Below are 56,847 nucleotides of genomic sequence, written 5' to 3'. Positions count from 1 at the left end.
GGACGGCCGCCGACGGCAGCCTGCTCAACCCGGACGCGTCGGGCACGGGAGGCGGCGGCGCCAACCCGGATTTCGTCGCACGGCTCGCCGCGGGCGACACCGGCGAGGACGCTCCGACGTCGCCGCGCGCCGTGTACCGCTCCTCCTACGTCGCGCCCGGGTTCGTCTCCGAGTACGAGGACCTCTGGGTGGAGTCGATGCTGTCCACGGCGACCGGCCCCGACAACTACCCCGGCGATGCGAGCGCGTCGGAGCACTGGCCGGGACTCGCGCCGGGCACGCGCGGCATCCTCAACACCCTGGCCCCGACGTACTTCGACACCTCGGGCATCGTGGATGCGCCGGCCAAGCCGCCCATCCTGTGGATCCACGGCGCGGTCGACGCGATCGTCGGCGATGCCTCCTTCTTCGACCTCAACCAGCTGGGCGCCGCAGGCATCATCCCGGGGTGGCCCGGCGACCAGGTCGCTCCGCCCCAGCCGATGCTCGTTCAGACGCGGGCCGTGCTCGACCGCTACGCCGCGGCCGGAGGCACCACGCGCGAGGTCGTGTTCGAGGACTGCGGGCACTCCGCCCACATCGAGAAGCCGGACGAGTTCCGCGCCGAGCTGCTCGCCTGGATCGGCTGAGTACTCACGACTCGACCGCGGCACCGGGGGCCGGCGCGGCGTCGAGCGTGCCGCGGCGGAGTCCGAGGAGCCCCTCGACCGCGTGGGCGAGGACGGGCCCGCGGTCGCCGCCCGCGCCCCAGCGGACCAGGGCCTGCGCGTTGAGGCCGTCGATCATGCCGAGCAGCTGCCACGCGGCCTGCGCCGGGTCGTCGGCGTGGAAGACCCCGGCTGCGACACCGCGCTCGACGACGTCGAGGATGAGCGCCTGCCAGGCGTCCATCTGGTCGCGCACGGCGGCGGCGAGCGCCTCGTTCCGCCGGCCGAGCGCCCAGGCCTCGACCCAGACGAGCGTGACATCGTCGCGGGTACCGTCGAGCAGCGTCCGCAGCAGCGCGGCGAGGCGCGCCGTCGGGTCGACTTCCCGATCGAGGAGGGCACGCACCTCATCCAATTCGGCGGCGACGACCGCGGTGAAGGCGGAGGCGACCAGCTCATCCATCACCGGGTGATAGTGCGCGACCAGGGCGGGAGCGACCCCGGCGCGACCGGCGACGCCGCGCATGGTCACCGCGGTGAGCCCGTCCGTGAGCGCGAGGTCGCGGGCGGCGGCCGAGAGTTCGGCACGACGTTCCGCGGGCGGGCGGCGGGGTGCTCTTGACATGGTCCGCCCAGTATAGGTACGTTCGCCTCAGATATTGATCATTCGATCAACAATCGTCGCCGACCGCGGAGGACACCGATGACCTGGCGCATGCCCGCAGAGACCGCACCGCACGAGCGCACGTGGATGGCGTTCCCGCGCGCCGGCCTGACCCTCGGCGACGACGCCGCATCAGCCGAGGAGGCCTACGCGTCGTGGACCGCCGTCGCCCACGCGGTCGCCGAGTACGAGCCGATCACGATGGTCGTCGACCCCACCGAGCGCGACCGCGCCCGCCGCATGCTCGGCAGCCACGTCGAACAGGTCGAAGCCCCGCTCGACGAGTTCTGGATGCGCGACTTCGGCCCCACCTTCGTGGTCGACGACGAGCGGCCGGGTGTGCTCGGGGCCGTCGACTGGACGTTCAACGGCTGGGGCGACCCCGAGTGGGCCGAGTGGCACAAGTCGGCCGAGATCGCCCGCTTCGTCGCCGAGCGCACCGGCGCCGAGCTGATCAGCTCGCTCCTGGTCAACGAGGGCGGCGGCATCCACGTCGACGGCGAAGGCACCGTGCTGTTGACCGAGACCGTCCAGCTCGACCCGCGGCGCAACCGGTACGCCGACAAGGAGCGGGTGGAGGCCGAGCTCGCCCGCACGATAGGCGCGACGCACGCCGTCTGGCTTCCGCGCGGCCTCACCCGCGATTACGACGACTTCGGGACGAACGGCCACGTCGACATCGTCGCCACCATCCCCTCCCCGGGCCGGCTGCTGCTGCACGCCCAGCGCGACCCGGAGCATCCCGACCACCTGGTGTCACGCGAGCTGCGCGCCCTCCTCTCCGGCACGACGGATGCAGCCGGACGCAGCTGGGACATCATCGACCTGCCCGCCCCCGCTACCCTTCGGGACGAGGAGGGCTTCGTCGATTGGAGCTACGTCAACCACCTCGTCGTCAACGACGGCATCGTGGCGTGCGGTTTCGGCGAGGAGCGCGCGGACGCGGAAGCGACCGAGATCCTCGAGGCCGCGTACCCCGGCCGGCGGGTGACGATGGTCGACTCGCGCCCGATCTTCCAGCGCGGCGGCGGCATCCACTGCATCACCCAGCAGCAGCCCGCCGTGGTCCCGGCAGCGCAGGACGCCCGATGACCTTCGACGTCGTCGAGACGCCCATCGCCGAGCTGCGGCGAGCGCTGGAGGCCGGCGAGACCACGAGCGAGGAGCTGGTCACCGCCTACCTCGCCCGGATCGACGCGTACGACACGGCCGGCCCGCGCCTCAACGCAGTAGTGGTCCGCAACCCGGACGCGCTCACGGAGGCGCGTGCCTCCGAGGCCCGGCGGTCGCGCGGCCAGACCCTCGGGCCGCTCGACGGCATCCCGTACACCGCGAAGGACAGCTACCTGGCGCGCGGGCTCACCGCGGCGGCGGGTTCCCCGGCGTTCGAGCACCTGGTCGCCCAGCGCGACGCGTTCACGATCGAGCGCCTGCGCGCCGGGGGCGCCATCCTCCTCGGCCTCACCAACATGCCGCCGATGGCGAACGGCGGGATGCAGCGCGGCGTCTACGGGCGCGCCGAGTCCCCCTACAACGGCGACTACCTCACCGCCGCGTTCGGCTCCGGTTCGTCGAACGGCTCCGGCACGGCCACCGCAGCCAGCTTCGCGGCGTTCGGCCTCGGCGAGGAGACGTGGTCGTCGGGCCGCGCCCCCGCATCCAACAACGCGCTGTGCGCCTACACGCCGTCGCGCGGCATCATCTCGGTGCGCGGCAACTGGCCCCTGGTGCCGACGATGGATGTGGTGGTGCCGCACACCCGCACCGTGGCGGACCTGCTCGAGGTGCTCGACGTGATCGTGGCCGACGACCCGGAGACCCGCGGGGACTTCTGGCGCGCGCAGCCGTGGGTGCCGATCCCGCGGGCGTCGGAGCTGCGGCCCGCGTCGTATCCCGCCCTCGCCGGGAGCGCCCCGCTCGCCGGACGGCGGTTCGGCGTGCCGCGGATGTACATCAACGCCGACCCGGAGGCGGGCACAGGCGACGGAGGACCGAGCGGCCGCGGTGGCATCGGGGGCGCGACCGGTCAGCGGATCGAGACGCGCCCGTCCGTCATCGCGCTGTGGGAGCGCGCCCGCCGCGACCTGGAGGCGGCCGGCGCGACGGTCGTCGAGGTCGACTTCCCGGCGGTCAGCAACTACGAGGGCGACCGGGCCGGCGCACCCTCCATCGCGACGCGCGGGCTGGTCAGCCCCGAGTTCCTGCGGCGAGAGATCGTCGACCTGTCGGCGTGGGCGTGGGACGACTTCCTCGCCGCCAACGGCGACCCGGCGCTCCGGACTCTCGCCGACGTCGACGGCGAGCGCATCTTCCCTCACCCGGAGGGCGCCCTGCCGGACCGCTACGACGGCTTCGAGGACGACATCGCCGACTACCCCGCCTGGGTGCGCGCGCATCCCGGCACGGCCCTCGCCGACATCCCCGAGCTGGCCGACGGCCTGCGCGGCCTCGAGGAGACCCGGCGCGTCGACCTGGAGGAGTGGATGGACGGGCTCGGTCTCGACGCCGTCGTCTTCCCCGCCGTCGCCGATGTGGGGCCGGCCGACATGGACGTGAACCCGGACTCGGCCGACCTCGGCTGGCGCAACGGCGTCTGGGTCGCGAACGGCAACCTCGTGCCGCGGCACCTCGGCATCCCGACCGTGACCGTGCCGATGGGCACGATGGACGACATCGGGATGCCGGTCGGACTCACCTTCGCCGGCCGCGCCTACGACGATGCCCGGCTGCTCGCCCTCGCCGCGGCGTTCGAGGCGACCGGCGAGCGGCGCACCGAGCCGTCGCGCACACCGCGCCTCGGGTAGCACCCGCCAGCCTCCTCGGGGTCCGTCGCGCGGTGGATGCGGATGGGCCTCGCGGGGGACGCGGCCGCCCGCGCCGCCCGGCGAGGCTGAAGGCATGCATTCCTCGAAGTCCCGACTGTTCGGCGCCGCCCTGTCGGTGGCCGCCGCATCCATCGCCCTCAGCGCCGTCCTCGCCGGCTGCACCTCCGCGCCCACCGGTTCCCTCGCGCAGCCGGCGAGTGCGGGCGGATCGGTGGTCGAAAGCGGCGGCCTCACCGATGACGACGGATACATCGCGGACGGCACGTACCTCCCCCTCGACAGCGACCTCCCCGCCGTCACTCGGCTCGACCCGGACCTCCGCTCCGCACTGGAGGACGCGCAGTCCGCGATGGAGGCCGAGGGCAGCGGGTCCGCCATCACCATCGCCGACGGCTGGCGTTCCGAGCGGTACCAGGAGCACCTGTTCGCGCAGGCGGTGAAGCAATACGGCAGCGAGGAGGAGGCCGAGAAGTGGGTGAAGCGCGGCAGCGACTCCGCCCACGTCCGCGGCGAGGCGGTCGACATCGCCGACGCCGGCGCGATGGACTACCTCAACCGCTTCGGCGCCGAGTGGGGACTCTGCCAGGTCTACGCGAACGAGGCCTGGCACTTCGAGCTGCGCACGGCGCCGGGCGGCACCTGCCCGCCGCAGTCGCCCGACGGTCGCGGCTGAGGCCCCCGGCCGCGGCTGAGCGAGACGCCTCAGCGGGCGATGCCGACGGCGGCGCGCTCGGTGTCCGCCCGGCCCAGGCTCGCCAGCATCGCCGCCGCGAGATCCGCCCGGGACACCGTCATGCCGCGAGGGACGGAACCGCCGATGCGCGTTCGATAGCGACCCGTCGCGGGCCCGTTCGTGAGCATCGGCGGCCGGAATGCCGTCCACACGCTGTCCGAGGCAGCGAGCTCGGCCTCCATCTCGCGCAGGTCGTCGTACACCGGCCGCAGCACGCGACCGATGAGGGGCAGGGCAACGCGTCGGCTGATGAAGCTGTCGTCCGCGGGCGGAGGTGCGACCGGCGCTGCGCTGATGACGACGATGCGGCCGGGGTGGGCGGCGAGGATCGCCCGCGTGGCGGGCGCTGCGACGGGCGCATCCGCGCGGGATCGCGGGCCGATCGCGGACAGCACGGCGTCCGACCCGGCGATCGCGTCCCGGACGGCCGCCGTATCGGAGAGGTCGGGGACGATGACCGGGGTGACTCGCGGGTCGATCTCGGCCGGACGGCGGAGGACGACCGCGACCTCGTCGCCTCGATCCAGCGCTTGCCGGACGAGCTGGCTGCCGGTGCGCCCGCTGGCGCCGAAGACGGTGAGCTTCATGTAGGCATGCTAGATGATAATCACACTGCCGTGCAATCACTCGTTGGTACGATCGAGGGATGTCGTCCTCCGAGACCCCGCGGCCCGAGGCTGTGCCCGCGCTCGAGACCCGGGCCAGCTTCCTCGTGTCACAACTCGGCCTGCAGAGCGCCCAGCGCTTCACCGCGGCTCTCGCCCCGCTCGGCATCACCCCGAACCGGTTCGGGGTGCTCGTGCATCTCGCCCGTCAGGAGGGCCGCACGCAGCAGGAGCTCGCCACCGCCCTCGGCCTGCACCGCAATTCCATGGTCGGGATGATCGACGACCTGGAGGAGCGCGGCCTGGTCGAGCGTCGCCGCCACCCGGACGACCGCCGTGCGTACGCCATCCACCTCACTCCCGCGGCGCACGCCGTACTCGAGGCCGGCGATCGCCTGGCCGACGAGCAGGAGGAGGCGATGCTCGCGCCCCTCGACGCGGGAGAGCGCGCTGCGCTCGTCGCGACCCTCACCCGCCTCGTCGCCGCGGCCGGCTACCGGGCCGGTGTGCACCCCGGTCTTGACGCCCGCCACTGACGTTCCCCACCCCACGATTTGCGCCAAATCGCGGTTATGGGAGCCGCATTACCGCGATTTGGCGCAAATCTCGGTCCCGGGCCCGGGTGAAGCGGCCGATAAGCTGGGTGCGTGTCCAAGGTTCTGAGCAGTCTGCCCGTCGGTGAACGAGTCGGCATCGCGTTCTCGGGAGGTCTCGACACCTCCTGCGCGGTCGCCTGGATGCGCGAGAAAGGCGCCGTGCCCTGCACGTACACCGCCGACATCGGCCAGTACGACGAGCCCGACATCGACGCGGTCCCCGGCCGCGCGAAGGAGTACGGCGCCGAGATCGCCCGGCTCGTCGACGCCAAGCGTGCGCTCGTCGAGGAGGGCCTGATCGCCCTGCAGTGCGGCGCCTTCCACATCCGCTCTGCAGGCAAGACCTACTTCAACACCACCCCGCTCGGTCGCGCGGTGACCGGCGTCATGCTGGTGCGCGCGATGATGGACGACGGGGTCGAGATCTGGGGCGACGGCTCCACCTACAAGGGCAACGACATCGAGCGGTTCTACCGCTACGGCCTCATCGCCAACCCGCGCCTGCGCATCTACAAGCCGTGGCTCGACTCCGCCTTCGTGGAGGAGCTCGGCGGGCGCACCGAGATGAGCGAGTGGCTCGTCGCCCGCGGCTTTCCGTACCGCGACCCGAGCGAGAAGGCCTACTCGACCGACGCGAACATCTGGGGCGCCACCCACGAGGCGAAGCGCCTGGAGGAGCTGGATGCCGGGCTCGACATCGTCGACCCGATCATGGGCGTCGCCGCGTGGCGCGACGACGTCGAGGTCGCCCCCGAGACGGTGTCCGTCCGCTTCGAGGCCGGTCGCCCTGTCGCCATCAACGGCGTCGAGTTCGACGACCCGGTGGCCCTGGTGCTCGAGGCGAACGCGATCGGCGGCCGCCACGGACTCGGTGCATCCGACCAGATCGAGAACCGCATCATCGAGGCCAAGAGCCGCGGAATCTACGAGGCGCCGGGCATGGCTCTGCTGCACATCGCCTACGAGCGGCTGCTCAACGCCATCCACAACGAGGACACGGTGGCGAACTACCACAACGAGGGCCGCCGCCTCGGTCGACTGATGTACGAGGGCCGCTGGCTCGACCCGCAGTCGCTGATGCTGCGCGAGTCGCTGCAGCGCTGGGTCGGCTCCGCCATCACCGGCGAGGTCACCGTGCGCCTGCGTCGCGGCGACGACTACACGATCCTCGACACGACCGGCCCCAACCTCAGCTACCACCCGGAGAAGCTGTCGATGGAGCGCGTCGGCAACTCGGCGTTCGGCCCGGGCGACCGCATCGGCCAGCTGACCATGCGCAACCTCGACATCGCCGATTCCCGTTCGCGGCTCGAGCAGTACGCCGCAGCCGGGCTCATCGGCGGTCCGACGGGCGCTCTGGTCGGCGAGCTGGAGGAGGGCCACGCGCGTTCGATCCTCGAAGGGGTCGAGCCCGTGGATGAGGAGCTTTCGCGCGAGATCGACCTCAGCTCCGAGGGTGCGGCGTTCGACTCCGGCACCGACTGAGGCGAACACCCGCGCGCATCGGGCCGGGCCGCGCTTGCCCGACCGGCCCGAGACATCCGTACGATGAGGGTATGGATGCGCACGCGGCGGAAGCGGAGGAGCACCGCCCCGAGAACTGGCCGCTCGGCCGGCTGCTCGGCGCCGCCTCCCGAGCCGTGGAGCGTGCCTGGGCGGATGCCCTGGAGGAGCGCGGCCTCACCCACGCCGGTCTGATCGTGCTGCATCTGCTCGAGCTCGGCTTCGACTCCCAGTCGGATCTCGCCCGGATGGCGCACGTCGAGCCGCAGACGATGTCGCGCACGGTCGACCGCCTGGAGCGCGAGGGCCTGGTCACCCGCGCCCCCGACCCGGGCGACCGGCGCCGCCACGTCCTCGCGATCACCGAAGCGGGGCGGACGGCGTTCGCGGGCGTCCGCGGGCTCGAGGACGAGGTGTTCCCGGCGGTCGACGACCCGGCGGCGTTCCGCGCGGCCCTGCTGCAGATCGTCACCGCCCGCCCGTGAGCGGCAACCACGTCGTCGCGGTGCTCGTGCTGGAGGGCGCGAAGCCGCTCGACGTCGGCATCCCGGCCCAGGTGTTCTCGAACCGGCCGAGCATGCCGTACGAGGTGCGCGTGTGCGGCCCCACCCCGGGACTCATCACCGGGGGCGACGGCCTCTCGTACCACGTCGCGGAGGGCCTGGAGGCGCTGACGCACGCCGACACCGTCTTCGTGCCCGGCTATCGCACGCCGGCGACCACCGATCCGCCTGCCGCGGTGGTGGATGCCCTGCTCGCCGCCCACCAGCGCGGCGCGCGCCTCGCGGCGATCTCCACCGGAGCCTTCGCCCTCGCGGCGACCGGCCTGCTCGACGGGAAGCGCGCGACGACGCACTGGCACTACACGCGCCAGCTGGCGAAGCGGTATCCGCTGGTGCGGGTGGACGAGAACGTGCTCTTCGTGGACGAGGGCGACATCCTCACCTCCGCCGGCGCGGCCTCCGGCATCGACCTGTGTCTCCATCTGGTGCGGCGCGACCATGGCGTCGGTCTCTCCAACCGGGTCGCCCGCCGCCTCGTCGCCGCGCCGTACCGCAGCGGGGGGCAGGCGCAGTTCGTCCCGCGCAGCGTTCCCGAGCCGCTGGGCGACCTGTTCGCCGAGACCCGTGAGTGGGCGCTCGCGCACCTCGCCGAGCCGCTGACGCTCGAGAGCCTGGCGCGCAACGCCCGCGTCTCCGCCCGCACCTTCTCGCGGCGGTTCGTGGAGGACACCGGCTACACGCCGATGCAGTGGGTCCTCCGCGCCCGCGTCGACCTCGCGCGGGAACTGCTGGAGCGCTCCGACCTGGGCGTCGACCAGATCGCCGCGCAGGTCGGGCTCGGCACGGCGGCGAACCTCCGGATGCATTTCCACCGCATCCTCGGCACCTCGCCGACGGAGTACCGCCGCACGTTCTCGGCCTGAGCTCGCGCCGCTCGCCCCCGGGGGTGGCGGGATCCTTGCGCACGCTGGCGATCACTCTGGCGGAATGCTTGCGCGCACTGTCGTCCCAGCCACTTTCGACGGGATCGCCGACGCCGCAGCATGGATGCGGTCCCACGAAAGGAACAGCATGACCCGCATCGCCATCAACGGTTTCGGCCGCATCGGCCGCAACACCCTCCGCGCGCTCCTCGAGCGCGACTCCGACCTCGAGGTCGTCGCCATCAACGATCTGACGGCGCCCGACACCCTTGCCCACCTCCTGAAGTACGACAGCTCCCTCGGCCGCCTGGGCCGCACCGTCGAGGTCGACGGGGACGCTCTCGTCGTCGACGGCCGCCGCATCCGCGTGCTGGCGGAGCGCGAGCCCGCCGACCTGCCGTGGGGCGAGCTCGGCGTGGATGTCGTGCTCGAGTCCACCGGACGCTTCACCTCCGCAGAGGCCGCCCGGGCACACCTCACTGCCGGCGCGAAGCGCGTGCTGGTCAGCGCGCCGTCCGACGGCGCCGACGTGACGCTGGCCTACGGCGTCAACACCGACGCCTTCGACCCCGCCCAGCACGTCATCGTGTCCAACGCCTCCTGCACCACGAACGCGCTCGCCCCGCTCGCGGCCGTCCTGGACGACCTGGCCGGAATCGAGCACGGCTTCATGACCACCGTCCACGCGTACACGCAGGAGCAGAACCTGCAGGACGGCCCGCACCGCGACCTCCGCCGTGCCCGTGCCGCCGCGGTCAACATCGTGCCGACCACGACCGGCGCCGCGAAGGCGATCGGCCTGGTGCTCCCGCAGCTCGACGGCAAGCTGTCGGGCGACTCCATCCGCGTCCCCGTTCCCGTCGGCTCCATCGTCGAGCTGAACACGACCGTCGAGCGCGACGTCACGCGCGACGAGGTGCTGGCCGCCTACCGTGCGGCTGCCGACGGACCGCTGCGCGGCATCCTCGACTACGCCGACGAGCCCCTCGTCTCCAGCGACATCACCGGCCAGCCGGCGTCGTCGATCTTCGACGCGGCGCTGACCCGCGTCGACGGACGACACGTCAAGGTCGTCGCCTGGTACGACAACGAGTGGGGCTTCTCCAACCGCGTGGTCGACACACTGGAGCTGCTCGCTCGCTAGTTCGCGGGGAGCCTGTTACCTCGGTCGCAGGCTCCCTCGGCGCTGGGGTCGCGGCATCGCTACGCGCTGCCCTCAGCTCCACGAGCGCGGCACCTTCACCATCAGGCTCGACGGGTCGACCCAGGTGCGGAGAGCGGACGCGCGGCCGAACAGGTCGCCGTCGAGATCCACCTCCTGGGGACGGCTGAGCCGCATCACGAACTCGCGGCCCTTGAGGTAGTTCATCGCGCGCACCTCCTTGTCGGCGCCCATCAGCCGCCGGCCGACGGTGGTGCGCCGGAGGACGCCGTTCTCCCAGAAGATCTTGACGGCGATCTGGACCCAGCCGACGAACCCCTCCGGGCGCAGCACGACGATGTCGAACTCCCCGTCGTCCACGGCCGCCTCGGGAAGCAGCAGGATGTTCGCGGGCAGCGACCCGCAGTTGCCGATCAGCACCGTGTGGGCCCGCACGGAGCGCACGCCCTTGTCGTCGAGCCGGTAGCGCAGGCGGAGCTCGTTCTTGTCGCGCAGCACCTTCCCGATCGCCTTCACATAGGCGAGCCAGCCGTGCCGGGCCTTGAGGTCGTCGTCGGTGGCGGCGATCATCTGGGCGTCGATCCCGACGCCGGCCATCACGAGGTAGGAGTGCTTGCGCGTCGGACCGCTCCCGTCGCGCAGCTCGATCACGCCGACATCGATGGACCGGTTCTCTCCGTCGAACGCCGAGTCGAGGGCATGGCCCACGTCGTCGAGCGTGAGGTTCAGGTTCCGCGCGAGCAGGTTGCCCGTGCCGGAGGGCAGCAGCGCCAGCGGCACACCGGTGCCCTGAAGCTTCTCGGCGACCGTGCGGACGGTTCCGTCACCGCCGGCAGCGATGACGACATCCACGTTGCGCTCGAGCGCCTGCTCGGTCTGCCCGGAGCCCGGGTCGTCCTCGGTGGTCTCGATCCAGAGCGTCTCCGCCCAGCCGTGCCGTTCTTCGGCGGCTCGGAGCGCCTCGCGCAGGGCGGGCGCATCCACCTTCACCGGGTTCACGACGATCGCGGCGGTCCTCGTTTGCTCGGGCATTCCCCGACAGTACCGGCGGATGGTCGATGGCGGAAGCGGCCGGAGCCCTCAGCCTTTGCCCTTGCCGCCGTTCTTGCCCGGGCCGCCACCCGGGGCGTCCTTTCCCGGCCCCTTGTCCTTGCCGGGACCCGTCTTGTCGTCCGAGGGGCTGGTCGCCGGCCCCGGATCCTCACTGGGCGTCGTCGTCTCCGGATCCGTCGTCTCCGTCGTCGTAGCAGGAGCGACCGTGGTGGGCGGGGCGGTCACACTGGGAGTCGGGCGCGGCGTCGTGACCGTCTCGGGTTGCGCGGCGGGCGCCATCATCGAACCGAGCGCCAGTGCGGATGCGGTCACGAGGACAGCGGCCGCCGCCACACCGCCGACCAGCAACCCCCGGCGACGACTACGCGACGGTGTCTCGCCGCTGCGATCCGGATCCCTGCGCGCGGACGTCGGGAGGATGCGCGTCGGCGCATCGTGGTCTCCCGCCGCATCGCCGATCGCCGCGGCCGACGTCCCCCCGGGAGCCCCGCCGCCGATCGCAGCCGCCACGGTCGCCGCATCCGGCTCATCCGCCCGCCACCCGGCCAGCTGCGGCGCGAGCTCGCGCGCCATCACCGCCACCTCCCAGGCGGTGGGCCGGATCGACGGTTCGCGGGCCGTCATGGCGCCGAGGAAGCCGCGCCAGTCCTCCGGCAGCGACGAGGGGATGCGCGGGTCGCGCGCCGAGCGGGCGGCCACCGCCTCCACGGGCGTGCCGGGGAACTCCCGGACGCCGGTCAGCGCCTCCAGCACGACGAGGCCGAGCGAGTAGATGTCCGCAGACGGCCCCGGCTCGCCCCCGAAGATCTGCTCCGGGCTCAGGTAGCCCGCGGTGCCGATGACCGTTCCGACGGTCGTGATCCGCTCCGAGCCGATCAGGTGCGCGATGCCGAAGTCGGCGAGCTTCACAACCGGCCGGCCGCCGGGCACGCTCGCGTCGGCCAGCAGGATGTTGCCGGGCTTGAGGTCGCGGTGGACCATTCCCGCCTCGTGGACCACCACGAGCGCTTCCGCGATCCCGACGGCGATCTCGACCGCATCCTCCGGAGGAAGCGGTCCGCGTTCGAGCCGGGAGCGGAGGTCCTCCCCGTCGACCAGCTCCATCACCAGGAAGCTCGGCGTCGTATCCCCGTCCGCTGCCAGGTGCGCGTCGTGCAGCGCCACCAGGTGCGGGTGGCTCAGCCGCGCGAGCATCGTCGCCTCGGTGCGCCGCCGCGCATCGTCGACGGCGGCGCCGGAGGTGAAGACCTTCACGGCGACCTCGCGATCCAGGCGCCTGTCGTGCGCGCGGAAGACCGTCGCCATGCCGCCGCGGCCCAGTCGGTCCTTCAGCTCGTAGCGGTCGAGAAGCACTCTGTCGTCCACTGCGCGAGCATACGCGCAGGATCCGTGGCCGTGAATCCGCCGACAGTCGGGTCCACCCCCGTTGCGCGGATCGGCGTTGCGGGCATGACTGGAGAAGGTGAAGCACGAACCGGAGACGCCGCGGCCGGACACGGCCGTGCTCGAGGCGTTGCAGGTCTACCGTGCGGCCGAGGCGGCAATGCGTCGCCGCACGGGGGCGGCCATGGGGATCGGCGAGAACGATCTGCTCGCCCTCCGGCTCATCCTCGACAACACGTCGGCCGGCCGACCGACCTTCGCCAAGGACATCAGCGCCTACCTCGGCGTCTCGAGCGCATCCACCACCCTGCTCATCGACCGGCTCGTGCGCGACGGATTCGTCGAACGACGGCAGAGCACCGTCGACAAGCGCTCCGTCGAGCTCGTCCCGACGCTGGCCGCGCAGGGCGACACCGGCCCGCTGCTGGCTGCGGCGCAGGAGCAGATCGCCGCCGCGACCGCCGAGCTCAGCCCGGACGAAGCGGAGACCGTCACGCGTTTCCTCACCAAGATGCGCCAGACCGTCGACCGCATCGCCGCGGAACGAGCCGCCGCTAGGCCGAAACGAACGTGAAGTCAAGGGGATTGCTAGGCAATTGAAGCAGTTGTTGTGTGGAGCGCGTCAAGGAAAGGACACTTCTCCATGAACATCCTGCTCATCGTCATCGCCATCATCGCGATCATCCTGCTGCTCACCGGAGGGTTCGTGCAGTCGCTGAACTTCCTCCTCTGGGTGGGAATCATCCTGCTCGTCCTGGCTGTGATCGTCTGGCTCGTGCGACTGCTCACCGGGAGCCGACGGGTCTAGGCCCGGAGGTCACCGGATGAGCCTCGGCGCTGGCATCTTCCTGGTCGTGGTGGGCGCGATCCTCGCGTTCGCAATCAACGTCCAGGTGGCCTGGATCGATCTCCACCTGGTGGGCTACATCCTGATGTTCGCCGGCGTCATCGGCATCATCATCGGGATCGTGCTGCTCACTCGGCGTCGCACCTCCGTCGCCACCACCCGCACGGCCGTCGATCCTGCGACGGGCGAGCGCGTGACGCGCCGGACGGGCGAGTCGGACGACATCGTCTGACACCCTCCCTTCTGGAAACGTGGAAGACCCCGTGCCTCCCGGCACGGGGTCTTCTGTTATGCGGGGGACGCTCACTCCATCGAGTCGAGGATCCCCACCAGGTTGTCGAACGTGGTCAGTGGGTTCAGGATGGCGAAACGCGTGTTCGGCCGGCCCGCGTGCGAACTCGGCGTGACGAACGCGCGCTGCTCCTCCAGCAGCCGGGCGGACCACACGGCGTAGTCCTCCTTTGTCCAGCCGTCGCGCTCGAAGACCACGACCGAGAGCTGGGGCCGTCGCACGAGGCGGAAGCCGTCCCGCTGCTCGATCTCCTCGGCCACTCGCTCGGCCAGCCGGATGGATGCGGTCACCGCATCGCGGTAGGCCGCGGCTCCATGTGACGCCAGCGAGAACCAGAACGGCAGTCCGCGGGCCCGGCGGGTGAGGTGCGCCGCGTAGTCGGAGGGGCTCCACTCCGTGGTCTCGGTCAGCGTGTCGAGGTACTCGGCGTGCTGGGTGTGCGCCCGTCGGCCGGCCTCCGGGTCGCGATAGATCAGTGCGCAGGCGTCGAACGGCGCGAACAGCCACTTGTGCGGGTCGACGATCACCGAGTCAGCGCTCTCCACCCCGGCGAAACGGTGGCGGGCCAGCGGCGAGAGCATCCCCGCGAGTCCATACGCGCCGTCGACGTGCAGCCAGAACGAGAAGTCCGACTTCAGCGCGGCGATCGACGCGATGTCGTCGACGATGCCGAAGTTCGTGGATCCGCCCGTGGCGACGACCGCGAACACCGCGTCGCCGTACTCCTCCAGCGCCGGACGAACCGCATCTCCGCTCAACACGCCGCTCTCCCCCGGCGAGACGGCGACGACGTCGACATCCATCACCCGTGCTGCGGACGAGACCGACGAGTGCGCCTCGGAGCTGCAGACGATCACCCAGCGACCGGCCGGGTTGCCGCGCTCGGTCCGGGCCGCATCCCGCGCCGCCACCAGGGCGGAGAGGTTGCCGAGCGTCCCGCCCTGCACGAAGACACCACCGGCCGTCGCGGGCAGCCCGAACTCGGCCGCCAGCCATGCCAGCACCTGGTTCTCGGCGTACACGGCGCCGGATCCCTCCAGCCACGACCCGCCGTAGACGGCGCTGGCCGAGACGACGAGGTCGAACGCGGTGGCCGCTTTCGTCGGGGCCGTCGGGATGAACGACAGGTAGCTCGGGTGGTCGGTGGTGATGCACGCGGGCGCGAGGACGTGCTCGAAGAGGGCGAGCGCGCGCTCGGCGCCAATGCCGTTCTCGGAGACGGTCTGTCCCGCCAGGCGGCGCAGCTCGTACTCCGGCAGCGGCTTGTCGAGCGGGGTGTCCTCACTGAGGATGCGCCGGCGCGAGTAGTCGAGCACCAGGTCGACCAGTTCACGGGTCTCCGGTGTCACCGCGTGCATGCGGTCGTGCGGCTGAGCGGGCTGCTGAGTCATGGAACCTCCGATCGCCATGCTTTCACAAAGAACCCGCATGAGTTTGGCGCTGAACGCAACTCTCTTGCTCGTTCAGCGCAGCATTCGGATATTTCGAGCGCCCAGCACCAGCCTATCGGGCGGCCTGCTACGGTCGAGCGGGTGAGTGACACTCCCGCCGCCGACATCACCACCGACGCCGCGCTGGTCGCCCGGCTGCTCGCGGAGCAGCATCCCGACCTCGACGGAGAACTCCGGCTGGTGAGCGACGGCTGGGACAACCAGCTGTACCGACTCGGTGACCGTCTCGCGGTCCGCGTCCCGCGCCGGGAGGCCGCCGCGCACCTCATCGAGCACGAGCAGCGCATGCTCCCGGGGATCGCGGAGCGCGTGAGCGTCCGCGTGCCCGTCCCTGTTCGCGTCGGTGTCCCGTCTGCGACATTCCCCTGGCCATGGAGCGTCGTGGAGTGGTTCGACGGCATCGACGGCGCATCCGTCGGCGCCGCGGGCCGTGTCGGTCTGGCCGAGCCGCTGGCACTCTTCCTCGGCGAGCTCGCCGTGCCCGCCTCCGAAGCGCCGCACAACCCGGTGCGCGGGATCCCGCTCGCGGCACGCCGAGATGCGGTCGCCACCCGGCTCCGCTCGCTGTCCGGCCGCATGGAGGTCGCCGACCTCGAACAGGCCTGGCGCGAGGCCCTCGACGCGCCCGCCTGGGACGGGCCTCCCCTGCTGCTCCACGGCGACCTGCATCCCGGCAACCTGCTGCTCGGCCCGGACGGCGATCTGACGGGGGTCGTCGACTTCGGCGACGTCACATCCGGCGACCCGGCCACGGATCTCGCCACCGCGTGGCTCACCTTCGACCGGGACGCGCGGGAGCGGTTCCGCCGTGCACTTCCCGTCACGCCCGACACGGCGACGTGGGCGCGAGCGCGCGGCTGGGCGGTGACGATGGCGTCCGCCCTGGCCATGGCGTCGGACGACAACCCTCGGATGGCGGCGCTGGCCCGGCACGCACTCGCGCAGATCCCGGAGTAACGCCCGGGTTCCGGCCAGCAACGCCCTCTCAGGCGGCGGGCTCCTCGTCGACGGCGAGACCCAGCATCCGCAACTCCTCCTGTGAGCGCCCCGAGAGCTTGCGACCGAGCAGCGGGCGCCGGTCGGCATGCACCTTGAGGCCCTTCGGCCCGCGGGCGAGCGGCTCCTCCCATCCGCGGTACAGCGCAACAACGCGGAAGGTGAACCCGAGCAGGAAGGCGCCCCCGACGCTCAGCCAGTACGGCACGCCCGCCTCCGAGAGCACGATCCAGACGAATCCGGTGCCGACGGCCGTCGCGACGAACCACTCGCCGCGCACGAACTGCTTGGGCGTGACACCGCTGGTTACGTCGATCAGATAGCGGCCCGCGGTCGGTGCGATCACAGCGATCGCGAGTGCGCCCACGATGGGATAGCCGGCTTCCGTCGCCTTCTGCGCTCCGATGATGGCGTACCAGGGTAGCGAGAACGACGTCATGAACTGGAAGAGGCCCTCGCGGAACAGCTGGCCGTGCGCATAGGCGATGAGGTAGCCGACGACACCGGCCGCGACGCTGAAGACCAGGTAGGCCGGGTTGACGAAGGCGGACGGTGTCTCCTGCAGGATCACGTCCCGGATGACCCCGCCCGCGATTCCGCCGATGACGGCCATCAGGATGATGCCGACGAAGGTGTAGTTGCGATAGTGGTCCGGTCGCCGCGCGAGCAGGGCACCGTTCAGAGCGTTCGTCGTCGCCGCGATCAGGTCGATGAGGGTGCCGCCACCGGTGAGCGACCACGTGCCGAAGGTGAGCTCGGTCGGATGCATCGAAAGTCCCCTGCCCGCGACACAGTGCCGCTGCAGACACACGCTAACGAGGCAGGGCGGCGAGCGAGAGACAGCGCCGTTCGCGATCCCGACCGCGCCCTAGATACCCCGCTCGTGGGTGGACCCGACGACCGGCTGGCCGTCCTCATCCACGGCGATCAGACCGGAGGAGCTGGCCGCCGCTGCCGCGAGGCGCTCGATCCAGTCGCGGTCGAGTGTCGGCGGTCGTGAGCCGCTGAACCGGAAACGCAGAGGGATGGAGGGGTCGATCCAGACGGTCGAGCGACCGTCGCCGTTCTCCGCGGTCTCGCGCCAGCTCAGAGCGAACGACTCCTTGCGGCGCAGCTTCGACACGATCACCACTTCGAGGTGCGCGAGGACGCGATCCTCGAACGTGATCATCGTGCTGCTGTCGTAGACCATGTATCCCATCGGGCACCTCCAGCCAACACCGTACGCCAAGACGCACGTTCGTTGGCTCGACGATGTCCGGCGGGATGCGCGGAGGGAAGGTCAGGCCCGGCGGTAGGCCCCGGCGGCCGGGCAGTCGAACGGGTCGCGGGCCGCGAGGCCGACGCGGTTCAGGTACTGGATGACGATGGTGTACGACCGGACGAGCGATGTCTCGGTGTACGGCACCTCGTTCGCCGCGCAGTGCGCGATTGTCAGTTCACGAGCGCGCGCCAGGTGCGGCCGCGGCATGCTCGGGAAGAGGTGGTGCTCGACCTGGTGGTTGAGACCGCCCATGAGGATGTTCATCCACCATCCGCCGCGGATGTTGCGGGAGGTGCGCACCTGCTTGTCGAGGAAGCTGACGCGCGAGCCCTCGGGCAGCTGCGGCATGCCCTTGTGGTTGGGGGCGAAGGACGCCCCCATGTACAGGCCGAACACGGCGAGCTGCACTCCGAGGAACGCGAAGGCGACGCCGACCGGCATCAGCAGGAAGACAGCACTGAGGTAGATGCCGAATCGGATGAAGATGGCGGAGAGCTCACGGCCGCGGCCGGGGACCGGCGCCTTGCCGAAGAGGGTCCGCAGCGACGTGAAGTGGAGGTTGACGCCCTCGAGCAGCAGCAGCGGGAAGAAGAGGTAGCCCTGGCGACGCGTCAGTGCGCGCAGGATGCCCGTGGACCGGGCGGCGTCCGCCTCGGTGAACGAGATCGTGTCACGGGCGATGTCGGGGTCTTTCCCGATGGTGTTCGGGTTGGCGTGGTGACGGGTGTGCTTCGTCATCCACCAGTGGTAGCTCATGCCGACCATCCAGGTGGCGAGGAAGCGCCCGGCGCGGTCGTTGGCGGGGCCGGAGTCGAACACCTGGCGGTGCGAGGCCTCGTGCGCCACGAAGGCGAGCTGGGTGAAGATGATGCCGAGCGCTCCGGCGATCAGGAGGACGAACCACGAGTCGCCCAAGAGGACGATCCCGGCGAAGGCGCCGACGAGCGCGAGGATGAGGACCGCGAAGGTGGTGATGTAGAAGCCCCGGCGGCGCTCGAGGAGACCCTCGCTGCGAACCTCCGAGAGGAGTTCGCTGTACGTGCTCGTGACGGACGGCCGGCCGGAGCGGGGCTTGGTGGTCCGGATCGGACCGAGAAGGGTAGCGGTCACTCTTGACCTCCGCTGTGTCAGACGACTTCCCAGCCGAGGTGTTGGACGTTTCGCCCTAGATTCTCGAAGCATATGCGCCGTTCCTGGGCGCCAGCACCGAGATATGCCCGAAGGGGCTTGGGATCGATGCGGGACCGGCAAACCGGCCCCGCATCGAGGACCGGTCAGACCGGTCGGATGTTGGATGCCTGGAGGCCCTTGGGGCCGCGGGTCACCTCGTACTCGACCTTCTGATTCTCGGCCAGGTTGCGGAACTCGCCCTGCGACGCGATCTCGCTGAAGTGGGCGAAGACGTCGGCCGTGCCGTCATCCGGGGCGATGAACCCGTAGCCCTTCTCCGTGCTGAACCATTTGACGGTACCTGTGGCCATCGTTTCTTCCTTCTTATTTGGTGTTGGGGACCATGACGGTCCCGTTCGCCGCGCAGAGAGCGCGGACGGCTGAGCGCCACGACGGAATGGAGCGGTCGTGACGATTCGTCGGGGAGGGAGTGGCCCTCGCCGGAGAGCTGAACGGCTGATGGAGCCGGACGGAGGGTGAGATACTTTTCCTTTTTCGCGGCCGTGGCCGCGGGTACACATGCGCACACGTCACGAGGAAGGTGCGCTCAATCGACCCGGTGCGAGACGTCGTCGGCTGACCGGGTTCCCGCAAGACTACAGGACATCGGCCTCCAGCGCGCGAATCCCTCGTTTTCACCCTCCAGAGGACTGGATTGTGGACCGAGGACTGATATTCTTGAAAAGTTTCTGATCGACGCCCATGTCTCGGGCGGTATCCGATCGTCATCACATCATCAAGGGGGAATATTGAGCGACCCGACCGTGCCCGCAGACGACCACGACAAGGCTCCGGAGGGCACACCGGCCGCATCCGAGCCGACCACACCCGAGCAGCCGGCCGCACCCGAGCAGCCCGCCGCACCCGAACAGCCCGCCGCACCCGAACAGCCCGCCGCACCCGAGCAGCCCGCCGCACCCGAGCAGCCCGCCGCACCCGAGCAGCCGGCGCCGCCGACCCAGCCGGTCGCTCCCGAGCAGCAGGCCGCCTACGCGACCGCGCCCGGCCAGCACCCCTACCCGGGCGCCCAGCCGAACCCGTACGCGCCGCCGGTCGGCGAGAAGAAGAAGCCGGCCGTCCCGCGGTGGGTCTGGTGGGTCATCGGCGGGGCCGTCGCGTTCGCCGCCGTCGTGATCGTGGCGATCGTTCTCATCGCGAACCTGCTGGGCGGGAGCGGCGCCAAGTCGGTCGCGCAGGACTACCTGAACGACATCGCCAAGGGCAACGCCTCGGCCGCCAACAAGCTGGCGCGGGTCGACTCCTCGGAGGACGAGAACTTCCTGCTCACCAACGCCGTCCTCGGCAAGGCGCAGCACATCACGGCGCCGGTCGTGAGCCGGACACTGACCAGCCGGAGCTCCGACCTCACCCAGGTGAGCGTCACGTACAAGCTCGCGGGCAAGACCTACCGCGGGACCATCGAGCTGGATAAGGACGACAAGGGCTGGTACGTCAGCCGTGGGCTGACCTACCAGCTCCCGTTCGTGTCGTCGAGCATCCCGGGTTACTCGGTGCCGGGCGCGGACCACTCGCTGACGTCGAAGGACTCCGAGGTCGTCGCCTACCCGGGCGTCTACAGCATCGAGGCGCCGAACAAGTACTACGAGCTGGCTGGCTCCCCGAAGCTGACGGTGGCCGCCGACTCGTACCAGGTGAAGGACCTCAAGCTGACCCCGTCGCAGGCCTACCTCGACGAGGTGCAGAAGCAGGTCGACGCCCACTACGCGGAGTGCGCCACCAAGACGTCGTACTACGACGTGGAGGACTGCGGCATCGACCTCAGCTACCCGAGCAACATGGCCGTCTCGAAGTCGACGGTCGCCGTGAAGGTCGACGAGTCGCCGAAGGTCGAGATCAGCGACGACTCCGACTCCTACTACCAGTTCAAGATCGGCCCGGGGAAGTTCTCGGCCGTGATGACCGGCTCGGACTTCAGCGGCAACCCGGCGAGCGAGAACCTCACGGGCGAGGCCGGCTACATCAGCGCCGACATCAAGATCGACGACGACAAGGTCGTGGTCACCTTCAACTGACCGCGAAACGACGAAGGGCCGGGCGTCTCAGACGCCCGGCCCTTTCTCGTTGGTGACTACCAGTCGTTCCCCACGCGGATCAGCTTCTTGTTGACGAACTCGTCCGCACCGAACCGGCCCAGCTCGCGACCCGAACCGGAACGCTTGACGCCGCCGAAGGGCAGCTCGGCGCCGTCGGCCAGGACGACGTTGACGAACACCATTCCGGCCTCGATGCGGTCGGCGACGCGCGACGCCTGCTCCTTGTCCGTCGTGTACAGGTAGGAGCCGAGCCCGAACGGGGTGTCGTTGGCGATGCGCACGGCGTCGTCCTCATCCTTGGCGCGGTACACCTGGGCGACCGGGCCGAAGAACTCCTCCTTGGAGGCGGGGTTGTCGGGCGTCACGTCGGTGAGCACCGTCGTCTCGAAGAAGGCGCCGTTGCGGCCTCCGCCGCGCACCAGCTTCGCGCCGTTGTCGACAGCGCGCTTGACCTGCTCGTCGAGGTTCTCCGCCGCCTTCAGCGACGAGAGCGGGCCGAGGGCCGAGTCCTCGCTCGTCGGGTCGCTCGCCTCGACCTCGGAGAGCTTCGCGGTGAACTTGTCGAGGAACGGCTCGTAGAGCTCGTCGATGACGACGAACCGCTTGGCGGCGTTACAGGACTGACCGCTGTTGTCGAGGCGCGCATCCACCGCGTTCTGCACAGCGGCATCCAGGTCGTCGGTCGAGAGCAGGATGAACGGGTCGGACCCGCCCAGCTCCAGCACGACCTTCTTCAGGTTGCGGCCGGCGATCTCGGCGACCTTCGCGCCGGCCCGCTCGGAGCCGGTGAGCGAGACACCCTGGACGCGCGGGTCGGCGATGACGGTCTCGATCTGCGGGTGGCTCGCGTAGATGTTGACGTAGGCGCCCTCGGGGAAGCCGGCGTCGAGGAAGATCTGCTGGATGGCGGCGGCCGACTCGGGGCACTGCTCCGCGTGCTTCAGCAGGATGGTGTTGCCGATCACGAGGTTCGGTCCGGCGAACCGGGCCACCTGGTAGTACGGGAAGTTCCACGGCATGATTCCGAGGAGCACACCGAGCGCCGATCGGCGGACGACGGCCGACCCGTCACCGTCGAGCAGCTGGATGGGCTCATCCTTCAGGAACTCGTCCGCGTGGTCGGCGTAGTACTCGTAGATCGCACCGGCGAAGTCGACCTCGGCGAGCGCCTGCTCGACGGGCTTGCCCATCTCCTGCACGATGATCTCGGCGAGCTGCTGCCGGCGCTCCACGTGGAGTTCGCCGACGCGGCGGATCAGTGCAGCCCGCTCCTGCGTGGTCGTCGACCGCGACCAGGTACGGAAGGCGTGGTCTGCGGACGCGATCGCCGCCTCCAGGTCGGCATCGCTGATGGTGTCGAAGGTCTTGACCGTCTCGCCGGTGGCGGGATTGGTCACGGCGTAGCTCATGGCGCTCCTCTTCTTCGCTGAAACGGGTCTCTTCTTCGCTGAAACGGGTGTGGCCCATCATGACAATACGGCTTCCGAAGCACCTGTGACCCGCCACATCGTCCACGAGTGCGGGCATGCCTCGACATGACGTACAGCGCGTCGGCATCATCGGCCATCTCCCCTGCGGACCCTCGCAGGAACCGTTGCAATCGGGCGACCGGAGCGTTCAATGGTGGCTGATCGAGGGAGGTGCTCGTGGACCTGCACGGGAAGAGCGTCGTCGTCACCGGCGGAAACAGCGGGATCGGGGCGGCGATCGCCCGTTCGCTGGCCGCCGCGGGAGCGGCGGTCGTCATCGACTACGTCTCGCGGCCGGAGGACGCCGCCGACCTGGTCAAGGACATCGTCGCGGCGGGCGGTCGCGCCATCGGAGTGGAGGCGGACGTCACCACGACCGCGGGCATCGACAAGCTGATCGGAACGGCGGTGGACGAATTCGGGCAGTTGGACGCGTTCGTCAACAACGCGGGCATGGAGCTGCGGCACAGCCTGCTCGAGGTGGACGAGGAGACCTTCGCGAAGGTGATGGCCGTGAACCTCACGAGCGCGGTGTTCGGGACGCAGCGCGCGGCGAAGCGGTTCATCCAGCAGGGAACCGGCGGGGTGGTCGTGAATGTGTCCTCGGTCCACGAGGACTGGCCGATGCCCGGAAACCTCAGCTACTGCGTATCGAAGGGCGGGATGCGGATGCTCACGCGCACCGCCGGTGTCGAGCTCGGACCTCAGGGCGTCCGTGTGGTCAGCGTCGCGCCCGGCGCGGTCGACACGCCCATCAACGCGGCCACGATGAAGGATGACGCGCTGCGCCAGAAGCTGGAGAACTCCATCCCCCTCCGCACGGTCGCCGAACCCTCCGAGATCGGGGATGTCGTCGCGTTCGTGGTCTCGGATGCCGCGAAGTACATGACCGCGACGACGGTCTTCGTCGACGGCGGCATCATGCACGGCAGCGTGGGGCTCTGACGGAGCGCGAGGGCACGCCACCGGAGAAGGAAGGAGCGAGAGCGATGACCGAACCGCACATCCTCATCCTCGGCGCAGGGTTCGCCGGGTTCACGCTCGCGCGGGACTTGCGTCGCGACGCCGCGGCCCACCGCCTGCGCATGACCGTCGTGGAGCCCGAGCCGTACCTGACCTACAAGCCCTTGCTGCCCGAGGTGGCGGGCGGCGAGACCCAGGCGCGTGACTCGGTCGTGCCCCTGCGCCGCCCGCTCAAGAACGCCGACATCGTCGCCGGGGCGCTCCAGTCGGTGGATACCGGCGCCCGGGTCGCCGTCGTGCGGACCCTCGACGGGACCGAGCGGGCGATCGCCTACGACCACGTCGTGTTCGCCCTGGGCGCCGTCACCAAGACGCTGCCCATCCCTGGGCTCGCCGAGACCGCGATCGGCTTCTCCAGCGTCGAAGAGGCGGCATATCTGCGCGACCACGTGCTGGAGCGCATCCGCTTCGCCGCCGCCACCGGCGACGCCGCCGAGCGGAAGCGGGCGCTGACGTTCGTGTTCGTCGGCGGCGGGTACACCGGCGTCGAGGCGATCGCGGAGCTGCAGCGTGTCGCGGCTGCCGAACTCGACCGCTACAGGGAGCTCGACGGCGAACGGATGAGCTGGCTGCTGATCGAGGTCGCCGGCCGGATCGCCGCCGAGCTCCCCGAGCAGCTCTCCGCCTGGACCCTGAGGCTGTTGCGCAAGCGCGGCATCCACGTGCTGCTCCACACCGAGGTGAAGAGCTGCGAGCACGGCGACGTCGTGCTCAGCAACGGTCAGACGCATCCCACCGACACGCTCGTATGGGTGGCCGGCGTCACTCCCAACCCGGTGCTCGACCGAGCGGATGTGCCGCGCGGCCCGAAGGGGCACGTGCAGTGCAACGCGAGCCTGCAGGCGGTCCGCGACGACGGCACGCCCCTCGACGGCGTGTGGGCTCTCGGAGACGACGCCCAGGTGCCCGATCTGCTGGCCGAGAAGCAGCCCGCCTACTACCCGCCGAACGCGCAGAATGCGATCCGGCAGGCACGGGTGCTCGCCGGCAACCTGCGGCGGTCGATCGCCGGCGAGAGACTCACCGAGTACCGTCACCGTGCACTGGGGACGCTCGCCAGCTACAGCGGGATGCGCGGGGCCGCCGTCGTCCGCGGCATCCCCCTGCGCGGCGTCGCGGCGTGGGCCGTCGACAAGGTCTATCACGCGATCGCCCTGCCCAGCCTCTCGCGTCGGTTCCGCCTCGTGCTCGGGTGGGTCGGCAATGGACTCACCCCACGCGATGCGGCGCCGGTCGGAACGGTGCAGGAGCCGCGGGAACGGTTCCGTGAGGCGGCAACCGCGCAGGAGAAGAACTGACCGACGCCGTCCGACCCCGTTGACCCGGGAGTCTCGGGGCGTTGGATGGCCAATGTGCACGCGAACGACAGGACGCGCGAAAAGGAGACACAGCATGACGACGGTGAGCGAGTTCGTGATCGAGCGGATCCGGGAGTGGGGCGTGCGGCGGGTGTTCGGATTCCCCGGCGACGGCATCGGGGAGTTCGACGGCGCCCTCGGCAAGGCGGAGCGGGCCGAGGAGGGCGTGGAGTACATCCGTCCGACGCACGAGGAGATCGCCGCGTTGATGGCGACGGCGCACGCGAAGTTCACCGGCGAGGTCGGCGTGTGCGTCGCCACGTCGAGCCCGGGCGGGTTCCACCTGATCAACGGCCTGTACGACGCGAAGATGGACAACCAGCCCGTCGTCGCGATCGTCGGCCAGCAGGGCCTCGACTCGCTGGGGACGTTCAACCAGCAGGAGAGCCACCTCGAGCGGACCTTCTCGGACGTCGCCGCGTACGTCCAGACGATCGTGTCGCCCGCGCAGGCGCAGGCCGTCGTCGACACCGCGTTCCGGACCGCGATCACCCGGCTGCAGCCGTGCGTGATCATCCTTCCGCACGACGTGCAGGGGCAGAAGATGGTGGAGCCGGGACCTGAGATGTGGCAGTCGCGTTCGAGTGCTGTGGCGCCATCCACCGCCATCGCTCCCCCGCTGGAGCAGCTGCAGGCCGCCGCCGATCTGATCAACGCCGGCGAGCGCGTCACGTTCCTGGTCGGCGCCGGGGCGAACGGCGCGACGGCGGAGGTGCTGGAGGCGGCGAAGCTCGCCGGCGCCGGCGTCATCACCTCCCTCCGTGGCAAGCAAACCGTGCCGTCGGACGTGCCGTTCCACACCCAGCAGCTGGGGCTCCTCGGCTCCCGGCCGAGCTACCACCAGATGAAGGAGTGCGACACGCTCGTGCTGCTCGGCACGAACTATCCGTACGGGCAGTTCCTCCCGGCGACCGGGCAGGCGCGGGCCGTACAGATCGACCTGCGACCCGAGCAGCTCGGCCTGCGGTACCCGACCGAGGTGAGCATCTGGGCGGACGTGAAGACCGCCCTCGCCGGACTCCTCCCCCTGCTCACCCAGAAGGAGGACCTCTCCTGGCAGGAGAAGGTCGCCGACGACATGCGGACGTGGGACGACGAGCTCGCCGCCCAGGCCGATCAGACCTACGACGACGGAGTGAACCCGCGCCGGGTGTACGCGGAGTTGAACAAGCGGCTGCCCGCCGGCGCGATCGTCACCGCCGACGCGGGCACCACCGCCGACTGGTACGGCCACTACATCCGGCTTCGCGACGGGATGCTCGGCGACCTCTCCGGCCGCCTCGCCACGATGATCGCAGCGATGCCCTACGCGGAGGCGGCGAAGTTCGCGTATCCCGACCGGACGGTCGTCTGCACCATCGGCGACGGCGCGTTCCAGATGCTCGGGATGAACGAGCTCATCACCATCAAGAAGTACCTGTCACGCTGGTCCGACCCGACCTTCATCGTCCTGGTGCTGCACAACGACGACCTCACGCAGGTCTCGTGGGAGATGCGCACCGAGGACGCGAACCCCGTCTGGGAGACCGCACAGGCCGTCGAGTCCGTCGACTACGCCGGGTGGGCGCGCCTCCTCGGCTTCAACGGCATCACCGTGACCGACGACGACGATGTGGCCGCCGCGTGGGATGCCGCATTCGCCCACCGCGGCGTCACGCTGATCGACGCGCACACCAGCAAGAACGTGCCGCCCCTCCCCCCGCACATCACAGCGGAGTTCGCCAAGAACACGGCGTTCGCGCTGCTGAAGGGCGACCCGGACGGGCTCGGCGCCATCAAGGACTCGGCGACCTCGCTGGTCACCGAGGGCGTGGAGCGCGTGAAGGGGGTGCTGCACCGGGACCGCGGCGACGCGGAAGGGTGAAGCGGCCGCCCGCACGAGCCCGACCTACTGCATCGGGGTGTGTACGAGGGTGTGCTTGTTCCGTACTGCCTTGGTGCGCAACCTCATCATGGGGCGCTCTGGTCCGGGTCGACGTACCCGACATAGACCAGGACGAATGGCGACGGGTCCTTTTGGAACACGTGGTAGAAGGGCGAATTGATCTCCAGATCGTTCGCTTCCAACGTCGCCAGAAGCTGTGTGTACACCGCTTCTGTCTGCTCGTCGAATTCACCCTTGACGATCCCTCTCAGGAGAGGGGAGACGTCGACGTACGAATGAAACAGAAAATCCTCGTGACGTGGGAAGGTGCTTTGCCGAATCGGGACGAACGTCTCGATATCGACCATCTCGTCCATCGGCACGTTGTGGAGACTGTAGAAGAGCGGCCCCACGGGTTCGCAGCCGTCCGCCTCGACCCGGGACACGAACTCGTCGAACTGCGCCGCCATCTCCGTGTAGTGACACTTTGTGCGATGGCTCAACACGTTTTGAAAGGACAGTCTTTGGCCGAACGCCACGTCATGAAACGGCGTGGCCATCAACGCTTCTCCACGTGCGCGTATAGGTCGAGCACGGACTCGCCGTAGAAGTCGAGGATCACGTGATAGACGCTCTGAAGACTCAATCCTTCTTCTGCCACGGCCTCCTCGATCGCGTCGTACGGCAGTGGCTCCTCGACATCCCAGTGACGATAGAAGTAGTCAGTCTCCAGCTCTACGCGCTCTTGGAATTCGAATCCGGAGTGGCGATCACCGACCATATTCACACGATTACCCAGAGTGGTCATGAGGGTGAAGGTCTCCGATCCAGGAAGTCCCCGAAAGACCATTGGGCCCGTGGTGTAGTAACCGTTGTGCACCAGAACCTCACGGAAGTAGGCGGCAGTGCCGTCGACGATGTCCAGAAGCTCGTCGCCCTCGTGTAGGTCGAGCGTGTAGCTCACGACGTTGTTCATGCTCAGCGTGCGCGGTTGGAGTTTCACGGTGAGTCCTCATTTCTCGTTGTCTCGTTCAGAACCGTTCACGATGTGCGGCGGGTGAGCCGGGAACCGCGGTCACAGAACGTACTTGGCCAGTACCCAGAACAGAGCGAGAGCCCCCGCTATCCCCACAACCCAGAGGATGATCTTCCTGGCAAGCCTCAGGCGCACTTCCTTCGCCACGGGGCGAGGAGGACGCTCCCAGTAGTCACGATCCTTCGACTTCAGATAGGCGAGGTACGCGAACTCGACCGGGAGACTGGGTATTACACAAGCAAAAAGGAGCAACCCGAGCGCACCAGCCGTGTTCACGAGATACTGCCCAGACGTCACCACGTTGGACACCACCGCCACCAGTCCGAAGGCAATCCAGAACATCGTGGACCGATTGGATCGGGACACAGCTAGGAAGTTGCCCATCGTGCGCTTCTCGGAATGCCCGATTCGCAACCGACGTCGCAGCAGGAGGACGTGCACCGACGTCGAACCGGCGACAATCACCACAGTGATGATGCCTACGGTGCTGAAGAGCGTCGCATAGAACTGCTCTCCTCTTGCCTGGGAAAGCGTTGCTATTGCGAGTGCCAGCAAACATAGGCAATAGACGAGGATCACTGCCATGCCCGCCATGACCATTGAGGAAAGCACCTGGGCTCGGTAGCTCACACCCTTGAGCAGCACCGACAGCAATAGGCAGATTGCGCTGGTCCAGATGAGCACAACGTTGATGGCCGAGAGGGACGAAAGTACGCCGTAGCCCTCGAATGCACTGGGAGCATTCAACGGCCCAACGTTCGCCGCAAAGAGCACCACAATTGTGGGACCTGCCAAAGCAGGCAGCATGGCGATGGATCCGCGAGTGTTGGCTAAGGCCTGGAAATACGCACGGTTCGCCTCGGCGATAGTCGGCTTCTTCTCTTGCATCATGTCAGCGGTAGGTCTTCTTGATCATCTCTTTGGCGGCATCAGTCGCTGAGGGACCACCGCCCCATTCGATGTTCAGCGCCAAACCCACCACAAACCCGGCCACCGCTCCAACGATGGTCCCAGCCGGAGGCACAATGAGCGAGCCGATTGCGGCGCCCGCACCGGCCGCGGCCGCCGCGCCCGCGAGGTCGACTCCGGTATCGACGGCGAAGTCCGGCACATCATTACCCTGCACACCGTCGCCGAAGTACTTGTCAGCGTTGGACCCGACGGTAAGAACGGTGCCGGCAGCGCCAGAAAACTTGCCGAGCTTGCTGAGATTAGAGGTGCCCTTCCACCCGGTGAAGTCGTCGATGGGAGCCTTGAGCGCAGCGCTCGCGCCTGCCTTGACCGGCTGCAAATAGTGGTCGATCCGCGTTCCGGCTGCGGCGTTGAGGCCCTTGCCCCCGCTGTAGAGATACTTACCCTTCGGGTCGTACAGAAACGTCTTACCGACCTTCAGACGGCCCTTGCCGTCAGCCTTGATCTTCCCGCCCGCGAGATACTCGAGGATTTCCTTCCTCGTCGCCGCGGCCCCCAGCGCGCTTCCGGTGGCTCCGAGGACGTCGAGCTTCATACCGGGCATCACAGCCGGCTCGCTCAAGCTCTTCAGCAGGGCGATGACGTCGCCGGTGGCAGCTGCCAGGTTCTCGAGCCGCCCCATGAAGAGACCCTTGGTCGCCGCAGCGAAGTCTCGCAGCGCTTTGAGCTTGTCTTCCAGTTCGTGGATGTCCTTCTCGAGCTGGTTCAGTACCAACTCCAATTGAGCGTTCTTCGCCTCCAACGCTTCACTAAGGCCAGGCACTGCCGTCGATGAGTCCGCGGCACGTTCGTGGACCTCGATCTGGTGTTCGGTCGCGTCGCGCTGCTTTTTGGTCGCCCTGAGTTGAGTGTTCAGCTCATCCTCTTTGAGCACCCCGAACCTGCTCACCTTGGAGTCTTCGCTCGTATAGGTTTCGAGCTCGCCAGAGATGGAGTCGATCTCGTCCTTCGCCTCTTTGACGCACGGCGCGATGATCTGCGCGAACAAGGAATCGACTGCCGTATAGCCCTTCCCGGATAGCTCCCCCGTGCCCAGAGCGGTGGTCAGACGGGTGGACGCGCTACTCAGCTTCGTCAGCACGGCGGACGCGGCTGTGAGGTTCGCCGACAGTGCAGCTTTGAGGTTTCCCGAGTCGCCGGAGTCGTAAATCAAGCCCATGACATGCCCGCTTTCTCTCGCCGCATGCGTTCCAGCTCTTCTTCGGATGACGAGCGGATGCTGCTCGCTGTCTCCTCGAAGAGCTCGGCCTGTTCATTCGCCAGTTGGCCGACGTAACTGTCGACCTCTCGTCTCGCCACTAGGCCCTTCTTGACGAAGTAGTTATCCGCGCCCATGGCGATGCCGGCTTGTTCGAACAGGGTCGTGTTCTCCCGCATCACTCGCCGGTAGTCGTCCCACTGCTCCTCGAGCACGCGAATCGTCGCCAACTGTTCGGCCGTGTTGTCCTCGTGAGCCCGAATCCTCTGCTCGATCTCGATCTGCTGTGCACTCAGATGCCTCATCGCGCTTCGCACCAGCCGCTCGCGTCCTGCTTGTCCCGATCCTCGATCTCGGCGGCAAGGGCGGTTACGTTGCTCGCCTGACCTTTCACGCCGGACGCGAGTTCAGAGATGCAGTCAAGGAGCTTGTTCGCGACGCTTGATCCGTCTTGCATGCACGAAACGTTGCTCGCGCTCAGGGTCACCTGCTGCCCTCCCCCGCTCGTATCAAGCTCCGCGAACCCCGAGACGGCCTCCTGTGCGGCACCGACGTTTGACGCGACCTTCACGACTCACCTTTCCTGTCTTGCTGCTGGACCAACCCACGAAGTTCGAAGAACGGGTCCGCGCGAACCCGCGCCATGTTCTCGATCTCCTCGCTTTGGACGGCATCGGGGATGTCCGTGAGGGCGCCCGCGAACTGCTTTACCTGCGTCGTCTTGCGACGCCCGTTCTCCATCTGGTCGAGAAGATCCGTGAGAAATTCTGTATCAGCGGCATCAGTGTAGCCATGATGAACAACAGTATGGATTTCAGTGGCCACAATAGGGGAACGTCTCCCTGTCCGGCGCCTCCCCATAGGGATGCGGACCTACCAGGTAGCGCGCGACGACCTCGTTCCGCGTGTTATCCGGTCGGAACGCTCCTCTCGCCAGAACGACGAACAAGCCGGAAGCGCTCTCGGTCTCCAGCCGAACGATGGACCCCAAGCCCAGGAGGTCGCCCGTCATTTCGAGGGTCATCGTCATCCTTCGTTCTGCTGGATGGTGGGGATGACGATCTCGGAGAGTTCGTCATCCTTGAGCGAATGGAGGACGTTCTTGCCGGCCGCCTGCCTCCGGGCCGCGAGCGGCAGGTTGTCGACGAACCGCTGCGTTCCCAGGTCGCCACCGAAGAGGAGCTGATCCACGTTCTCTTTGAGTGTCGCGATCAAGCCGAAATTGCTGTTCACCTTGGAAACGTGGTCCAACAGGATCACCTGGACGTGATCGCCGCTGGCGCCGAGAAGCTCGGCGAGCTGATCGGTCGGCAGCATGAGCTTCTCCAACACATCGGTCAGGCCGTTGATCAGGATGCAGCTCGGCGTCCGTGTTCCGAACTCGGTCAGATCCGTCAGCGCCTTTTTGACCGCCTCGGCATGACTCTTCAGCGCCGCCTTTCCGATGTAGAGGCATTCGATAGCTCCGAGAAGCGGCCTGAGCGTGTCATGAGCGTCGATGACGACAAGGTGTTCGCTGGCGATCGCATCCCGCAGACCTTCGATCACGAACGGATACGTTGACGCCGCTTGCTTCCCTGTCGCAGGGAAGATGGCCAACGCCTTACCGACAAACAGGTCGAAGCTCTCCGGCAGGGCGCTGCTCTTGTTCAACCCGAGGAAGAGCTTGTTCTGCGACTCCCCGCTGGATACCCGGCTTCCGAACGCCTCCACCGTCAGCTCCTGCGGCACCATCGGGATCCGCTCCGGGCGCGCGCCCGTCCACGCTTCGCCGATGGCGGCGACCTCCTTCTCCAGGGCGTCAAGAACGGCCGCATCGTCCGCTCCGTCGCAGGGCAGGAAGATCTGGATCGCGGTCGGAGACTCGAGCTGGAGCTGGCCGCGGCCGAGTATCTCGGCCTGCATGACCCGATCACGGCCGAAGAGGGCCGCGACGTCCGCCTCATCGTTCAGATAGAGGGCGATCGAGGTCGGGATGTTGCTGGTCATGTTCATGCGCATCGAGTTCGCGCGGTTCGCCGTGAGCACCAGGTACACGCCGAGTGCCGCACCCTCTCGCAGGACCTGGATGAGCTGGGCGTCGATCGCCTCCTTCCGCTTGTCCTGGGCGAGGCCGTCGTAGCCGTCGAGGACGTTCAGGAGGGTGGGGAGCGACTGGCCGGTCTTGACCATGTACTGAGCGAGGGTTGCCACGCCGATGCTGCGGAGGAGGCTCTTCCGGTCGGCCAGCACGCCGGCGATGCGCTCCATGGCCTTCTGGAACTTCTCCTCTTCCTCCAACGTCACGATGTCTGCGACATGCGGAAGGGGCGCCAACGGGAGCAGTCCGTTGTTTCCGAGGTCCAGCAGCATGAACTGCATCTGCTCGGGAGTGTTCTGCCGGGCCAGGTTCATCACCAGCGTCTGGAGCAGCGTGGAGGCGCCGTATCCCGGGCTGCCGAAGACGGCCGTGTGCCCGGCCTCAGGGAGGCTGAAGCGGTACACCTCCTGCGCCTGCTTGCTGGGGATGTCGAGGAGACCGAGCGGGACGCCCGGCTCCGCGTCGACGGGAGGCGACGGGATCCGGCTTCCCAAGGGCGGCAGCCACGGCTTCTCCGGGAGGACCGCCCCCGACTCCGCGGCGAGCGCCGCCAGATGCTCGACGACCGCGTCGAGCTCGCTCACCTTCTCCTTCCGGGCCTCCTGTGCCGCCTCGTCGCCGGACAGATCGCGAGTCCAGAGCTCGTACTGCCCGAAGTCGTTGATCAGGTAGATGCGCTCATCGACCGTCTTCTTCTCGGTCTTGCCCGGGTCGTAGTCGGCCCCCGACCAGGCCGACTGGAACAGCTCGTAGATCTCGTTGTTGCCGACCTGGAGATAGGCGCGTCCCGGCTCGACGATGCCGGCCGCGTCGGGCGTCTTGATGATCTCCTGCGAGTCGGAGACGTCGGCCACCTTGAGCGCGAGCTTGAAGCGGCTGTTCGACCAGATCTGGTCGTTCACGACTCCACTGGGCTTCTGAGTCGCGAGGATCAGGTGGACGCCGAGGGATCGGCCGATGCGGGCCGTCGACACCAGCTCTTCCATGAACTCCGGCTGGTTGGCCTTGAGCTCGGCGAACTCGTCGGAGATCAGGAAGAGGTGCGGCATCGGCAGAGCCGGATACTTCGCCCCGATCTCACGGTCGTCGGAGTTCTTTCCGAGCTTGTAGAGCCGGGTGTAGCCGTTGATGTGGTTCACGTCGTACTGCGCGAAGAGCCGCTGGCGCTTCTGAAGCTCGGCGCGGATGGACGCGAGCGCGCGAGCAGAGGCTGCGCCGTCGAGGTTGGTGATCGACCCGAGAAGGTGAGGCAGACCGGCGAAGAGATTGGCCATCCCGCCGCCCTTGAAGTCGATGGGGAGGAAGCCGACGTCCTCCGGCGCGAAGTTCACGGCGAGAGACAGGATGTACGACTGGACGATCTCGGACTTGCCGGAGCCGGTCGTACCCGCGACGAGTCCATGCGGTCCGTGCGCGCGCTCGTGGAGATTCAGCTCGACGAGGTCGTCCTTTCCGCGCAGACCGAGCGGGACGGCGAGCGTCTTGGAGGTGTCCGCACCGGCCCACCGCTGGGCGACGCCCAGGTCGTCTACGTGCTTGACGTCGTACATCTCCAAGAAGGTGACGGCCTTCGGGATGGCGTTCTTCTCGACCTCCACGTGAGTGAGGTTCGCGAGCCTGCGCAGCGCCAGGTCGCGGTCGGGCGGAGTCGGATACGGCACGAAATCGCGGGCGACGTAGACGCGGTCGTCGTTCACGAGCACGCCGGCGCTCCGGTTGCGGTACTCGACGAGCGCGGACACCGTCTCGGGAACCTGCTTGCGGTCCTCCCGGCACCAGACGACCGTGACGCCCAGCTCCGTCATGTCCTCGGCGAGGAACTCGTTGATGCCATGCCCGGCGAGGTAGGAGTCGTCGAGGATCGACAGCACGTAATGCGGGGAGAAGACCGACTTCTCCCGGCCCGCCTGTGTCAGCGCCTGCCGTCGCTTGCTGAGGATCTGCGTGAAGCTGTTCAGGATCATGTCCCGTGTCTTCGCGTTGTGGACGAGCCCGCGGACATTGAGGCCCTGCATCGTGAAGTGCGGGAGAAAGCGCCACGGGTGCCAGTTCTCGCGATACGACTTGCCCGGAACCAGGGCGATGAAGTTGACGTCGCGATAGGACTGGAAGACGGCGAGCTGGAGCAGAAGGTTCGCCGCGGCGGTACGCACGGCGTCATCCGTGCCGACCAGCCCGAGCGTCTGCGTTCGGAGGCTCAGCGTGATCGGGACGTTCTGCTGCGTCGAGAACCGGTCGACCAGCTCGGCCACCCGTCGAGTGTCCGCGTCGTCATCTCTCTCGTTGGCGTCCGAGGTGACCGTCAAGGACGACGGAGCGTCTCCTGTCCCCAGCGAGACGTCCAGGAAGTCCTTGTTGTTGGGAAGCCGTTCATAGATCCGCGGGCCGTAGGCGGTCACCATGCGCACCAGCGCCTCGGGACCGGGCGCGTTGTAGTCACGGACGCTCTTCTCCTGCTCGCAGAGACGCGTCAGCGACGCCGTGACGTTGACGAGGTAACGCTCGTAGTCGTCCCGTCGAGCGTCGTCCTCCTTCCGGCGCTCACGCCGATCTGCCACGAACTGGGAGACGGTGAACGCGGCGGTCAGCAGGCTCAGAATGGCCATGCCGAGCATCATCAGCGGATTGCGCCCGGACAGCACGGTGGTGGCCACGCCGACGGCGACCATTCCCAGCGGCGGGAGAAGGGCCTTCAGGATGCTGTTCTTGTCGGGCTTCTGAGCCGGCGCGATCTTGTGCACCTGCACTTTGTCGCTCGGGACCTCCAGGGTGATCCTGGGGCTCCGACGATAGTCGGGGAAGTCGGGCGGGAACTCGTCGTGCTGCTCCTGTTCGAGGAACGTGCTCCGGTCCAGCTCCGTGCCGTCGGCGAAGGTGGTCACCCTCCACTGCGCCGCACGCCTCTCGACGAGGTAGTCCGCAGTCAGGACGCGGTCGCCCACGGCGGCCGCGTGGATGATCTCACGCTCGTCCGCCCGCCGCTCGTTCACGTAGAGGAAGTCACTGCCCGTGCGAGCGATGACGGTATCGCCGTGGATGGCGACCATGGTGTCACCCGGGGTCCTGATGCTCGCGCTGTCGGAGCCGCCGATGAGGAAATGATCGTCGGGATCGAACACCAGGTGTGTCGATTCCGCTCGACGAGCATCCACGACGAGGAGCACGTGGTCGTTGCACTCAGTGAGGCCCGCGGGCACGGCGGCGCCATTGATGAACAGGCGATCGTTGACGACCCCGAGGGTGAGATCGTCGAAGACGGCGGACGGTCGCTCCTCGGTGAGGGGGATCGTCACGAGTTCCGCGTCGAGCACATACACGGAGAACAACACGGATCCGGCGATCAACCGGTCGTCGCGGAGCCTACCGCCGGAGGGTCCAGTCGCCGAGAGCGCGAAGAAGTCGGTGCCGGGACCCGCGCTCATCGGGTCGCTCCGAGCCGTGCGATCAGCTCTTCGATCTTCTTGGCGTACTCGTCGAGCAGCTTCTGCTTGCGCGCACCCTCCATCGACGTGTCGAGCTTGGTCGCCTCGTAGAGGTCGGTGTACGCGAGCAGGGTCAGCTGGTCGTCACCGAGGTTCTGGGCGAGGTTGAGCGCCGTATCCAAGTCTCCTCGTGCGAGGTGGATCCAGTAGTCGAGCGTGTTGTCGTCCGTCTTCGTGGAGATGTTGTTGAGCACGGTCTGCTTCTGAACGGCCGTCAGTTTCGTCAGCTTGATCGAGCTCACGGCCAGGACGTAGCGCGCCGACTTCGGCAGATCGCTCGGGCCGTACTCCTGAAGGTCCTTCAGCGTCTGCGCATAGTCGCTGGTCAGGAAGTCGGACTGGGCCGTGATGATCGCTTCCTGCCGCGGCTGAGCCACCACGACGGATTCGTACGCCCACCATCCCGACACCGAGGCGGCCACGACGGCGACTGCAGCGAGCACCGTCGTGAGCCGGTAGCGGAGCTTCCGAACCGACACGGTCTCGCGCGACGCTCTCGAGGCCTCCTCCGCCACTTCCCGGTCGACGAACGCAGCGATGTCGTCCACGGTCGGGAAGGAGGCGATCCGCTTGCTGAAGTCGTCCTTCAGAGTCGCCGTGCCATCGATGAGCTTCTCGAACGGCAGACGAGGATGCAGGATGCTCAGCACGAGCGCCTTGTATCCCTTCAGGAACAGCGCGTCGTCGAAGGCCATCGGCGCGAGGATCCCGACGAGGCCGCTGTGCGTCACGGAGACGCCTGCCCCCGTGATCACGATGTTCTCGGGGTGGAGGAAGGGAATTCGGAACTTGCCGGCCAGTGGCCGCAAAGCGGCCAGCTTCTGAGCGGTCTGCAGCTTCTCGAGCCGGGTGCGAGCCGCCGAAGCCGCTTGGCGGAGGGTGCGCGCGGCCGCCGGAACGCGATAGGTCAAGACGGCTTGGAACTGCTCGGGAACCTCCTCCGCGAGCGTGACATGGTGACGAACGATGTCGATGGAATCCATGCGTATCTGCGCACCGGCCAGCAGTACCCGGACCGTCTCTCCGGTGCGTTCGAACTCCAACGTCTCGCGCCCATCGAAAACCCTCATACCTACCCACTTCGTCGCGGTGCCCGTGCACCTGATCTGCCGTACGCTCAGAAGTAACAGTACAGACATATAACAGGTCATAACCTGATAAGGTCACATCCTGCTCATCTTCGAGACCGAATTCATGGGGGATCGACATGCTCAAGAAGGTTCTGATCAGCATCGGCACCGTGGCCTTGGCGCTCCTCCTCGCCGCTTCGACGAACGTGCTCAGCGCAGCCACGGCGGCCGCCCCTGCGGACCGGCAGACGATCGCCCTGGTGAACGAGGACGAACCCGCGACCTTCAACGGCGCCACTTACCTGTTCGGCAAAGAGTTCGTCAGCCTCGTCTCGAACGCCGATCAGAACAACTGGCAGGTCGTCTCACGAAGCGTCGCGGAGAGAGCATTCACCGATGAGACGGTGAGCGCTGTCGTCGTGCTTCCAAGGACCTTCTCGCATGACCTGCTGACCCTGCAGGACCTGAATCCGGTCAAGGCGACCATCGACTACCGCGTCGTCGGCGACGACGAGCTCTCCCGGGAACGCCTCGAAAGCCGGATGTTCACCATCATCCGCGACTTCAACTCCCGGATCGTGCAGATGTACTTCGCGAGCGTCGCCTCGAACATCTCCGGGGCCCAGGTCAACATGGAGTCGGTCGTCTCCAGCCAGACTGCGCTCCTGGACAGTGTCTCCAACACGCTGCGCCCCAACCTCGAGAAGACTGCGAAGAGCTACGACGGCAGCATCGACATGGCGACGGTGCTGCGCGGACTCAACAGCGCGTGGGTGTCGGCGCAGAACGGATTCACCGCGAACACCACGGACACGCTGACGTCCGTCAGCGACTCCCTGGGTCGGCAGCAGCCGTCGCTCTCCGCGTACTTCCGCCAGCAGGAACAGATCGCGAAGACGAACGTGGCGAACGGCAACGCCGCCCTCACCGATCAGAGCGCATCCGACAAGAGCTACTACGACCAGGCGTTCGCGGACCACATCGACGGGTTGTTCTCCGGCGCGGACGGCTGGAGCGGACTGGACGGCTTCTCGTCGACGGATGCTTCGGGCACACACACCGGGCTGCTCGCGTCGCTCAAGGAGACGGTGCAGAAATATGACGGGATGGCCAACTCTGTCAACGGGCGCGTGGAAGTAGTCAAAGAGTCGCTCAAACATCAGGAGGACGCACTCGCCAGGTCCCGCGACGACCTCATGAGCTTGGAGACCCGCCTCCTTTCCGAGTACTTCGGCATCACAATGCCGATCACAGACAGCAACTACACCGTCAGCCCCGAGACCTTGACGCCCGAAATGGCGAGGCGTGCGCTCGCGCAGAAGCTGTCCAACACGTTCAGCGGAAGTGGCGCCGCTGCAGTGACCGTGGAACGGTACAAGGAGAAGATCGACCAGCTCGTCGCCCTCATTCCGACGGATCCCGCCCAGTACACCGAGCTGTTCAGCGCACTCAAGGCCGCACACAACGAGTTCGAGCCCCAGCCGTACATCAGCCAGCTGGGCCTCATCCAGCACTATGCGAAGGAGAATCCGACCGGTGCGGCCGCGCCGCAGCTGAATGTGGTCTCCACGTCGACGGGGCCCACGGAGCAGTCGGTGACCAAGACGCTGCCCGTCGCGGTCCCCGCCGGATCGCGTTACGCGGTGAGCGTCGACCTCCCCGAGACGCTCGAGGCCTCCCGCATGACGGTCGGCCTCGGAACCGTCGCCCCCGCCTGCGCGGACGCGACGCCGAACTGCGTGACGGTCGATCAGGCAACCGGCACGGCGACCCTCGACAACAGCGAGGGAACTGCCCCGCTCACGGCAAGTCTGACCTACATGATCGACCTGGAGGATGTCGCCGGCACCGCCACCCTGTCGTACACGGCGCAGGACACCACAGCCGCAGAGCCCGTGCCGCCCACGAGCCTCGGGACGGATGTCTACGTCCTCGTCCCCGCCGATGCCGCCAAGAATCGGATCGCAGGCGACGACTTCGTCACCATCACCGAGTACCTCGGCAACATCCGGACCGCGGCGAACCTGCTCCAGTTCCTCTACGGTGCGCCTGATGACACCCTCGAGAGCTTCACGAGCGCGGTGGGAGCCACCGGAGTCGTTGCCGGCCACAGCGAGGAATCCGTCTCCAAGCGGTACGGCACCATCGACGCCGTCGACATCGAGAAGTACCTCAGCGACGTGGACGTGGACAACTTCCAGGCACTCGGCCAGGACAACATCGCTGCGATCATCAAGCAGATCGGCGCCGTCAGAGGGCAACTGGCCTCCACCTCCGACAACGTCGCGACTCTGAACGGGCTCAGCGTGCCCGAGGGCTATTTCTCAGGATCAGTGCAGGCGCTCGAGCAGTGGTTCGCCGCAGCGATCACCAGCGTCAACGCTGCTCCGGCTCTGTGGGAAGCGAAGTCCAACACCGTGATCCAGTTGAAGACGACCGCCTGGAACGACCAGGATCCGGGCCTCTCCGAGCTGTATCTCGACGAGAAGACGGGCCCGGCGCTCTACGAGACTCTCTCGCATCTGGTGGCCACGACCAGCGCGAACGCCAAGAACGTCGCGGCCAGCGCGCGGATCATCACAGACAACTCGGCCGACTTCGACGAGCTCGTCTCCAGCGTTCAGAAAACGCAGACCGAGACTCAGGCGGTCCTCGACGCGATGAGCGGAACCATCTCCACCGGTAGCTCCACCCTGGCGACGAGCAGCGACTACAGCGAGCGGTTCTCGACCGTGCTCGCCAACACGCGCGCAAACGGCGCCGATCCCGCGAAGATCTACGACTCGTTCGCGAATCCCATCACGACCACGAACAGCACGCCCACGGCGGCGGCATCCGCACCGGCATTCGATTACACATGGATCCCCGTCTTCGTCGCGGGCTCGTTGATCGGGGGCCTGCTGACGGTGCTGAATTCGTGGCGCCGCAAGCGAGCGCGCGGCTGATCCTCGGCTCGCACTCCCACCGATTGTCGGTTCTCGTGCCCGAAGGCAGGATGGGAACGACGAGTCGAGGGGGAGTCCGTTGTTCTCAATTGAGCCGATGCCTGGCAATCCGTGGCCGCACGACATGGTGATCCGGGTCGACGATGATCTGCAGTCACTGCTGGAACTGCTATGGGTACGCGAGGCGTGGCAGCTTCATCCGGTCGGTGACGATCTCCCGCCCGCGCTCATCGACACACCCATCGCCGTGGCTCCCGCCATGCGGATGTCTGCACCGACCTCGGAATGGGAGGCTGTCTGGCCACGCGTCTGGGAGGAGGTGCTGGAGCACGCGGGGACCACTCCCAGGCCCGATATCTTCGAGCTCCTGCAGGCGACTCCGAATGGCTCGCCTGATCGCGCGAGCCTGTTGCGCGAACTCGTCGGCCCCTCGTGGCGCGAGGAGGTCGGCGGCGAAGCGTTCACCGATGAAGCCGAGCAGTGGATGCAGGCTCAGTTCGAGCAGCGAGTACGTCCGTCGTCGGCGGGGCTGGAGGCGCAGCCGGAACGCCTCTCGCTCGAGGCGCTGATCCAAGCCTGGAAGTGCGGCTTGACCACGGTGGTGCAGATTCCCTGTCGGGGCGCCTTCACCCGGCGCATCGGCCCGCACGCGATCCTCGTCACCGCCGGAACTCGTGCCGATCCCGAGCGCTACGCAGAGGCGCTGCGGATGTTCTGCTGAGAGAGCCTGGACGATGTGCCCGTTCTCCGGTGCCGGGATTCGCGCTACGAGCCCGGGGAGGTCGCCGGCAAACGCGTGACCACCGCCAGAACGTCCCCGTGGCCGATCGGGAAGTCGCCGACGACGTCGTAGGGGCCGAGGCGCAGCGGTTTGTCCTTCACCGCGAGATGCCAATCGCTCGGCATGACGATGCCGTGCTCGTCGAGCACGGCGCTGATCAGTTGCGTCAGCCGCGCCAACGTGACGGCGGCAGGGACCCGGAGGTCGAGCTGTTGGGAATTGAAGTCGATGCTGACGTCAATGTGCCGATCGGCCATGAGTCCTCCGTCGTCTCGACGCGGTCTTCCAGCCGATGAACGCCACCAGCAGGGTCAGGGGAAGGGCCGCGACGATCATCAGCGTGTACCAGAGTTCGCTGCCCTGGGAGGGACCGTCGATCGTCGTCGCGGGCAGGTCGTGTGGGGCGTAGCTCTCGAACAGCTGCGCTCGAGCGCCCGAGTAGTCCCGCAGGAAGAGCGGGTTCACATGCGGGGCGAAGTCCGTCGACTCGATCACGTGCGGGATGGACGCCTCTGCGAGTCCTCGGGAGGCGGCGCGCTCGTTCATCGGGGGCAGGAAGAGCTCCGCCCGTACCGGGAAGTCGACCGATCCCCCGGCACTGACGCCGTCGTTGGTGATGACCTCTGGGAGCAACTGCAGGCTGCCGTCGCCACCCGGGCCGACTCCAGGGTCGGATCCCGTGTCGGCCCAGGCCGCCGCGCCCACAGGGGAAGCCAGGCTGAGACCCATCATGAGGGCCAGCCCGGCCACCCCGGCGCGGCGGGCGACCCCGGCGTCAGAAGCCGAAGCTCTGCGCATCCTGAGCATCGCGCTCGGCAACGGTGTCCGCGTACTTGACCAGCTGCTTGTTGATGTCCTCGAGGAGCAGCTCGAACTGCTGCACGCTCTTGGCGAGCTGGTCGTACTGGTTCAGGTACGCCTCGAACGCAGCACCCTTCCACTCTTCGGCGATGGTGCCGTTCATGCTGTTGACCTTCTGAACCGCAGCCTCGATCTCGCTCTTCGCGGTCAAGTAGACCTGCGCCTGAGTCTTGAGCTCTTCGGGGGTGACACTGATAACGGCCACGAGGACCACCTTTCATTGAAATACACGTTCCAACGCAACATATCACACGCGGGATGAAGGTAGCCCGGATCGATGCCCGCGAGTGTCCGCAATGGTCGTTCGGCTCGTTAACGGACTCCGCCCACCGCTGGCTCCACGAATCCGTGAAGCCAGCGGTGGGCGGAGGAAGGCCCGCGCGGGTTACTGCGCGAGGGTGAGGAGCACGTCGTCGCCAGGGGCAGCCGGCACGAAGTCGGCCTCGATCTCGGCGCGGCCGAGGAGGTCGTTCATGCGGCGCTGGCGGTGCTTCGGGATGAGGGTGACGACCGTGCCCTGCTTGCCGGCGCGGCCGGTGCGGCCCGAACGGTGCAGGTACGTCTTGTACTCGTCCGGAGCGTCGGCCTGGATGACCAGGTCGATGTCGTCGACGTGGATGCCACGGGCGGCCACATCCGTCGCCACCAGCACGTTCACGCGGCCGCTGGTGAGCTGGGCGAGGTTGCGGGTGCGGCGGGACTGGTTCAGGTCGCCGTGGAGGCTGACGGCGGGGATGCCGGCGTCCTCCAGCTGCTCGGCCAGCATCTCGGCGAACGCACGGGTCCGGGCGAAGACCAGCGTCTTGCCGTCGCGGTCCGCGAGCTGTTCGATGATGGCGCCCTTGTCGCGGTGTTCGATCACGAGCACGCGGTGATCGATGGTCGAGGACGCCTGGTCCTCGCCCGCCACCTCGTGCACGGCCGGGTTCACGAGGAACTCGTCCACGAGCTGCGCCACACCCGAGTCGAGCGTTGCGGAGAAGAGCAGCTTCTGGCCGCCCTCGGCCGTGTGACGCAGGATGCGCTGGACCGGCTCGAGGAAGCCGAGGTCGCACATGTGGTCGGCCTCGTCGAGGACGGTGATCTGCACCTCGCTGAGGTCCAGACGGCCCTGCTCGACAAGGTCCTCGATGCGGCCCGGTGTGCCGATGACGATGTCGACACCGCGCTGGAGCGCGCCCACCTGACGACCCTGCGGCACGCCGCCGTAGATCTGGGTGGTGAAGAGGCCGACGCTGCGCGCGATGGGCTGCACGGTGCGGTCGATCTGCAGCGCCAGCTCACGCGTGGGAGCCAGGATGAGGGCGCGCGGGGCGCGGCCGAGCTGACGCTTGCCGCCGGCCTTGCCGGAGTCGGCCCACAGCTGCATGAGGCGCTCGGCGAGCGGTGCGCCGAAGGCGATGGTCTTGCCGGAGCCGGTGCGGCCTCGGCCCAGCACGTCCTTGCCGGCGAGGACATCGGGCAGCGTCGCAGCCTGGATCGGGAACGGCTTGTCGGCTCCCAGCTCGGCGAGGGCACGGACGATGTTGCCGCCGAGGCCCAGGTCGGCGAAGGTCACGCCGTCGACGTCCTCGGCCTGAATGGCCTCCGCCTCGAGACGCTCGAGCACGACGTCATCGGTCGGCGTGAAGGCCGGCTTCTCGTCGCGCGACGGGTAGAAGTCCGAGTCGCGGCGCGGGCGCTCGGTGCGGTCGTCGAACTGACGGCGCGGACGCTCGTTGCGGTCGCTGAAGTCCCGACGCGGACGGTCGTCGTACTCGCGACGCGGACGCTCGGCACGGTCATCGAACTGACGACGCGGACGCTCGGCGCGGTCGCCGAAGTCGCGACGCGGACGGTCGTCGTACTCACGACGCGGACGCTCGGGCCGGTCACCGAAGTCGCGACGCGGACGGTCGTCGTACTCACGACGCGGACGCTCGGTGCGGTCACCGAAATCGCGACGCGGACGCTCAGCGCGGTCACCGAAGTCGCGACGCGGACGCTCGGTCCGGTCGCCGAAATCGCGACGCGGACGGTCGTCGTACTCACGACGCGGACGCTCGGTCCGGTCACCGAAATCACGACGCGGACGGTCCGCGCGGTCGTCGAAGCTGCGGCGGGGACGGTCGTCGCCGTCGCGGCGGGGGCGGTCCTGACGCGGCGCGCGCTCCTCCCACACCCGCTCGGTGCGGCGGGCGTCCTTGCCGCGAGGCTCCCAGTTGGGGCGCTCGGTGCGGCCGCGGCCGGCGCTGTCGTCGCGGGTTCCGTACGTCGAACGGCCGCGCGCGGCACGCTCGTCGGCGCTCCAGCGGGCCTTCTTGCCGGACGCAGGCTCCTCCGCGCGGTAGCCGCGGTGCTTGGGGCTCGGGTTGCTGCTGCTCTTGGGCGCTCCGCCGCGGGACGGCTTCTGCGATCGTCGGTCGTTGTTGTATCCGGGCATGGATGTTCTTCCTGGGTTCATGTCGAGTGCTCGGCGGCACGCCGCAGCGCACCGAATGATTCCCGGGCGAACTGTGTCCGGGGCCGTTCACGATTGTGTGATCCATACCGCCGATCGGGTACGGAACCGGCCCACTTGACTGACAAACCCATCCGCGCAGATCGCGCAGTGTCAAGAGCCGACCTCCCCACGATAGTGCATGGATGCTGGGAACGGACTGCTGATCCCTCTCCGTGTGCGCCGAGGTGCGGGGTATACAGGGAGGTATGAGCGCTCCCTCCGCGAACACGCCCTCGGGGAACCGGCCTGCAGCGGGCAAGCTCGACGCCGTCGTGATCGGGTCGGGCCCGAACGGTCTCTCCGCTGCCGTCACGCTCGCGCGCGCCGGTCTGTCGGTGCGGGTGTACGAGCGCAACGCGACGGTGGGCGGCGGACTGCGGACCGAGGAGCTCACCCTCCCCGGCTTCCGGCACGACGTCTGCTCGGCCGTCCATCCGCTGGCTTTCGCATCCGGCTTCTTCCGCAGATTCGGTCTGGAGAAGCGCGTGCCGTTCGTCGTGCCGACCGCGTCATACGGCAATCCGCTTCCGGGAGGCCGGGTCGCGATGGCGTACCTCGACCTCGAACGCACGGTGGATGCGCTGGGCGTCGACGGCCCCGCCTGGCGCGCCCTGCTCGGCCCGCTGGTCGAACACGCGGACGCCGTGGCCCAGTTCACCGGTTCGCAGCTGCTGCAGGTGCCGAGGCATCCCTTCGTCGCCGCCCGGTTCGGGCTGACCGCCATCGCTCAGGGCGGCCCGTGGTGGGACCTGCCGTTCCGGACCGAGGCGCCGGGCGCTCTGCTCTCCGGCGTCTTCGCCCACACGACCGTCCCCCTGCCGAGCGTCGCAGGAGCGGCCGCCGGAATGACGCTGGCGACCTACGCGCACGCACGCGGCTGGCCCATCCCGGTCGGCGGCAGCCAGGCGATCGCGGATGCGATGGTCGCCGACATCGTCGCTCACGGTGGCGAGGTCGTCACCGACACCCCCGTCGAGTCTCTCGCCGAGCTCCCCGACTCGCGGATCGTCGTCTTCGACACGCACGTGAAGCACGCCGCGCAGCTGGCCGCGGACCGGCTGCCCAGCGGTTACCTGCGGCGCATCTCCCGGTTCCGCGACGGCAACGGCGTGTTCAAGGCCGACTTCGCGCTCTCCGGTCCGGTCCCGTGGACCAACCCCGACCTGTACGAGACGGCCACGGTGCACCTCGGCGGATCGCGCCGGGAGGTGGCCCGCGCGGAGAACGACGTCGCCGCGGGCCGGCACAGCGACGCACCGTACGTTTTGGTCTCGCAGCCCTCCCTGTTCGACGGGACGCGGGCACCGGCGGGCAAGCACGTCCTGTGGACGTACACGCACGTCCCGCGCGGCTCGACGGAGGATCAGACGGAGGCGATCATCCGGCGCATCGAGGAGTTCGCCCCCGGCGTCCGCGACCTCATCATCGGGACGGCGACCAAGAACGCCGCGCAGATGGAGCAGCACGACCCGAACTACATCGGCGGGGACATCTCGGCGGGCGCGCCGGACTTCGGTCAGCTGGTGGCCCGTCCCGTCCTCTCGACAGACCCGTGGCGGATGCCGGGTCGCGGGCTGTACCTCGCATCGTCGTCCGCGGCACCCGGTCCCGGCGTGCACGGGCTCGGCGGCTACTACGCGGCGCGCAGCGCCCTGCGTCACGAGTTCGGCTTCACCCGGATGCCGGACCTGGCGCCGGGGCCCGACCAGACCATCGCCCGGCCCGTCGCCGCGCTGCCCGACCCCGTCCATCCCCACGAGCTTCCGGAGCAGTGAACATGTCTGTCAACGTCCGCCGTATGGCCTGCACGCCCGAGCAGGTCTTCGCCGTCCTCGCCGACCCCTGGGTCTATCCGACCTGGGTCGTCGGCGCCTCGCGACTGCGCGCCGCCGACAGCCGGTACCCGGCCGTCGGATCCCGTCTCCATCACTCCATCGGCGTCTGGCCGCTCGTCCTGAACGACGAGACGCGCATCGACGAGTGGGACCCGCCGCGCCGGATGGTGCTCGAGGCGAAGACACGGCCGTTCGGCTCCGAGCGGGTGATCATCGACGTGAAGCCCCGCGCAGGCGGCTGCGTCGTGCGGATGGAGGAGTTCCCGTACTCCGGTCCGGTGACCCGCATCCCGGACGTGCTGGCGGACAGCATGCTGCACGTGCGCAATGCGGAGACGCTGCGTCGCCTGGAGTGGGTTGCGCGAGGGCGCGCCGCCCAGTGACGACGCGCCCTCAGCTCGTGCGCTGAGACCGGCTCGATCAGCCGGCCGACACCGCCTTCGTCTCGCTGGAGCCCGACGACTCCACCGCGATCTTCCGCGGCTTCGCCCGCTCGGCCACCGGGATGATGACGCTGAGCACACCGTTGTCGTACGACGCGGTGATGCCGTCGGGATCGACGTCGTCGCCGATCGTGAACTGACGCATGTACGCGCCGTACGGGCGCTCCTGGGCGAGCCAGCGGGCGCCGTCGCGGTCGGCCGCACTGCGGACCGCCCGGATGGTGAGCAGGTGCCCGTCGACGTCGACGTCGACCGACGCGGGATCGGCGCCGGGGAGGTCGGCGTTCAGGATGTAGCGCTCACCCTCTCGGAACAGGTCCACCGGCATGATGCGCGGCTGGCGGCTGGTGTCGAAGATGCTCTGCGCGATCCGGTCCAGCTGGGAGAAAGGATCGAACGACATGGCCATTGGATGTACCCCTTTCTTCTGGATCACCTGATGAGAGGCCGTTTGCACTCTCTTTTCGACCAGAGATTTTAGCACTCACACCCGGAGAGTGCCAAGGGGTTCGCGACCATGTCAACCCGCTTCCCGAACCGTCGGCGACGGCCTACCGTCAGCGTCGTCCATCGAACGGAAGGGACCCATCGTGGCCGCAAGCCAGACCAAGACGAGCACCAAGAGCACCGCCAAGAAGGCCGCGCCGAAGACCGCCTCCGTACGTCGTACGGCCGCCGTCGGCGTCGCCCCGACCCGCCGCGAGCACGCCGAGCACGGCTTCGTCGCCTCCGCCGAGCTGGCGCAGAACCTCCAGCGCGTGCACGTCGACCTGATCGAGCTGCACCTGCAGGGCAAGCAGGCGCACTGGAACGTCGTCGGACGCAACTTCCGCGACCTCCACCTCCAGCTCGACGAGATCGTCGAAGCCGCCCGCGAGTTCAGCGACGACGTCGCAGAGCGCCTCCGCGCCCTCCACGCGACCCCCGACGGCCGCAGCGCGACCGTCGCCGAGCAGACCAGCCTGCCCGAGTTCCCCAACGGCGAGGTCGACACCACCGAGACGGTCGATCTGATCACCGAGCGCCTCGAGGCGGTCGTCCGCACCATGCGCGACGTGCACGACGACGTGGATGAGGAGGACCCGACCTCTGCGGACCTGCTGCACGCGATCATCGAGCGGCTCGAGCAGTACGCCTGGATGGTCAGCGCCGAGAACCGGACCCCGAGCCGGGCCTGACGCCCGGGTTCACGCGGTGGGGCGGCCCGGCGGCGGGAAGCCGTCGGGCCGCTTCCGTGTGCGCCTCGAAGAGGTCCCGGGAAACACGGGCGACACACGCCGCGGCTAGCATCGACGCATGCCGATCGAGATCCGCCCCGAACCGGCCCGGCAGCCGGAGGTCGAGGAGCTGCTGCGCTTGAGCGACGAGTTCGCTTTCGCGCTGTACCCGGCCGAGAGCTGCTACCTGCTGGATGTGTCCGAACTCGAGCGCCCGGGCGTCACCGTGTTCGTCGCACGGGTCGACGGGCGTGCGCTGGGCATCGCCGCCCTGGTGGCCGACGGCACCGGGGACGCAGGCGGTTCCGAGGATGCCTCCCTCCCCCGCGCCGAGCTCAAGCGCATGTTCGTGCACGAGGACGCCCGCGGTCAGGGCCTCGCCCGCCGTCTGCTCGGCGCGATCGAGTCCGCCGCCGAGGAGGCACGCATCGTCGAGCTGCGACTGGAGACCGGTCCGCTGCAGCACGCGGCGATCGCACTGTACGAGCGCTCGGGCTACGTGCGCATCCCGAACTTCGGGGCGTACGCCGACGATCCGTGGTCGGTCTGCTACGCCAAGTCGCTCGCTGTTCCCACGCGCTAGCCGCCGCGCCGGCCGGCGTCAGCTCCCGCGGATGCGCCGGGACAGCTCGGCCGCGGCTTCGCGCACCCGGGCGGCGAGCGCATCCCACCCCTCCGGCGGAACGTTATCGCGCGGGAAGGTGACCGCGATGCCCGCGGCGGGCCAGCCCGCATGGTCGCGCACCGACACCGCGACGGAGGCGAAGCCCGGTGTGACGTCGCCGTCCTCGGTGGCGTAGCCGCGCTCACGGGCCTCCGTCACGACTCGGCGCAGCTCGGCGTAGGAGTGCGGGCCGGAGCCCGTGCGGTCCTCGAACGCGCCGGAATCCGGATAGAGCGCCCGGAGCTGCTCACGCGGCAGGGTCGCGAGAAGCGCGCGTCCGCTCGCCGTCAGGTGAGCCGGAAGACGCACCCCCACATCCGTCACCAGTCGCGGCCGCCGGGGCGCACGCTCCTCCACGATGTAGACGACGTCGCGACCATGGAGCACGGCGACGTGCCCGGACTCGCCGATCGCATCCACCAGCGCCGCCACGATCGGCCGGCCGAGCCTGCTCAGCGGCTGCTGACGGGAGAACGCGCTCGACAGCTCGTAGGCGGCGACGCCCAGGCCGTAGCGGCGTGCCTCAGGGAAGTGCAGCACGAAACCGTGCTCGGTCAGCACAGCGAGCAGGTGGTAGACGGTCGAGCGGGGCAGGCCGAGGGCGGAGGCGATGGCGGCGGCCGGGGCCGGGCCGCGCTGGGCTCCGAGGTAGGCGAGGACGCGGAGGGTGTTCTCCGCCGCGGGGACCTTGCTCACCGCATCCACCTCCCCTCGCGCCGGTAGCCGCGCCCGTGTCTGGGATCCCGGACACCGAGCAGCCTACAGCCGGAGCGCTCACGACCGCGCGGCGCGAGGATCGGACCATGCTCCAGACCCAGACCGCCGTCACCGTCGGTGCCGGACCGCTCACCATCGACGACGTGGTCGCCGTCGCGCGCCACGACGCCCGCGTCGAACTCGACTCGGACGCCCTCGCCGGTGTCGCCGCCTCCCGCGCGATCGTCGACGCCCTCGCCGACGACACCGAGCCGCACTACGGCATCTCGACCGGCTTCGGCGCACTCGCCACGACATTCATCCCCGCCGATCGCCGGGCGCAGCTGCAGGCGAGCCTCGTGCGCTCGCACGCGGCCGGATCCGGTCCCGAGGTCGAGCGCGAGGTCGTCCGTGCCCTCATGCTGCTGCGCCTGTCCACGCTGATGACCGCGCGCACGGGTGCGCGGACCCAGACCGTCGAGACCTACGCCGCCCTCCTCAATGCGGGGATCACGCCGGTCGTCCACGAGTACGGCTCGCTCGGGTGCTCCGGCGACCTCGCGCCGCTCGCACACTGCGCCCTGGCGGCGATGGGCGAGGGCCGCGTGCGGGTCGACGGCGAACTGGTCGACGCGGCCGACGCCCTCGCCGCCGCAGGAATCGAGCCAGTGGTCCTCGCCGAGAAGGAGGGCCTCGCGCTCATCAACGGCACCGACGGGATGCTCGGGATGCTCGCGCTCGCCATTCACGACCTCCACGGCCTGCTGACCGACGCCGACATCGCCGCCGCGATGAGCGTCGAGGCCCTGCTCGGCACCGACGCGGTGTTCGCCGACGACCTGCAGCGGCTGCGGCCGCAGGCCGGCCAGGCGGTCTCGGCGGCGAACCTGCGCGCCCTGCTCGCCGGCTCGCCGATCGTCGCGAGTCACAAGGGACCGGAGTGCACCCGGGTGCAGGACGCCTACTCGCTCCGGTGCTCTCCGCAGGTGCACGGCGCCGCACGCGACACCGTCGCGCACGCGGAGCTGGTGGCCGAGCGCGAGCTGGCCTCGGCCGTGGACAACCCGGTGCTCACCCTCGACGGGCGGGTGGAGTCGAACGGCAACTTCCACGGAGCGCCGGTCGCGTACGTGCTCGACTTCCTCGCGATCGCCGTCGCCGACGTCGCCAGCATGTCGGAGCGCCGCACGGACCGCTTCCTCGACCCGGCGCGCAACCAGGGGCTGCCGCCATTCCTCGCCCATGAAGTCGGCGTCGACTCCGGTCTGATGATCGCCCAGTACACGGCCGCCGGGATCGTCTCCGAGCTGAAGCGGCTGGCTGCGCCGGCGTCGGTGGACAGCATCCCCTCGTCGGCCATGCAGGAGGACCACGTGTCGATGGGATGGGCGGCCGCCCGCAAACTGCGCCGCGCCATCGACGGACTCGCTCGCGTGATCGCGATCGAGGTCATGACCGCCGCCCGGGGAGCCGACCTGCGCGCCCCGCTGCAGCCGGGCCCCGCCACGGGAGCCGTCATCGCGACGCTGCGGACGGTCGTCCCGGGCCCGGGCCCCGACCGCCACCTCTCCCCCGAGATCGAGGCCGCCTACGCTCTCGTGACCTCCGGCGCCCTCCGCGCCGCCGCCCACCTCCCCTGACCCCCACCGTCGAGTACGCACAAACTGCACGAAATCAGCGTCGAAACCGTCAGTCTTCGCGGACTCGACGGGGTAACGAAAGGAACGAGAACCATGGATGGAGCCCGACCGGTGCGCGCGGCGCGAGGCACCGAGCTCAGCGCCAAGAGCTGGCAGACCGAGGCCCCGCTGCGGATGCTGATGAACAACCTCGACCCGGAGGTCGCCGAGCGCCCCGACGACCTGGTCGTCTACGGCGGCACCGGCCGCGCGGCCCGCAGCTGGGAGGCGTTCGACGCGATCGTCCGCACCCTCCGCGACCTCGAGGCCGACGAGACGCTGCTCGTGCAGTCGGGCAAGCCGGTCGGCGTCTTCCGCACGCACGAGTGGGCTCCCCGGGTGCTGATCGCCAACTCCAATCTCGTCGGCGACTGGGCGACGTGGCCCGAGTTTCGCCGACTGGAGGCGCTCGGTCTCACCATGTACGGCCAGATGACCGCCGGTTCGTGGATCTACATCGGCTCGCAGGGCATCCTCCAGGGCACGTACGAAACGTTCGGCGCGGTCGCGCGGAAGAGGTTCGACGGAACTCTCGCCGGCACCCTCACGCTGACCGGTGGATGCGGCGGCATGGGCGGAGCGCAGCCGCTCGCGGTCACCATGAACGGCGGGGCGGTGCTCATCGTGGATGTAGACGGCACCCGCCTGCAGCGCCGCGTCGACCACGGCTACCTCGACGTGCTGGCGGACGACCTCGACGACGCGGTCGCGCAGGCACTGGCGGCCAAGGACGAGCGCCGCGCGCTTTCCGTCGGCGTGGTCGGGAACGCGGCGGAGGTCTTCCCCGAACTGCTCCGCCGCGGTGTGCCGATCGACATCGTCACCGACCAGACCAGCGCGCACGACCCGCTGAGCTACCTGCCCGTCGGCTACACCGTCGAGGAGTGGCGCGACCGCGCCGCCGCAGACCCCGAGCGCTTCACGGACGACGCCCGACGGTCGATGGCCGCCCAGGTGGAGGCGATGGTCGGCTTCCAGGACGCCGGCTCCGAGGTCTTCGACTACGGCAATTCGATCCGCACGGAGGCCCAGCTGGGCGGCTACGACCGCGCATTCGACTTCCCCGGGTTCGTGCCCGCGTACATCCGTCCGCTCTTCGCCGAGGGCAAGGGACCGTTCCGGTGGGCCGCGCTCTCGGGCGATCCGGCCGACATCGCTGCGACGGACCGCGCCGTGCTCGACCTGTTCCCCCACGACGAGCACCTGCGCCGCTGGATCACCCAGGCGGGCGAGAAGGTGCACTTCGAGGGACTACCCGCCCGGATCTGCTGGCTGGGATACAAGGAGCGGCACCTGGCCGGTCTCCGGTTCAACGAGATGGTCGCCTCGGGCGAGCTGTCCGCGCCGGTCGTGATCGGGCGCGACCACCTCGACTCCGGCTCGGTCGCCTCGCCGTATCGGGAGACGGAGTCGATGGCGGACGGCTCCGATGCGATCGCCGACTGGCCCCTCCTCAACGCGCTGCTCAACACGGCGTCCGGCGCGACCTGGGTGTCGCTCCACCACGGTGGCGGCGTCGGGATCGGCCGCAGCATCCACGCCGGGCAGGTCGTCGTCGCCGACGGCACGCCACTCGCCGCGGAGAAGATCGAGCGCGTACTGACGAACGATCCGGGCACGGGCGTGATGCGGCATGTGGATGCGGGATACGAGCGCGCGGTCGAGGTCGCGGAGGAGCGCGGGCTGCGCATCCCGATGCGCGAAGGCCGATGACCGCCACCCTCGTCACCGGCATCGGCGAGCTGACGACGTTCGACCCGGCGCATCCCGGACCCCTCGGGCTGGTTCGTGATGCGGCTGTTCTCGCCGTCGACGGCTGGGTGACCTGGACCGGACCCTCGGCCGCTGCCCCCCGATCGGATGCGGACAGCGTCGTCGACGTCGCCGGCGCGGCCGTGATCCCGGGGTTCGTGGACTCGCACACCCACCTCGTTTTCGCCGGAGATCGCGCGCAGGAGTTCGAGGCGCGCATGGCCGGGCGGCCGTATACCGCTGGCGGCATACGGTCCACGGTCGCAGCGACGCGCGCCGCGACGGACGAGGAACTGCGCGCGCGGTTGGCTCGGCTCGTAGCCGAGCTGCACGCGCAGGGCACGACGACGTTCGAGATCAAGAGCGGCTACGGGCTGACCGTCGCCGACGAGGAGCGGCTGCTCCGACTGGCGCGCGAGGTGACCGACGAGACCACGTTCCTGGGTGCGCACGTCGTCCCAGCCGAGTACGCCGACGACCCGGACACCTATGTGGATCTCGTCACCGGCCCGATGCTCGACGCCTGCGCGCCCCACGCGCGCTGGATCGACGTCTTCTGCGAGACGGGCGCGTTCAGCGTCGAGCAGTCGGAGCGGATCCTGAGGGCGGGAGCCGCACGCGGACTGGGCGTGCGCATCCACGCCGCCCAGCTCGGCCCCGGAGAGGGCGTCGCCCTCGCTGTGGAACTGGATGCGGCGAGCGTCGACCACTGCACCTACCTGACCGACGACGACGTGGAGCGGCTGGCCGCCTCCCGGACCGTCGCGACGCTGCTTCCCGGCGTCGAGTTCTCGACGCGGCATCCCTACCCGTCCGGGCGTCGCCTCCTCGACGCCGGCGCGACCGTGGCGCTCGCCAGCGACTGCAACCCGGGGTCGTCGTTCACGTCGTCGATGCCGTTCTGCATCGCCCTCGCCGTGCGTGAGCTCGGGCTGACGCCGGCCGAGGCCCTGCAGGCGGCGACGCTCGGCGGCGCCGCCGCGCTCCGTCGCGACGACGTCGGGCACCTGCGACCCGGAGCGCGGGCCGACCTGGCGGTCCTCCGCGCCCCCAGCCACATCCACCTCGCCTACCGTCCCGGCGTCCCCCTCATCGAGCGCACCCTCCACCTCTAGTCCCTTCCGCCCCGCCGTCGAGTCCGCAAACTTTGCACACGATTCGCCCCGCGAGCGTGCAAAGTTTGCGGACTCGACGGTGGGCGACGGGGACGGGACGGGATGGGTCAGCGGGAGGCGAGGCCGGCGGCGGCGTCGAGGACGAGGAGCGCCGCGAGGCGGACCGTGCGCTGGTCGGGGGCGTCGGCAGTCGCATCCACCTCGGCGATGTCGAGGGAGCGGACAAGCGGGGATGCGCCGGCGAGCCGCGCGAAGCGGCGCAGCTCCCAGGCAGCGAGGCCGCCCGGGACGGATGCCGGGCACCCCGGAGCAACCGAGCGATCGCAGACGTCCACGTCCAGATCGACGTGGACCGGGCCGCCGCCCGCCCCTGCGATCTCCAGCGCCTCCGCCATGACGTCGTCCAGCGGACGCGTGTGCAGCTCGTCGCGGAGGATCACCGTGATGCCATAGTCCGCCGCGCGGCGGGCGTAGGCGGCCGAGTTCGCGAAGTCGGCGATGCCGATCTGCACGATCCGCCGGCCGTCGAGCCCGGCCTCGATGAGCTCGCGCACCGGAGAGCCGTTGGACGATCCGTCTCGCAGATCGTGATGGGCGTCGAGCGTGATCAGCCCCGCCGCGCCGAGGTCCCCGCCGAACGACCCGAGCGCCGCCGGGACCGTGAGCGAGTTGTCGCCGCCGACCGCGACCGTCAGTCGCGACCGGGACGAGGCCTCCGCCATTGCCGCACGCGCACGTTCCCGCCCCTCCGGGCCGTCGGGTGACGGCACGTCGCCGGCGTCCGCGAAGCGCAGCGCCTCGACGCCCTCTCCCGGTGCGAACGCCGAGTAGCGACGCAGCGCATCCCGCACGGCCGCGGGGGTGGCACCCGCACCGGTCGGCGAGAGCGAGGTCTCCTGCGTCGGGATGCCGATCAGCGTCAGGTCCGCGCCATCCGGTCCGAGTGATGGCCAGTCGCCTGCGCGCGGCCACAGCGGGTCGACCGAGAGTCCGTGTGCGCTCATACCCGCGACCCTAGCGACGGGCGGCGCAAACGCATCGGCCGCGTCCGGCATGCCCGTCTGGGATACCGGACGCAGCCGTCGGATCAGACCTGCGTCCCTCCGGCCGGCCGCGTGAAGACGGGCGGCTGAGGAGCGGTCGGTGTACCCGTACCGTCCGAACCCTCCGGCCCGGTCGGTCCACCGGTCACCGGAGTCCCGCCATTGCCGGCGCCGCCATCCCCGGTCCCGTCGTCGCCCGCGCCACCGCCGGCCGCGGCCTTCGCTGCCTTCCGCGCCTCTTTCCGCTCCCGTCGCCCTTCGACCAGGTTGTACAGCGTCGGCAGCACGACGAGTGTCAGCACGGTCGAGGAGATGAGACCGCCGATCACGACGATCGCGAGCGGCTGCGAGATGAAGCCGCCGTGACCGGTCAGGCCGATCGCCATCGGGGTCAGCGCCGCGATCGTGGCGAGCGCCGTCATCAGGATCGGGCGGAGTCGTCGCGATGCACCGTGCGCCACCGCGTCCGCGACCGTGAGGCCGCGTCGCCGGTACTGGTTCACCAGGTCGATGAGCACGATGGCGTTGGTCACCACGATGCCGATGAGCATCAGCAGTCCGATCAGCGAGGCGACGCCGAGCGGAATGCCGGAGGCGAGCTGCAGCAGGATGGCACCGGTCGCCGCGAACGGGACGGAGACAAGGAGCTCCAGCGGCTGCCGCAGCGAGCGGAACGTCGCCACCATGACGATGTACACGATGAGGATGGCCGCGAGGAGGGCGAGGCCCAGCTGCTGGAACGCATCCGACTGGCTCGAAGAGACACCACCGATCTTGGCCGTCGCGCCCGAGGGCAGGTCCGCCGCCTTGAGCGCCGCGTTGACGTCGGCGTTCGCGGTCGTGAGGTTGTCCGTCGCCGGGGTGGCGGTCACGGACGCGGTCCGGAGCCCGCGCTGGGTGGTCACCGTCGCCGGGCCCTTGACCTCCTTCACGCTGGCGAGCGTGTCGAGTGGCACGATCCCCGTCGCGGTCGGGATGGACAGCTGCGCGAGCCCCGCGACGGTCGTCGGCGGGTTGTCGCTCTGCAGGTAGATCTTCAGCGTGGTGTCGTCGATGGCGACGGAACCCGCCTGCGTGGGCTGGACCGCCTGCGAGACGATCGTGCCGACGGCCACCTCGCTGAGTCCGGCGGCTGCGGCCTTGGATCGATCGACGTCCACCGAGACGTAGGGCAGCGATGCGCTCAGGTTGTCGGTCACCTGCTTCAGCGACGACTTCTTCCGCAGCTCGGCGACCACCGAGTCCGTCGCCTTCTGCAGGTCGGCGTTGCTGCTGGCGGAGATGTCGACCTGGATGTCGGTGGAGCCGCCGAAGCCGCTGGACGCCGAGAGGGTGATCTCTCCCTGGTCCTTGATGTCGGCCAGTTCGTCCTCGATGGTGTTCTGCAGCTTCTCCTGGTCGGCGTTCGGGTCGGTCGTGATGGAGAAGGTCGTCCCACCGCCGCCCCCGCCGGTGAACGCGTCCCGCAGCGACGAGCCGCTGGAGCCGATGGAGACCTGGACGGTCTCGACGCCGTCGGTGCCGAGCAGCTTCTCCTCGACCACCTTGGCCGCGTCGTCCTTCGACTGGAGGCTCGCCCCGGGGTCGAGGGTCTGCGTGACGGTGAGGGAGTTCTGCCCGCTCGACCCGAGGAAGTTGGTCTTCAGCAACGGCACCGTGAGGAGCGTGAGGACGAGCACCAGGACCGCCGCGGTGATGGTCAGCCCCGAGCGCTTGAGCGTCCAGCGGATGATCGGCAGGTAGCCGGCCTGGAGCCGGGAGGGGTGCTCGAGCTCGTCGATGCCGGATGCTGCAGCCTCCTCCACCGACAGGGCGGCGGCCTCGACCTCGGGGCCGCCCTCGTGCTTGTGCGCCTTCGGAGCCCGGAGGAACCAGTAAGCGAGCACCGGCACGATCGTCAGGGCGACGAGCAGCGACGACAGCAGGGCGATCGTGACGGTCAGGGCGAAGGGCCGGAACAGCTCGCCGGTCACATCCCCCACGAACGCGAGCGGGAGGAACACCGCAACGGTCGTGATCGTGGATGCGGTGATCGCGCCCGCGACCTCCCGGACCGCCCGCACGATGGTCACCGCTCGGTCTGCGCCCGGCACCAGCTGCCGTTTGATGTTCTCGATCACGACGATGGAGTCGTCCACCACACGCCCGATCGCGATCGTCAGAGCGCCCAGCGTGATGATGTTGAGCGTGTAGCCGGTCGCCCACATGACGATGAACGTGATCAGCACGCTGGTCGGGATGGAGATGGCCGTCACGAGCGTCGACCGCACGGACAGCAGGAACACCAGGATGACGATGACCGCCATCGCAAGACCGAGCAGCCCCTCCTCGGTGAGCGAGTTGATCGACTGGGTGATGAACGGCGCCTGGTCGAAGACGACGGTGATCTTCGTGCCGGATCCGAGCTTCTTCTCCAGGCTCGGGATGAGGTCGTTGACTGCGTGGGAGACCTCGACCGTGTTGGCGGAGGGCAACTTGGTGACCGCGATCGTCAGGGCGGGCTTGCCGTCGACGCGCGAAAGCGAGGTGGTCGGGTCGTCCGTCTCGGCGACGGTCGCGACGTCGCCGATCGTCGGCGGGGTGCTCGGGTAGGCGACGTCGGCGGTCGCCCCAGCGCCACCGGCCGCACCAGCGGCTCCCGCGGCGCCGGCCGCTCCGCCCGCGGCTGCGCCCTTGGCGCCCGCACCGTCCGCCGCGGTCACCGAACGGATCAGCGGCAGGCCGGCGATGTCCTCGACCGACGCCAGCTGCGTCCCCGACTGGACGGACAGCGTCTGCCCGTTCTCGGTAATGTCTCCGCCCGGGATGAGCACGCCGTTCTGCTGCAGCGCATCCTTGATCGCCGATGACGAGACGCCGTCGGCGGCGAGCTTCGCCGGGTCCGGTGTGATCGCGATGCGGCGGCCGATCTCGCCGACCAGCTGCGCATCGTTGACGCCCGTCACATCCTTGACGTCCGGGAGCACGAGCTTCGTGATGTCGTCGCCGAGGGCGCGCTGGTCGTCGCCGCCGGTGACCGCGAGCTGGATGACGGGCAGGTCGTCGATGCTGCCCGAGAGCACCTGCGGCTCGACGCCCGACGGCAGGGTCGACTTGATGCGGTTGACCGCC

General features: G+C 68.9%; 53 protein-coding genes (2 of these 53 cut by a window edge). 26 read left to right on the top strand and 27 right to left on the bottom strand.

Annotated elements, in window-relative coordinates; all coding sequences use genetic code 11:
- Window positions 1-629, top strand: partial view of an alpha/beta hydrolase gene (locus tag BLR91_RS01360; protein ID WP_089877943.1) — the 3' portion only. Its footprint begins 424 nt before the window's first position; the window shows 629 of its 1,053 coding nt (coding positions 425-1,053); its start codon lies off the left edge, out of view; it ends in the stop codon at window positions 627-629.
- 4 nt (window positions 630-633) lie between these two features.
- On the opposite strand, the gene BLR91_RS01355 is transcribed toward BLR91_RS01360, so the two are convergent.
- A complete protein-coding gene (locus tag BLR91_RS01355; RefSeq protein ID WP_089877946.1) occupies window positions 634-1,272 on the bottom strand; it encodes a TetR/AcrR family transcriptional regulator in 639 nt (212 codons plus the stop codon).
- A gap of 78 nt (window positions 1,273-1,350) precedes the next feature.
- Here BLR91_RS01355 and BLR91_RS01350 point away from each other — a divergent pair, with 78 nt between their 5' ends.
- From BLR91_RS01350 to BLR91_RS01340, 3 genes are all read left to right on the top strand, one after another.
- Complete coding sequence (locus tag BLR91_RS01350; RefSeq protein ID WP_089877949.1) at window positions 1,351-2,403, top strand: agmatine deiminase family protein; 1,053 nt, start codon at window positions 1,351-1,353, stop codon at window positions 2,401-2,403.
- A complete protein-coding gene (locus BLR91_RS01345; RefSeq protein WP_089877953.1) occupies window positions 2,400-4,115 on the top strand; it encodes an amidase in 1,716 nt (571 codons plus the stop codon). Before BLR91_RS01350 ends, BLR91_RS01345 begins: the two co-directional genes overlap by 4 nt.
- 94 nt (window positions 4,116-4,209) lie before the next feature.
- Window positions 4,210-4,809 carry a M15 family metallopeptidase gene (locus BLR91_RS01340; RefSeq protein ID WP_089877956.1) on the top strand — a complete coding sequence of 200 codons (600 nt, stop codon included), beginning with the start codon at window positions 4,210-4,212 and terminating at the stop codon, window positions 4,807-4,809.
- 29 nt (window positions 4,810-4,838) lie between these two features.
- Here BLR91_RS01340 and BLR91_RS01335 read toward each other — a convergent pair whose 3' ends face one another.
- Window positions 4,839-5,456 (bottom strand): NAD(P)-dependent oxidoreductase, encoded by a 618-nt coding sequence (locus tag BLR91_RS01335; protein ID WP_089877959.1) that lies wholly within the window; start codon window positions 5,454-5,456, stop codon window positions 4,839-4,841.
- A gap of 59 nt (window positions 5,457-5,515) precedes the next feature.
- Between BLR91_RS01335 and BLR91_RS01330 the strand changes: the two genes are divergently transcribed.
- From BLR91_RS01330 to gap, 5 genes are all read left to right on the top strand, one after another.
- A complete protein-coding gene (locus BLR91_RS01330; protein WP_018192274.1) occupies window positions 5,516-6,010 on the top strand; it encodes a MarR family winged helix-turn-helix transcriptional regulator in 495 nt (164 codons plus the stop codon).
- A gap of 111 nt (window positions 6,011-6,121) precedes the next feature.
- Complete coding sequence (gene argG / locus BLR91_RS01325) at window positions 6,122-7,555, top strand: argininosuccinate synthase (protein ID WP_089877962.1); 1,434 nt, start codon at window positions 6,122-6,124, stop codon at window positions 7,553-7,555.
- Window positions 7,556-7,626: 71 nt separating this feature from the next.
- Window positions 7,627-8,058, top strand: a complete 432-nt coding sequence (locus BLR91_RS01320; protein WP_089877967.1) for a MarR family winged helix-turn-helix transcriptional regulator — start codon at window positions 7,627-7,629, stop codon at window positions 8,056-8,058.
- The gene (locus BLR91_RS01315; protein ID WP_089877970.1) at window positions 8,055-8,999 is read left to right on the top strand and encodes a GlxA family transcriptional regulator; all 945 of its coding nucleotides are present in this window, start codon (window positions 8,055-8,057) and stop codon (window positions 8,997-8,999) included. Before BLR91_RS01320 ends, BLR91_RS01315 begins: the two co-directional genes overlap by 4 nt.
- A 148-nt stretch (window positions 9,000-9,147) precedes the next feature.
- Window positions 9,148-10,143: a type I glyceraldehyde-3-phosphate dehydrogenase gene (gap, locus tag BLR91_RS01310; protein WP_018192278.1), complete on the top strand. Its 996-nt coding sequence runs from the start codon at window positions 9,148-9,150 to the stop codon at window positions 10,141-10,143.
- A 72-nt stretch (window positions 10,144-10,215) separates the two neighbouring features.
- On the opposite strand, the gene BLR91_RS01305 is transcribed toward gap, so the two are convergent.
- The gene (locus tag BLR91_RS01305) at window positions 10,216-11,193 is read right to left on the bottom strand and encodes a diacylglycerol/lipid kinase family protein (RefSeq protein ID WP_442911248.1); all 978 of its coding nucleotides are present in this window, start codon (window positions 11,191-11,193) and stop codon (window positions 10,216-10,218) included.
- A gap of 48 nt (window positions 11,194-11,241) precedes the next feature.
- Window positions 11,242-12,579 carry a serine/threonine-protein kinase gene (locus BLR91_RS01300; RefSeq protein ID WP_231918782.1) on the bottom strand — a complete coding sequence of 446 codons (1,338 nt, stop codon included), beginning with the start codon at window positions 12,577-12,579 and terminating at the stop codon, window positions 11,242-11,244.
- Between the two features lie 97 nt (window positions 12,580-12,676).
- On the opposite strand from BLR91_RS01300, the gene BLR91_RS01295 reads away from it, so the two are divergent.
- From BLR91_RS01295 to BLR91_RS01290, 3 genes are all read left to right on the top strand, one after another.
- Window positions 12,677-13,171, top strand: a complete 495-nt coding sequence (locus BLR91_RS01295; protein WP_018192281.1) for a MarR family winged helix-turn-helix transcriptional regulator — start codon at window positions 12,677-12,679, stop codon at window positions 13,169-13,171.
- A 69-nt stretch (window positions 13,172-13,240) separates the two neighbouring features.
- Complete coding sequence (locus BLR91_RS20100; protein WP_018192282.1) at window positions 13,241-13,405, top strand: hypothetical protein; 165 nt, start codon at window positions 13,241-13,243, stop codon at window positions 13,403-13,405.
- 16 nt (window positions 13,406-13,421) lie between these two features.
- Window positions 13,422-13,676 (top strand): DUF6458 family protein, encoded by a 255-nt coding sequence (locus BLR91_RS01290; protein ID WP_018192283.1) that lies wholly within the window; start codon window positions 13,422-13,424, stop codon window positions 13,674-13,676.
- 71 nt (window positions 13,677-13,747) lie between these two features.
- On the opposite strand, the gene BLR91_RS01285 is transcribed toward BLR91_RS01290, so the two are convergent.
- Entirely contained in the window at window positions 13,748-15,145 is a 1,398-nt protein-coding gene (locus BLR91_RS01285; RefSeq protein ID WP_018192284.1) for a pyridoxal-dependent decarboxylase, read from the bottom strand.
- A gap of 123 nt (window positions 15,146-15,268) precedes the next feature.
- Between BLR91_RS01285 and BLR91_RS01280 the strand changes: the two genes are divergently transcribed.
- Window positions 15,269-16,144: an aminoglycoside phosphotransferase family protein gene (locus BLR91_RS01280; RefSeq protein ID WP_089877979.1), complete on the top strand. Its 876-nt coding sequence runs from the start codon at window positions 15,269-15,271 to the stop codon at window positions 16,142-16,144.
- 28 nt (window positions 16,145-16,172) lie between these two features.
- On the opposite strand, the gene BLR91_RS01275 is transcribed toward BLR91_RS01280, so the two are convergent.
- The 4 genes from BLR91_RS01275 to BLR91_RS01260 all read right to left on the bottom strand — a co-directional run bounded on the left by BLR91_RS01275 (window position 16,173) and on the right by BLR91_RS01260 (window position 18,928).
- Window positions 16,173-16,952 carry a TRIC cation channel family protein gene (locus tag BLR91_RS01275; RefSeq protein WP_089877982.1) on the bottom strand — a complete coding sequence of 260 codons (780 nt, stop codon included), beginning with the start codon at window positions 16,950-16,952 and terminating at the stop codon, window positions 16,173-16,175.
- Between the two features lie 99 nt (window positions 16,953-17,051).
- Complete coding sequence (locus tag BLR91_RS01270) at window positions 17,052-17,384, bottom strand: DUF7882 family protein (RefSeq protein ID WP_018192287.1); 333 nt, start codon at window positions 17,382-17,384, stop codon at window positions 17,052-17,054.
- A gap of 81 nt (window positions 17,385-17,465) precedes the next feature.
- Window positions 17,466-18,557, bottom strand: a complete 1,092-nt coding sequence (locus BLR91_RS01265; RefSeq protein WP_018192288.1) for a fatty acid desaturase family protein — start codon at window positions 18,555-18,557, stop codon at window positions 17,466-17,468.
- 164 nt (window positions 18,558-18,721) lie between these two features.
- Window positions 18,722-18,928 (bottom strand): cold-shock protein, encoded by a 207-nt coding sequence (locus BLR91_RS01260; protein WP_018192289.1) that lies wholly within the window; start codon window positions 18,926-18,928, stop codon window positions 18,722-18,724.
- Between the two features lie 438 nt (window positions 18,929-19,366).
- Between BLR91_RS01260 and BLR91_RS20275 the strand changes: the two genes are divergently transcribed.
- The gene (locus BLR91_RS20275; RefSeq protein WP_089877985.1) at window positions 19,367-20,650 is read left to right on the top strand and encodes a hypothetical protein; all 1,284 of its coding nucleotides are present in this window, start codon (window positions 19,367-19,369) and stop codon (window positions 20,648-20,650) included.
- A gap of 56 nt (window positions 20,651-20,706) precedes the next feature.
- Here BLR91_RS20275 and BLR91_RS01250 read toward each other — a convergent pair whose 3' ends face one another.
- A complete protein-coding gene (locus tag BLR91_RS01250; protein ID WP_018192291.1) occupies window positions 20,707-22,080 on the bottom strand; it encodes an NAD-dependent succinate-semialdehyde dehydrogenase in 1,374 nt (457 codons plus the stop codon).
- Between the two features lie 237 nt (window positions 22,081-22,317).
- Between BLR91_RS01250 and BLR91_RS01245 the strand changes: the two genes are divergently transcribed.
- The 3 genes from BLR91_RS01245 to BLR91_RS01235 all read left to right on the top strand — a co-directional run bounded on the left by BLR91_RS01245 (window position 22,318) and on the right by BLR91_RS01235 (window position 26,385).
- Window positions 22,318-23,085 carry a glucose 1-dehydrogenase gene (locus BLR91_RS01245; RefSeq protein ID WP_231918781.1) on the top strand — a complete coding sequence of 256 codons (768 nt, stop codon included), beginning with the start codon at window positions 22,318-22,320 and terminating at the stop codon, window positions 23,083-23,085.
- A 44-nt stretch (window positions 23,086-23,129) separates the two neighbouring features.
- Window positions 23,130-24,461: an NAD(P)/FAD-dependent oxidoreductase gene (locus tag BLR91_RS01240; protein ID WP_089877994.1), complete on the top strand. Its 1,332-nt coding sequence runs from the start codon at window positions 23,130-23,132 to the stop codon at window positions 24,459-24,461.
- Window positions 24,462-24,555: 94 nt separating this feature from the next.
- On the top strand, window positions 24,556-26,385 hold the full coding sequence (locus BLR91_RS01235; RefSeq protein ID WP_089877997.1) for a thiamine pyrophosphate-requiring protein: 1,830 nt from the start codon (window positions 24,556-24,558) through the stop codon (window positions 26,383-26,385).
- A gap of 86 nt (window positions 26,386-26,471) precedes the next feature.
- Here BLR91_RS01235 and BLR91_RS01230 read toward each other — a convergent pair whose 3' ends face one another.
- The 9 genes from BLR91_RS01230 to essB all read right to left on the bottom strand — a co-directional run bounded on the left by BLR91_RS01230 (window position 26,472) and on the right by essB (window position 36,223).
- The gene (locus BLR91_RS01230; protein WP_089878001.1) at window positions 26,472-26,945 is read right to left on the bottom strand and encodes a DUF5085 family protein; all 474 of its coding nucleotides are present in this window, start codon (window positions 26,943-26,945) and stop codon (window positions 26,472-26,474) included.
- Entirely contained in the window at window positions 26,945-27,388 is a 444-nt protein-coding gene (locus BLR91_RS01225; RefSeq protein ID WP_231918780.1) for a hypothetical protein, read from the bottom strand. Before BLR91_RS01225 ends, BLR91_RS01230 begins: the two co-directional genes overlap by 1 nt.
- A 72-nt stretch (window positions 27,389-27,460) precedes the next feature.
- Window positions 27,461-28,312 (bottom strand): hypothetical protein, encoded by an 852-nt coding sequence (locus BLR91_RS01220; RefSeq protein WP_089878004.1) that lies wholly within the window; start codon window positions 28,310-28,312, stop codon window positions 27,461-27,463.
- Between the two features lies 1 nt (window position 28,313).
- Entirely contained in the window at window positions 28,314-29,552 is a 1,239-nt protein-coding gene (locus BLR91_RS01215; protein ID WP_089878008.1) for a hypothetical protein, read from the bottom strand.
- Complete coding sequence (locus BLR91_RS01210; protein ID WP_089881633.1) at window positions 29,543-29,896, bottom strand: hypothetical protein; 354 nt, start codon at window positions 29,894-29,896, stop codon at window positions 29,543-29,545. The genes BLR91_RS01215 and BLR91_RS01210 overlap by 10 nt, the downstream gene beginning before the upstream one ends.
- Window positions 29,893-30,162 (bottom strand): hypothetical protein, encoded by a 270-nt coding sequence (locus BLR91_RS01205; protein WP_089878013.1) that lies wholly within the window; start codon window positions 30,160-30,162, stop codon window positions 29,893-29,895. The genes BLR91_RS01210 and BLR91_RS01205 overlap by 4 nt, the downstream gene beginning before the upstream one ends.
- Window positions 30,159-30,416 (bottom strand): hypothetical protein, encoded by a 258-nt coding sequence (locus BLR91_RS20270; protein ID WP_231918779.1) that lies wholly within the window; start codon window positions 30,414-30,416, stop codon window positions 30,159-30,161. Before BLR91_RS20270 ends, BLR91_RS01205 begins: the two co-directional genes overlap by 4 nt.
- 201 nt (window positions 30,417-30,617) lie before the next feature.
- Window positions 30,618-35,093 (bottom strand): type VII secretion protein EssC, encoded by a 4,476-nt coding sequence (essC, locus tag BLR91_RS01195; protein ID WP_089878017.1) that lies wholly within the window; start codon window positions 35,091-35,093, stop codon window positions 30,618-30,620.
- Window positions 35,090-36,223, bottom strand: a complete 1,134-nt coding sequence (gene essB, locus BLR91_RS01190) for a type VII secretion protein EssB (RefSeq protein WP_089878020.1) — start codon at window positions 36,221-36,223, stop codon at window positions 35,090-35,092. The genes essC and essB overlap by 4 nt, the downstream gene beginning before the upstream one ends.
- Window positions 36,224-36,360: 137 nt before the next feature.
- On the opposite strand from essB, the gene esaA reads away from it, so the two are divergent.
- Complete coding sequence (gene esaA, locus BLR91_RS01185) at window positions 36,361-39,168, top strand: type VII secretion protein EsaA (RefSeq protein ID WP_089878023.1); 2,808 nt, start codon at window positions 36,361-36,363, stop codon at window positions 39,166-39,168.
- Window positions 39,169-39,265: 97 nt separating this feature from the next.
- Entirely contained in the window at window positions 39,266-39,889 is a 624-nt protein-coding gene (locus BLR91_RS01180) for a hypothetical protein (RefSeq protein ID WP_231918778.1), read from the top strand.
- A gap of 44 nt (window positions 39,890-39,933) precedes the next feature.
- Here BLR91_RS01180 and BLR91_RS01175 read toward each other — a convergent pair whose 3' ends face one another.
- From BLR91_RS01175 to BLR91_RS01160, 4 genes are all read right to left on the bottom strand, one after another.
- On the bottom strand, window positions 39,934-40,206 hold the full coding sequence (locus BLR91_RS01175; protein ID WP_089878030.1) for an EsaB/YukD family protein: 273 nt from the start codon (window positions 40,204-40,206) through the stop codon (window positions 39,934-39,936).
- Entirely contained in the window at window positions 40,187-40,747 is a 561-nt protein-coding gene (locus BLR91_RS01170; protein ID WP_231918777.1) for a hypothetical protein, read from the bottom strand. Before BLR91_RS01170 ends, BLR91_RS01175 begins: the two co-directional genes overlap by 20 nt.
- A complete protein-coding gene (locus BLR91_RS01165; RefSeq protein ID WP_026307305.1) occupies window positions 40,725-41,015 on the bottom strand; it encodes a WXG100 family type VII secretion target in 291 nt (96 codons plus the stop codon). The genes BLR91_RS01170 and BLR91_RS01165 overlap by 23 nt, the downstream gene beginning before the upstream one ends.
- Window positions 41,016-41,195: 180 nt before the next feature.
- Window positions 41,196-43,232, bottom strand: a complete 2,037-nt coding sequence (locus tag BLR91_RS01160; protein WP_089921683.1) for a DEAD/DEAH box helicase — start codon at window positions 43,230-43,232, stop codon at window positions 41,196-41,198.
- A 266-nt stretch (window positions 43,233-43,498) separates the two neighbouring features.
- Between BLR91_RS01160 and BLR91_RS01155 the strand changes: the two genes are divergently transcribed.
- Complete coding sequence (locus tag BLR91_RS01155; RefSeq protein WP_089878034.1) at window positions 43,499-45,067, top strand: phytoene desaturase family protein; 1,569 nt, start codon at window positions 43,499-43,501, stop codon at window positions 45,065-45,067.
- Window positions 45,064-45,510, top strand: a complete 447-nt coding sequence (locus BLR91_RS01150) for an SRPBCC family protein (protein ID WP_020076667.1) — start codon at window positions 45,064-45,066, stop codon at window positions 45,508-45,510. Before BLR91_RS01155 ends, BLR91_RS01150 begins: the two co-directional genes overlap by 4 nt.
- Window positions 45,511-45,547: 37 nt before the next feature.
- Here BLR91_RS01150 and BLR91_RS01145 read toward each other — a convergent pair whose 3' ends face one another.
- Window positions 45,548-45,979: an Hsp20/alpha crystallin family protein gene (locus BLR91_RS01145; RefSeq protein ID WP_018192313.1), complete on the bottom strand. Its 432-nt coding sequence runs from the start codon at window positions 45,977-45,979 to the stop codon at window positions 45,548-45,550.
- Between the two features lie 181 nt (window positions 45,980-46,160).
- Here BLR91_RS01145 and BLR91_RS01140 point away from each other — a divergent pair, with 181 nt between their 5' ends.
- The gene (locus BLR91_RS01140) at window positions 46,161-46,748 is read left to right on the top strand and encodes a Dps family protein (protein WP_089878038.1); all 588 of its coding nucleotides are present in this window, start codon (window positions 46,161-46,163) and stop codon (window positions 46,746-46,748) included.
- Window positions 46,749-46,866: 118 nt separating this feature from the next.
- Entirely contained in the window at window positions 46,867-47,370 is a 504-nt protein-coding gene (locus BLR91_RS01135; protein WP_089878042.1) for a GNAT family N-acetyltransferase, read from the top strand.
- An 18-nt stretch (window positions 47,371-47,388) separates the two neighbouring features.
- On the opposite strand, the gene BLR91_RS01130 is transcribed toward BLR91_RS01135, so the two are convergent.
- Window positions 47,389-48,147: an IclR family transcriptional regulator gene (locus BLR91_RS01130; protein ID WP_089878046.1), complete on the bottom strand. Its 759-nt coding sequence runs from the start codon at window positions 48,145-48,147 to the stop codon at window positions 47,389-47,391.
- A gap of 107 nt (window positions 48,148-48,254) precedes the next feature.
- On the opposite strand from BLR91_RS01130, the gene hutH reads away from it, so the two are divergent.
- The 3 genes from hutH (at window position 48,255) to hutI (ending at window position 52,693) form a co-directional block, all read left to right on the top strand.
- Window positions 48,255-49,787: a histidine ammonia-lyase gene (gene hutH / locus BLR91_RS01125; RefSeq protein WP_089878050.1), complete on the top strand. Its 1,533-nt coding sequence runs from the start codon at window positions 48,255-48,257 to the stop codon at window positions 49,785-49,787.
- A 93-nt stretch (window positions 49,788-49,880) separates the two neighbouring features.
- Window positions 49,881-51,539: a urocanate hydratase gene (gene hutU, locus BLR91_RS01120; RefSeq protein ID WP_089878053.1), complete on the top strand. Its 1,659-nt coding sequence runs from the start codon at window positions 49,881-49,883 to the stop codon at window positions 51,537-51,539.
- On the top strand, window positions 51,536-52,693 hold the full coding sequence (gene hutI, locus BLR91_RS01115) for an imidazolonepropionase (protein ID WP_089878056.1): 1,158 nt from the start codon (window positions 51,536-51,538) through the stop codon (window positions 52,691-52,693). Before hutU ends, hutI begins: the two co-directional genes overlap by 4 nt.
- Window positions 52,694-52,800: 107 nt before the next feature.
- On the opposite strand, the gene BLR91_RS01110 is transcribed toward hutI, so the two are convergent.
- Both BLR91_RS01110 and BLR91_RS01105 read right to left on the bottom strand, forming a co-directional pair.
- Window positions 52,801-53,697, bottom strand: a complete 897-nt coding sequence (locus BLR91_RS01110; RefSeq protein ID WP_089878060.1) for an arginase family protein — start codon at window positions 53,695-53,697, stop codon at window positions 52,801-52,803.
- Window positions 53,698-53,780: 83 nt separating this feature from the next.
- On the bottom strand, window positions 53,781-56,847 hold the 3' portion of the coding sequence (locus tag BLR91_RS01105) for an efflux RND transporter permease subunit (RefSeq protein WP_089878063.1). The gene runs 332 nt beyond the window's last position; only the last 3,067 of its 3,399 coding nucleotides appear in the window; its start codon lies off the right edge, out of view — the gene reads right to left on this strand; the stop codon is at window positions 53,781-53,783.

Source organism: Leifsonia sp. 466MF, from assembly GCF_900100265.1.
Lineage (GTDB): Bacteria > Actinomycetota > Actinomycetes > Actinomycetales > Microbacteriaceae > Leifsonia.
This window is presented reverse-complemented; position numbering and strand designations above follow the sequence as displayed.

Excerpts from the sequence above, each read along its gene's own strand:
- BLR91_RS01355 (WP_089877946.1), bottom strand. The coding sequence starts at position 1,272 with ATGTCAAGAGCACCCCGCCGCCCGCCCGCGGAACGTCGTGCCGAACTC.
- BLR91_RS01350 (WP_089877949.1), top strand. The coding sequence starts at position 1,351 with ATGACCTGGCGCATGCCCGCAGAGACCGCACCGCACGAGCGCACGTGG.
- BLR91_RS01345 (WP_089877953.1), top strand. The coding sequence starts at position 2,400 with ATGACCTTCGACGTCGTCGAGACGCCCATCGCCGAGCTGCGGCGAGCG.
- BLR91_RS01340 (WP_089877956.1), top strand. The coding sequence starts at position 4,210 with ATGCATTCCTCGAAGTCCCGACTGTTCGGCGCCGCCCTGTCGGTGGCC.
- BLR91_RS01335 (WP_089877959.1), bottom strand. The coding sequence starts at position 5,456 with ATGAAGCTCACCGTCTTCGGCGCCAGCGGGCGCACCGGCAGCCAGCTC.
- BLR91_RS01330 (WP_018192274.1), top strand. The coding sequence starts at position 5,516 with ATGTCGTCCTCCGAGACCCCGCGGCCCGAGGCTGTGCCCGCGCTCGAG.
- BLR91_RS01320 (WP_089877967.1), top strand. The coding sequence starts at position 7,627 with ATGGATGCGCACGCGGCGGAAGCGGAGGAGCACCGCCCCGAGAACTGG.
- gap (WP_018192278.1), top strand. The coding sequence starts at position 9,148 with ATGACCCGCATCGCCATCAACGGTTTCGGCCGCATCGGCCGCAACACC.
- BLR91_RS01305 (WP_442911248.1), bottom strand. The coding sequence starts at position 11,193 with ATGCCCGAGCAAACGAGGACCGCCGCGATCGTCGTGAACCCGGTGAAG.
- BLR91_RS20100 (WP_018192282.1), top strand. The coding sequence starts at position 13,241 with ATGAACATCCTGCTCATCGTCATCGCCATCATCGCGATCATCCTGCTG.
- BLR91_RS01290 (WP_018192283.1), top strand. The coding sequence starts at position 13,422 with ATGAGCCTCGGCGCTGGCATCTTCCTGGTCGTGGTGGGCGCGATCCTC.
- BLR91_RS01285 (WP_018192284.1), bottom strand. The coding sequence starts at position 15,145 with ATGGCGATCGGAGGTTCCATGACTCAGCAGCCCGCTCAGCCGCACGAC.
- BLR91_RS01275 (WP_089877982.1), bottom strand. The coding sequence starts at position 16,952 with ATGCATCCGACCGAGCTCACCTTCGGCACGTGGTCGCTCACCGGTGGC.
- BLR91_RS01270 (WP_018192287.1), bottom strand. The coding sequence starts at position 17,384 with ATGGGATACATGGTCTACGACAGCAGCACGATGATCACGTTCGAGGAT.
- BLR91_RS01260 (WP_018192289.1), bottom strand. The coding sequence starts at position 18,928 with ATGGCCACAGGTACCGTCAAATGGTTCAGCACGGAGAAGGGCTACGGG.
- BLR91_RS01250 (WP_018192291.1), bottom strand. The coding sequence starts at position 22,080 with ATGAGCTACGCCGTGACCAATCCCGCCACCGGCGAGACGGTCAAGACC.
- BLR91_RS01240 (WP_089877994.1), top strand. The coding sequence starts at position 23,130 with ATGACCGAACCGCACATCCTCATCCTCGGCGCAGGGTTCGCCGGGTTC.
- BLR91_RS01235 (WP_089877997.1), top strand. The coding sequence starts at position 24,556 with ATGACGACGGTGAGCGAGTTCGTGATCGAGCGGATCCGGGAGTGGGGC.
- BLR91_RS01230 (WP_089878001.1), bottom strand. The coding sequence starts at position 26,945 with ATGGCCACGCCGTTTCATGACGTGGCGTTCGGCCAAAGACTGTCCTTT.
- BLR91_RS01220 (WP_089878004.1), bottom strand. The coding sequence starts at position 28,312 with ATGATGCAAGAGAAGAAGCCGACTATCGCCGAGGCGAACCGTGCGTAT.
- BLR91_RS01215 (WP_089878008.1), bottom strand. The coding sequence starts at position 29,552 with ATGGGCTTGATTTACGACTCCGGCGACTCGGGAAACCTCAAAGCTGCA.
- BLR91_RS01210 (WP_089881633.1), bottom strand. The coding sequence starts at position 29,896 with ATGAGGCATCTGAGTGCACAGCAGATCGAGATCGAGCAGAGGATTCGG.
- essC (WP_089878017.1), bottom strand. The coding sequence starts at position 35,093 with ATGAGCGCGGGTCCCGGCACCGACTTCTTCGCGCTCTCGGCGACTGGA.
- essB (WP_089878020.1), bottom strand. The coding sequence starts at position 36,223 with ATGAGGGTTTTCGATGGGCGCGAGACGTTGGAGTTCGAACGCACCGGA.
- esaA (WP_089878023.1), top strand. The coding sequence starts at position 36,361 with ATGCTCAAGAAGGTTCTGATCAGCATCGGCACCGTGGCCTTGGCGCTC.
- BLR91_RS01180 (WP_231918778.1), top strand. The coding sequence starts at position 39,266 with ATGCCTGGCAATCCGTGGCCGCACGACATGGTGATCCGGGTCGACGAT.
- BLR91_RS01175 (WP_089878030.1), bottom strand. The coding sequence starts at position 40,206 with ATGGCCGATCGGCACATTGACGTCAGCATCGACTTCAATTCCCAACAG.
- BLR91_RS01170 (WP_231918777.1), bottom strand. The coding sequence starts at position 40,747 with ATGCGCAGAGCTTCGGCTTCTGACGCCGGGGTCGCCCGCCGCGCCGGG.
- BLR91_RS01160 (WP_089921683.1), bottom strand. The coding sequence starts at position 43,232 with ATGCCCGGATACAACAACGACCGACGATCGCAGAAGCCGTCCCGCGGC.
- BLR91_RS01155 (WP_089878034.1), top strand. The coding sequence starts at position 43,499 with ATGAGCGCTCCCTCCGCGAACACGCCCTCGGGGAACCGGCCTGCAGCG.
- BLR91_RS01145 (WP_018192313.1), bottom strand. The coding sequence starts at position 45,979 with ATGGCCATGTCGTTCGATCCTTTCTCCCAGCTGGACCGGATCGCGCAG.
- BLR91_RS01135 (WP_089878042.1), top strand. The coding sequence starts at position 46,867 with ATGCCGATCGAGATCCGCCCCGAACCGGCCCGGCAGCCGGAGGTCGAG.
- hutH (WP_089878050.1), top strand. The coding sequence starts at position 48,255 with ATGCTCCAGACCCAGACCGCCGTCACCGTCGGTGCCGGACCGCTCACC.
- hutU (WP_089878053.1), top strand. The coding sequence starts at position 49,881 with ATGGATGGAGCCCGACCGGTGCGCGCGGCGCGAGGCACCGAGCTCAGC.
- hutI (WP_089878056.1), top strand. The coding sequence starts at position 51,536 with ATGACCGCCACCCTCGTCACCGGCATCGGCGAGCTGACGACGTTCGAC.
- BLR91_RS01110 (WP_089878060.1), bottom strand. The coding sequence starts at position 53,697 with ATGAGCGCACACGGACTCTCGGTCGACCCGCTGTGGCCGCGCGCAGGC.